Here is a 49162-nt window from a genome sequence, read left to right on the forward strand (position 1 = left end):
TGCTAGCGTTTGCCTCCTAGAAGCGGTAGTTCAAACCGGCGAAGAGGATGCGCGCGTCGAACGGCTCCAGGTTGGGACTGCCGTCGCTCCCCCAGTGGAGGCTGGCCCGCTGGCGGTAGCGCTCGACGCCGAAGTCGAGGGTCAGCTGGTCGTTCACCTCCTTGCTCACCTTCAGTCCGAGGGTCACCGCGCCGAAGCTGGCGAGGCGCTGATCGGCGGAGTAGATCGAGCCGAAGGTGGCCGGCGGGAAGCTCGCCTGGAAGAAGTCGGCGGCGTCCTGGGTGTGGTAGCGCACCGACGGGCGCAGGCTCCAGCCATCCTTCAGCGGCTGCTGGAGGGCCAGCTCGATGGAGTGGGCACGCACCCCCCAACTGTCGCGATAGTAGCGGTAGTCGGCGCTCAACGCGGCATCCCAGTCGGGGATGAAGCGGCGGTAGCGGGTCAGCCAGGCGAGCTTGCGGCGGTTGTCCGGGCGATGGTCCAGGGGCTTGTAGGGATCGTCGTAATAGCCGCTGCCGTCGCTGTAGCTTAGGTTGCTCTGGACGATGGAGAGCGGGTCGATCACCCGGGTGACGCCGGCGAAGAGGTCGCGGGTACTGCGCGTCTCGGAGAGCCACGCGTTGTTGGTGGAGCCGATGCGGTCGCCGGCGTGGCCGATGCCGACGGCGTAGGTGGTGTTGCGGTCGTCGCTGTCGTAGCGCAGGTCCAACCCGAGGGACTGGGAGAGGTAGTCGTTCTCGGAGGAGACACCGGCGCTGAAACCGACGGTGAGACGGTCGAAGTAGCGGGTCACCTTCAAGTCGAGGGCACGGCGCCACTCGCTGATGCCCTTGCCCGAGGCGCCGCTCAGGGTGCTCAGGTACCACGGCGAGGCGCCGCTGACGCTGTCCATCACCAGGGTGCCGGTGACCTCGGTGCGCTCGTCCAGGGGGGCGCGCAGCCACGCCATCGGGGCGCGCACGTGGATGCGGTCCTGGTCCTTCTGGTAGTCGATGTAGTCGAGATACTTGAACGCCATCTCGGTGTGATCGGTGGCCTCGCCGGCGCCGGCCGGGGTGACCACGTGGAGGGCCGCGGCGGCGGCCATCAGGGCGGAGAGACTCTTGGACATGGTGCTTCTCTCCTCAGTTGCAGCCGCAGCCGCCGCCGCCGACGCCGTAGCCGCCGGAGGCCGCCTCTTTCGAGTCGTAGATGTGGCGCTTGAAGCCCGCCTCCAGGGGATCGGGGTCGAAGGCCATTTCGGGGCGCGCGATGTACCCCTTCTCCCACGGCTTCACCTCGCTGCAGCCGCCGAGCAGGAGGCCGGCGGCGAGCAACGCGAACAGCAGACGCGGTCTCATGAGCGTCCCTCCGCCAGCAGTTCGGCGATGGTCGCCTCCAGCTTCGCCTCGTGGTCGTCGCGGAAGCCGCGGTGGATCTCGCGCACCACGCCGCGGCGGTCGATCAGGTAGGCGCTCGGCATCCCCTGCACCGCGAAGCGCTGGGCGGTCTCGCCCGCGCCGTCGATGAGCACGGTGAACTCGGCGGGATAGCGGTTGAGGAACGCCTCGCGGGCGGCCGCCTCGTTGTCCAGGTTGACCGCCACCACGCGCAGCCCCTGGTCGCCGTAACGCTTCTGGATCTCGTTCATCCAGGGGAAGGATTTGCGGCAGGGGGCACACCAGGAGGCCCAGAAGTCGAGGTAGATCACCTCGCCGTGGTAGTCGTCGATATGCACCACGGCGTCGGAGGTGCTCGGCAGCACCAGCTCGGGGGCCGGCTCGCCGGGGGTCACCGCCTGCGCCGCGGCGCAGCCGAGCGATAGCAACGCGGCCATCCAGATCCTGTTCATCCCGTATTCCTCCACGATTACAGGCCGGCCTGGCCGAGCCAGTCGGCGAGGCTGCCCAGGTCGACGACGCCGCCCGACGGGTTGTTGGCGTCGTAGTAGTAGAGACGTCCGCCACTGGTGGCGACATAGACGTTGGTCGCGGTGTAGTGGCGCAGGTAGTAGTCACCAACCGTCTGGGACACGGCCGCAGGCGTGAGCAGGGTGGGGTACTGGCTCTCTGCCCAGTCGAACAGGCGGTCGGAGTCGTTGACGGTTGTGGTGGTACCGGTGGTCGTTGTCGTGCCGGTGCTTGTAGTGCCTGTGGTCGTGGTGGTACTGGTGGTGGTGGTGGTGGTGGTGGTGGTGGTGGTGGTGGCGTCGCTACCGGTGGGATTGGCGACGTAGGCGGCGATATCGCTCAACTGGCTGTCCGACAACCCGGAGAGGATCGCCATCCCCCCCTGGTTGCGGTTGATGGCGGCGCGGATGGTGGTCGCGCTCCAGCCCAGCGGCGCGGCGACGGTGCCGTGGCAGGAGACGCAGTTGGTCGCATAGAGGCTGCGGCCGCTGTCGATGCTCGCCGCCCCGGCGGTGCCGGCGGCACCCGCCAGCAGCAGCGCGGTGACCGGGCGGGCGAAGCGATGGTTGGTGTTCATGGTCGATTCTCCAAGCAATTTGATTCGATGGTTGTTCGTCGAGCGTGCTCAGTCGTCGCGACCGCCCTCGTGGCCTTCATGTTCGGTACCCTCGCGCTCGTAGCCGCCATCGTCTCCCCCGTGATGTCCGTCGGAGGAGTAGCCGTCGTCACCACCCGTCGTCGTGGAATAGCCGTTGTCGTCACTGCCATAGCTCGATGACGAGGAGTAACCGTTGTCGTCGTTCGCACCACTGGAGGTTGCGGTGTAATCGTCACTCCCGGACGCCGTCGTGGGGGTAGCGCCGGCACGAGCGAACCACTCGGTCACCGTTCCCAGATCGAGCATACCGTCCTGGGGACGGGTGCCGTCGTAGAAGTAGAAGCGGTCGCCGCGGATCGCCAGAAAGACGTCATGCTCGGGATAGTGGCGGAAGTAGTAGCCGGCCATGGTCTGGGAACCGGTGGACCCCGAGAACAGGAACGGATAGGTCGCCTCCGCCCAATCGAATACCCCATCGACTTGGCTGGCGAACGACGAGGTGCTACCGGATGACGGGGTGCTGGGCGATGAGGTACCGGAGGATGGGGTGCTGGACGAAGAGGTGCCGGAGGTAGCGGTCCCGGTGGAACTGTCGGCTACCGTCGTGGTCACGCTTCCGTTGGGGTCGGCCAGGTAGGCGGCGATCTCGGAGAGCTGACTGCTGGTGAGGAACGACAGGCTCCCCATGCCTCCACGATTGCGGCTGATGGCGCCGCTGATGGTGGTCGCGCTCCATCCCCACGGTGAACTGGGGGTACCGTGACAATTCTGGCAATAGTTGGAGAACAGCGCGCTACCGTTCGCCGAGGCGGCGGCAGCGATACCGGGGATCAGGCTGGCCGACAACAGGCTGGCACCGATCAGGGAGAGGGAGGGACGGATCTGCATGATGGCGGCTCCTTAGGTTTCTTTAACAATTTCCGTGGAAGTGACGATAGGTTCGGAAACTTAACGGCGGGTTAATCTTCGGCGGGGACAGACCGGCGGTGCGCTTCCAGCGACCGGCGGTCAAACGATCCTTTCTCCCAAGAACGATTCCCTCCCTTCCCGCTGAGGAGCGCTCCTCTGCCGACCCCGACATCGCGAGACGGTTTCCCCACTCGTCAAAGAGGGGAGAGATTGCGAACGCATTTACCCACCTTTACGAAGGGTTACTGAAATTGGCGGACGCGGTGACCGACGCCGCCGATGCCACGGATTTTCCTTGTGACCAAAAAGCAATACACTGGGTGGCGAGCGGTGCTTTGCGGTGTATACCCATGAATAGAAGGGGAGGGGGAATCCGGAGTGCATCCACCACGCCGACACCCTGCGAAAAGGCGCGAGGTCTCGAGGCGCTGATCGAGGAGGCGGCCACTACCCACCACCCGATCCTGGTTGATGGAGCACGCCACAACGCCGTCCTGCTTGCGGAACCGGACCGGCACAACATCACCGAGACCCTGCGACGGCTCTCCACGGCGCTAGTAGCCGGTCGAACTACTCGCCACCTACCCCCCCCAAGCGAGGAGGTGGAGGAGTTCCGCGCCGACTGACCCAGGGACGCGGAGGGCTTCCTTGTCTTCACTCCTCCCATTCCGCCTCCCCATGCGCGGCGTCCAGGCGCTGCTGTTGGCCGTGCTGCTGGCGCTCCCTGCAACGCTCCTCGCCGACGAAGGGCCCGCCGCTGCGCCCCGGCTCCGGCTAAGCGTCGAGGAGCGCTCTTGGTTGGAGGCCCATCCGCTGATCCGGGTGGGCTTTGACCCGGACTACGCCCCCTACAGCTTCCTCGACGAGGACGGCCACTTCCTGGGCGTCGCCCCCGACCTCCTCGCCCGCCTCGGCGAGCTGCTCGGCGTGCGCTTCGAGGCGGCGCCGAAGATGACCTGGCCGCAGATCGTCGCCGCCACCCGCGCCCACCGCCTGGACCTGATCGCCATTGCCGTGCGCACCGAGGAGCGCGAACGGCACTTCCGCTTCAGCAAGGACTACCTGCCCACCCCGCTGGCGCTGATGGCCCGCGCCGACGACCCGACGATCACCGGCGAGGGCTCGCTGGCCGGCAAGCGGGTGGCGCTGGTGAAGGACTACGCCTCCTCCCGCGAGGTGGCCGAGGCCCACCCCGAGATCTTTCCCCGGCCGGTGGCGACCGCCCTCGACGGCCTGCTGGCGGTCTCCACCGGGCAGGCCGACGCCTACGTCGGGGTGCTCGGCATCAACCTCTACCTGGCGCAGAAGCACGGCATCGCCAACCTGCGGGTAGCCGCGCCCTACGGACCCCGGGAGTACGGCCAGGGCTTCGCCGTGCGCAAGGACTGGGCGCCGCTCGCCGCGCTGCTCGACCGCGCCCTGGCGGCGATCCCGGAGAGCGAGAAGGTGGCGATCTTCCGCCGCTGGATCCCGCTGCAGACCGCCCTGCCGAGTGCTGCCCGCAAGCTCTACCTGACCGCCGAGGAGCGGGCGTGGCTGCACACGCACCCGCGCATCCGCCTCGGCATCGACCCCGCCTGGGCGCCCTTCGAATTTGTCGACGACCAGGGGCGCTACCGCGGCATCGCCGCCGACTACATCGCGCTGCTCGAACGGCGCCTCGGGATCACCTTCGAAATGGTCCCCGGCCTCGACTGGGCGCAGGTGATGGAGGCGGCGCGCAGCGGCGCGGTGGACCTGCTGCCGGCGGCGGTGGATTCGCCGCGACGCGACGAGTTCCTGCGCTTCACCGCCCCCTACCTGCGCTTCCCGATGGTCATCGTCACCACCGACCACGCCCCCTTCGTCAGCGGCCTCGACGCGCTGACCGGGCAGCGGGTGGCGGTGGTGCGCAGCTACTTCACCGAGGAGCTGCTGGAGAGTCGCCACCCGGAGCTGCGGCTGCAACCGGTGGCGTCCATCGACGACGGCCTGCGCGCGGTCTCGGTGGGCCGGGTCGACGCCTACGTCGGCAACCTGGCGGCGGTGGGCCACGCCATCAACCGCCTCGGCCTGACCAACCTGAAGGTGGCCGCCCCCACCGCCTACACCTTCGATCTGCGGATGGCGGTGCGCAAGGACTGGCCGATCCTGGCGTCCATCCTCGACAAGGGTTTGGCCACCATCGGCGAGGGGGAGCAGCGGACGATCCGCGGCAAATGGCTACGCGTGCGCTTCGAATACGGGCTCAACCTCGACACCATCGCCCGCTGGGTCGGCGGGGGCGCCATCCTCGCGCTCCTCGGCGTGGCCCTGATCTCCGCCTGGAACCGGCGCCTGCAACGGGAGGTGGCACACCGCACCGCGGTGGAGGAGCAGCTCCAGCGCGAGAAGGCGGTGCTCTCGACGGTGCTCAACTCGATCACCCAGGGGCTCGCCGCCTTCGATCACGACCTCAAGCTGATCGCCTGGAACGACCGCCTGCACACGGTGCGCGGCTACCCGCCGGAGCTGCTTCGCGAAGGGACCCCGTTCGCGGCGTTCATGCGCTACGACCTGGCACACGGGGAGTTCGACGCCAGCGACCCCCGTGTCACCCTGAAGCAGCTGGTGGAGCGCGCCGCCCGCTCGGCGCCCCACCAGTTCGAGCGTGAGCGCGGCAACGGCCGCTTCCTGGAAGTGCGCGGCGGGCCGATCCCCGGCGGCGGCTTTGTCTCCACCTACAGCGACATCACCGAGCGCAAACACGCCGAGGAGCGGCTGCTCCAGGCCCAGCTCGAAGCGGAGCGGGCCAACCTCTCCAAGAGCCGCTTCGTGGCCAACATGTCCCACGAGATCCGCACCCCGATGAACGCCATCATCGGCATGTGCTATCTCGCCCGCCAGGCCAAACTGCCGCCCCGCCCACGGGAGTACCTGCACAACATCCAGGTGGCCGCCAACACCCTGCTGGGGGTGATCAACGACATCCTCGACCTCTCCAAGATCGAGGCGGGCAAGCTGGAGCTGGAGTCGATCCACTTCCCCCTCGGCGAGGTGGTGGAGAACCTGAACACCCTCCACGGCCTGGCGGCGCGGGAGAAGGGACTGGAGCTGCACGTCGAGGTGGACCCGCAGTTGCCCGCGCAGCTGGTGGGCGACCCCCTGCGGATCAATCAGGTGCTCACCAATCTGGTCAACAACGCCATCAAGTTCACCGAGCGGGGAACGATCCACGTGCGCCTGACCCTTGCCGGGCACGACGGCGATCGGGTGATCCTGCGCGGCGCGGTGAGCGACCCGGGGATCGGCATCCCCGCCGCACGGCTGCCGCACCTTTTCGAGCCCTTCGAGCAGGCCGACGGCTCCACCACCCGCCGCTTCGGCGGCACCGGCCTGGGCCTCAGCATCAGCCGCCAGCTGGTCACCCACATGGGCGGCGAGATCGGCGTCGAGAGCCGCCCCGGCGAGGGCTCCACCTTCCACTTCACCGCCCGTCTCGGCGTCCACGGCGCCGCCGTCGAACCGAACGCGGGCGAGGAGCGCATCCCCCGGCTCGGCGATGCCCGCGTGCTGCTGGTGGAGGACAACGCCACCAACCGAGAGGTGGCCCGCGAACTGCTTACCCGCGCCGGCCTCCAGGTCAGCGAGGCGAACAACGGCCAGCAGGCGGTGGAGGCGCTCGGGCGCGAGCCCGTCGATCTGGTGCTGATGGACATCCAGATGCCGGAGATGGACGGCTACGAGGCGACCCGGGCGATCCGCGCCGACCCCCGCTTCACCCGGCTGCCGATCGTCGCCATGACCGCCCACGCCCTGAGCGGCGATCGCGAACGCTGCCTGGCGGCGGGGATGGACGACCACCTGGGCAAGCCGATCGACCCGCCCCGCCTCTACGCCACCCTGCGCCAGTGGCTCGGCGACCCGCCGTCATCCGCGCCGGCCCCGCAACCAACCCCTCAGCCCACCCCCGACCCGCCGTCGCAGGCCGTCGACGAGCTGCCGCGACTCGACCGTCAGTGGGGCCTGCGGCGCCTGGCCGGCAACGAGGCGCTCTTCGACACCCTGCTGCGGGAGTTCATCCACGACCACGGCGGCGACGGCGCCGCGATCGCCGCCGGGCTGCGCCGCAGCGCCTTCGCCGAGGCGGCACGCCAAGCCCACACCCTGGCCGGAGCCGCCGGCACCCTCGGCCTGCTGCGCCTGCACCGGCTGGCCAAGGAGCTGGAGCGGCTGGCCGAGGGGGGCGGCGGCGATCCGATCGAACTGAGCCGCCGTCTCGACGCCGAGCTCGGCGCCATCGACGCCCAGCTCGCCGCCGCCCCGCCACCACCCGTCATCCCCGCCGGCGACGGCCGGGCCGAGGCGGACGACGCCGCGCTGCTACTCCGCGCCCTGGCCCGGCGGCTGCGGGCGAGCGACCCCGACGCCCAGCACTACCTCCCCGCCCTGGACCGGGAGTGGCTCGGCGACGACCCGCAGAACCACCTGCGGGCTGCGGCGACGGCGATTCGCGATTATGATTTCAGCGAGGCGTTGACGGCGTTGCGCCATTTCGCCGCAGCCAAGGGGATCGACCTGGACGACCATGGAACCGACGACGACGGAGACCGCCACGGCGGAGACAACGATGGCTGACCGCTCCAAGATCCTGGTGGTGGACGACGACAGCGCCACCCTCCACTCCATCGTCGAACTGCTCAACGGCGACTACCGGCTGGCGGTGGCCAAGGAGGGCGGGCAGGCCCTCGCGCTGGCCACCGGCGACGAGCCGCCGGACCTGATCCTGCTCGACGTGGTGATGCCGGAGATGGACGGCTACGAGATCTGCCGCCGGCTCAAGGCCAACCCCGCCACCCACCCGATCCCGGTGATGTTCCTCACCGTGCGCGACCACCAAGAGGACGAGACCTACGGCCTTGGTCTCGGCGCGGTGGACTACATCACCAAGCCGATCAACCCGGAGATCCTCAGGGCGCGGGTGAAGACCCAGCTGACCGTGGTCAACGAGGCGCGGATGCGCCTGGCGAAAGAGCGGGCGGAGGCGGCGAACCGGGCGAAGAGCGAGTTCCTGGCGATCATGAGCCACGAGATCCGCACGCCGATGAATGCCATCCTCGGCATGGCGGAGCTGATCGCCGACACCCCCCTCGACGAGCACCAGCGCAGCTATCTGGAGATCCAGCGGCGCGCCGCCAACGCGCTGATGGAGCTGATCACCGACATCCTCGACCTCTCCGTGCTGGAGAGCGGCCGCCTGCAGGCCGGCGCCGAGCCCTTCGACCTGCGCACCATCCTCCACTCGGTGGTCGCCCTGCTCGGCACCCGCGCCGAGGCCAAGGCGATCGACCTCCAGGTGGAAGTGGACCCGAACCTTCCCCAGCGCCTGCGCGGCGACCGCCGGCGGATCGGCCAGATCCTCCTCAACCTGGTGGGCAACGCCATCAAGTTCACCCACGAGGGGGGGGTCGAGTGCCGGGTCTCCCCCGGTGCCGAGCCGGGCGATCTGCTCTTCACCGTCCGCGACAGCGGCATCGGCATCTCCGCCGAGGACCTCGAACGGATCTTCCAGCCCTTCACCCAGGCCGACACCTCGCTGACCCGCCGCTACGGCGGCAGCGGCCTCGGCCTGACCATCGCCCAACGCCTCGCCGAACTGCTCCACGGCGAACTGAGCGTCGAGAGCACCCCCGGCCACGGCAGCGTCTTCCGCTTCCGCTGCACCTGCGAGGTGCTCCCCGACGAGCCGGTGACCGTCCCGGCGGCGGAGCCCCTTGCGCCGCCGGCCAAGCGCGACCGGCCGATCCGCATCCTCATCGCCGAGGACGCCGAAGACAACGCCCTGCTGCTGCGCTCGTTCCTCGACGATCCCGCCTACCGGCTGGACATCGTCGAGAACGGCGCCGAGGCGGTGGACCGCTTCAGCGATCAGCGCTACGACCTGATCCTGATGGACATGCAGATGCCGGTGATGGACGGCTACACCGCCACCCGCGAGATCCGCCGCCTCGAACGCGAAAAGGACGCACCACGCACCCCGATCCTCGCCCTCACCGCCCACGCCCTCAACGGCGACGCCGCCAAGAGCCTGGAGGCCGGCTGCGACGCCCACCTGACCAAACCGATCCGCAAGAAGACGCTGTTGGAGGCGGTGCAGCGGAATGCGGCGGAACATTGACCCTTCAATCCCCCCGAGACGCGGGCCGGGGTGAAGAGTGGACCGAAGGGGGATAGAATCCCCGGATCGAGGCGCTTTGGACCACGGAAACGACGGCGTGACCATCGACAAATCCAGCATGATTCACCGGGAAGACGGGCAATCCGCCGCACAGGCGGAGGACTCGCCAACGATGGCGGGCATCGACGCGAGGGGGAGCGGATCGGTGGAGAGGCCGCACGGGAAGGGGCGGTTACAGCGCTTCCTCGCCCGCTCCGCGGAGGAGCGCTGGCTGCTGCTGGAGGCGGCCGGCTGGCTGGCGATCTCCCGGCTGGCGGTCCGCTGGTTGCCGTTTCGCTGGATCGCGCCGCGACTGGGGCGGCACATGGCGGCGACGCCCGACACCGCGGAGGGGGAGGACGAGGCGCTGTTGCGCCAGGTCGCGTGGGCGGTGGCGGCGGCGGCCCGCCACGTCCCCTGGGAAGCGGTCTGCCTGCCCCGGGCGATGGCGGCCAAGGCGATGCTGCGCCGGCGCGGGGTGGCGAGCACCCTCTACCTGGGGGTCGCCGGCGGCACGGAGATGGCGGCCCACGCCTGGCTGCGGGCGGGGAGTCGGGTGGTCACCGGAGATGGCTCCCTGGGGCGCTATACCGTCGTCTCCCGCTTCACCTGACAACCTGAGGGATGCGGTGCGACCTGCCGCCCGTCAATCGGGTTCGAAGGCGGTGCGGTAGTCGCGAAGCAGGGCGGGGTTCTGGGCCTCCTTGGCGAGCAGACAGTCGCCGATCGCCAGGTAGTCCATCCCGGTCCCCATGAAGCAGCGGAAGGCATCCTCGGGGGTGGCGACGATCGGCTCCCCGCGGACGTTGAAGCTGGTGTTGATCAGCACGGGACAGCCGGTGATCGTCTCGAACGCCCGGATCAGGGCGTGGTAACGCGGGTTGGTGTCGGCGTGGACGGTCTGGATGCGGGCGGAGTGGTCCACGTGGGTCACCGCCGGGATTTCGGAACGCACCGCCTGCAACTTGTCGATCCCGGACAGCCCCTCCTCCTCCACAGGCCGCCGCCGCCCCTCGGCCACCTCGGCAACCATCAGCATGTAGGGGCTCGCGCCCTCCAGCTCGAACCAGCCGGAGACCCGCTCGGCGAGCACCGACGGGGCGAAGGGGCGGAACGATTCGCGGTATTTGATCTTCAGGTTGAGTTGCGACTGCATCCGCGGCGACCGGGGATCGCCGAGGATCGAACGACCGCCGAGGGCCCGGGGACCGAACTCCATGCGCCCCTGAAACCAGCCCACCACCTGTTCTTCTGCCAGCAGTTCGGCGCAGCGCCGCTCCAACCCACCCTCCTCCAGCACCTCGAATACCGCCCCTGCGGCACGCAGACGGGCCTCGATCTCCCGCTGCGCGAACGCCGGGCCGAGATAGCTCCCATTCATCGCGTCGCGCGCCCCGCGATCGACCGTGCGGGGCTGCTCGCGATGCTGGTGGTAGGCGGCCAACGCCGCCCCCAGGGCGCCCCCCGCATCGCCGGCGGCGGGCTGCACCCAGATCTCGCGAAAACGACCGTCGCGCAGCACCTTGCCGTTGGCCACGCAATTCAGCGCCACCCCGCCGGCAAGGCACAGGTTGGGGATCGCGTACTCCTCGGCCAGCCCGCGGGTGAGACGTAGCACCGCCTCCTCCGTCACCGCCTGCACCGAGGCCGCCATGTCCATGTGGAACGGGGTGAGCGGCTCGTCGGCGCGGCGCGGCGGGCAACCGCCGAAGAGCTGATCGAAACGCCGGTTGGTCATGGTCAGACCGGTGCAGTAGTCGAAGTAGCGGAGGTCGAGGCGGAACGACCCATCCTCCTTGAGGTCGATCAGATGCTCCAGAATGAGGTCGACGTAACGGGGCTCCCCGTAGGGGGCCAGCCCCATCACCTTGTATTCGCCCGAGTTGACCTTGAAGCCGGTGTAGTAGGTGAAGGCGGAGTAGAGCAGCCCCAGGGAGTGCGGGAAGTGGATCTCCTTGACCATCTCCAGCTCGCGGCCACGGCCGATGGCCACCGAGGTGGTGGCCCATTCGCCGACCCCATCCATGGTGAGCACCACCGCCTCGTCGAAGGGCGAGGGGTAGAAGGCGCTGGCGGCATGGCTCTGGTGGTGCTCGGCGAAGAGCAGGCGCTCCTCCCACGAACCGGTGGCGCCCAGCCCCTTCAACTCGTCTTCCAGCAGCTTGCGCTGGAACAGCTTCTCCTTGAGCCACACCGGCATGGCCGTGGCGAAGGAGCGGAAACCGCGCGGAGCGAATGCCAGATAGGTCTCGAGCAGGCGCTCGAATTTGAGAAACGGCTTGTCGTAGAAGACGACGTGATCGAGCTCATCGAGCCCCACGCCCCCCTCCTCCAGACAGTAGCGCACCGCATGGCACGGAAAGGCGGCGTCGTGCTTGACGCGGGTGAAGCGCTCCTCCTGGGCCGCGGCGACGATCCGTCCGTCGTCGAGCAGCACCGCGGCGCTGTCGTGGTAGAGGGCCGAGAGCCCGAGAATCTTCATCAGAACAGGGTGTAGATGAAAGGCGCCACCGCCGACCCCTGGGCCAGCACGATCAACCCCCCCAGCAGCCCCATCACCAACAGGACCGGAAGCAGCCAATATTTCTTGCGCACCCGCATGAATTCCCATAGCTCGCGGATGAAGGACATGGGGCAAACTCCTCTGAACGAATGAAGCCTAGAATTGGCGGCGCATGGATCCGGATTCCTCGTCCGCGGCCGGCGGCCGGCGTGCGATCCAGTAGCTGGACGCGGCGGGGTCGAAGCGCAGACGGAGGGGGCTCTGACCCGTCAGGCGGATCAGCAGGCCGATAGGAGTGACCACCAGGAAGAAGACGACACCCAGCAGCAGCGGGGACATGACGCGGTGCAGGAGATCGCCGAAGCGGGTCCACAGCCGATTGAGCGGCGTGAGCAGCGCGGGGGCCACCACAGCGACCGCACCGAACACCAAGGCGATCACCACCGCCCAGGTTCGTACCCCGCCGCCGTCGATCAGCGGGGAGAAGGCGACAATCAGGAAAAAGGCGAAGAAGACCAGTCCGAAGGAACGGTTTCCGGGAGGGGCGGAAGCGCTCGCGCCACCCTTGGCGTCCGGAATCATGATCCGTAATCGATTGCGGCGCAGCACACTAGAAGAACCGCTCCTTGATGCGGATCATATCGCCGGGGAAGACCCGTGCGCCGGGATCCACCTCCTGCTCCCGATTCTCGGGGTCGTCGGCGCGGGTAATGACGACATGGTCCTTTTTCGCGCGGTAGGTGAATCCACCGGCCAAGGCCACCGCGTTGAGTACGGTCATGCCGTCCACGTAGGGGTAGCTGCCGGGCTTTTTCACCTCCCCGAGGATGTAGAAGGGGCGAAAGTTGAGCACCTCGATACCGACCTGAGGCTTCTTCAGGAAGCCATCGAGGAGCTTGTCCGCCACCCGCCGCTCGGCCTCCCGCAGCGTCAGTCCACCCAGCGCCACCTCGCCGATGAGCGGCATGGCGACCATCCCCTTGCCATCCACCATGAAGGTACCGGAAAGGTCCTTTTCGCCGAATACGGTAACCCGGATCTTGTCACCGTTGCCGAGACGGTAGACCGAAGGATCCTCCGCCGCGCCGGAGGCCGCGCAGAAGAGCGCAACCCAGATGAGCAATACCGGGAGAATGAGTGCGACCGGTGCCTTCACGTCTCCTCTCCCCATCCTACAGGCGCAACCCCACCCAGGCGGAGATCACCTCGCGATCGTAGTCGATCCCGGGGGCGTTGGAGTCGCGGCCGCCGTTCTCGTAGCCGGCGCCGAAGAACAGATTGCGGTTGGCCTCGTACTCGGCGGAGAGGCGGAATGTAGTCAGCTCATCCTCGCGGGCGATGCCGTTGTAGTCGTTGGTCACCGACGAAAGGGAGGACTGCAGCACGAGGTTGCGCAGCAATTCGTGGTAGACGGAGACGGCGAGGACGTCGCTGGTATAGCCCGAGGAGCCGGCGGTGGTGGTTTCGGACACCGAGCGGGCCACCTGGAAGGTAAAGGTGGTCAGCGGAGTAACGTGCCAGTAGAGCAGCGCGTTGGCGGTCCCTTCGTCGATGTCCCTGAAGGCCGGATCGTCGTAATCGAAACTCAGGCTGCCCAGCGCCACTTCGCCGATCAGCACGCTGGAGAGATTCAGGTCGGCACCCACCTCCACGAGGTCGCTGGAAGAGTCGCGTTTGAAGCCTCCATCGTCGACGGCTGCGTCGTACTCGCGCGTCCCGCGGCTATAGCGGACGAAGGCGTCGAAACCTTCGAACATCTGATACCCGCCGGTGACCGAGGCGGTCTGCTCGTTGCGATCACGGTCGTCGTTGTTGATGACGGTGCCCAAACTGGTGGTCACGTCGCCGAAATCGAGCGCCTCAAGACGCAATTTGCCGATGACGAAAAAACGACCCGGCCGGTGTTCCACTCCGATCTCGACGGCCCTGTTCCGGGTTTTGGCCCGCTTCAGACCGGCGGCGTCATCCGGGGAGCCGCGGCTTTCGCTGCCGGAACCCAACTCGCCATGCACGGTGGCGACCGTGTGTTGTGAAATGTCGATGCGACCGGTGGCGTTGAGCCAAAGAGTCTCCCCGTCTTCGCGCGTATGCTCGTCGTAACGGTTGATCTCGGCACCCATGTCAATCGTCAGCGCGTGGCGCCCCCAGTCGGAATCGATCTGCAACGAAGGGGTCACGACGGCGGTCCAGTCATCGGCGCGGTTGACGTTGCTGAAGTAGATGTTGTCGTCGTAGCGCGCCTCCAGCTTGGCCTGCGGGTAGAGCAGAAAGCTCCCGGCGCGGATGCCGAGCGCAGCGTATTCGGGATGGGCGCGGTCCTTGACGGTCTGGCCCGGATCGAGCCGCTCGTCGGACACCGACTCCGAGGTGGCGGAGGGCTCCTCCGCCATGACCGGCAGGGCACTGCTCATGAGCAGGGGGAGGAGAAGAGCACGCATTAACTTCATGTTGGATAGCCTTTCTGACAAGGTCGTTCCTTGCCAGCGCCGTGAATTATTGGACTTCATGCCTTAGCTGGAACTGGCGGCCTGAGGATCGGGATTATCGATCTGGGGCTGTTCCTGCACCTCGGGGTCATCCTGGGGGACGATCGGACCCTGCGGAGAATTCCGACCCTGCCCCTGCTGGTTCCCTTGCTGGTTGGTATCCCGCCCCTGCTGGTTGGTGTCCTGCCCCTGCTGGTTGGTATCCCGCCCCTGCTGGTTGGTATCCCGCCCCTGCTGGTTGGTGTCCTGCCCCTGCTGGTTGGTATCCCGCCCCTGCTGATCGGTGTCCTGCTGTCCCTGATTGCCGGCAGTACCGTTCTGGTCACCCTGATCCTGCTCATCGTCGCCCTGCTGGTTGGCCTGATCACCCTGCTGACTGCCCTGGTCTTCCTGCCCGGTTTGTTGCTGGGCTTCGCCAGACTGGGAGACAACGATGGGTGAGGCATCGACCGCCTCTTCGGCTTCATTCGTCGCGATGGTGCCTTGCAGCCGGACGTTGACGTCGCTGCGCAGGACTTGGCCGCTGGCGCCGGTATCGCGGTTGTGCGCCGCGCTCTGAGCGACGCCGGAGCGCGCGGAGGCGAGCAGCGCGTTTTCGGTGTTGCGGTCGCCCCCGGAGACCGCGCCGATCGCCTGACGGACGTTGGTGGCGATATTCTCCGCATAGGTGGGAACGTCATCGGGGGTGATGGTGCCGGCCACGCCGCTCATCGCGCCATTGACCAGGGTGCGCACCGTGGGGGCCAGGGTGGTGCCGCTGGTACCGGAGGCGGCGAGGGAGCGCACCGTGGCGTTGACCACCGCACCGGCGATGTCGGGGTTGAGCTGGGCGACCTCCCGCATGGTGGCGGCGACGTCGGCGTCGCTTCCTCCCGCGGTGATCAGGGAAGTCAGCGCCGCGGCGACTCCGTCGACGTCGTTGGCGCGAGCCGCCGCTTCAATCGCGGGATCCAAAGGGGCGGCCACGGCCGCGGTCCCCGGTATCAGCGCCAGCAGCACCAGCCCGAGAAAAAGTTCCTTCCAGCGATGGATGCTCATTGGGGACATACTCCCTGCGGGGGATGGAGAAAGGATTCGGGGTCAATGATGATCTCAAATGGCGGGTTGTTTCAACTGTCAGTGTCGCGAACAACCCGGAATTCATGCGCGAGCGACCTCATTTTAACTCCGTTTCGCGCCGTGCGCGGGATTGATCGCCCTTTTTTTCCTGAGGAACCGTCCTGCAACGATGGATTGACTACCGATGCGCGCAAGTTCATTTTCGCCTTTCCGCCCTTCCGGGTGGCGCTGCCGATCCTGCTGGCCCGCCTGGAGGAGGCCGGCAGATCTGCGCCGCCACGGGGGTTGCCGGCACTCCACCTGGCGACCGCCTGGATCGGCACGACGGTGTGGGCGCGTGGCGAGCTGGCGCTGGTGGCCACAATGCTGATCGGCGCCAATCCATGGGCGTGGCGCGCACACGAAAAGGGGCGCTTGATTAACGCGCCCGCCGCCGAAAGGGCCAGGACTGGGCGTAGGCCACACCGAGCAGCGTAAGATAGGGGATGACCACCCCGGGCAACTGGATACTGAAGTCGACCAGGGCATGCAACCCCACCACCACCGTGGCGGCGATACCGACGGCCGGGTAGATCCGGTCGCGCCGCCGCCGCGACAGCCCGGCCACGCACTGCCCCACCAGCCAGCCTATCAGCGCCAGCAGCCCCAGCAGGGCGGGAAGCCCCAGCTCCAGCGCGAATTCCAGGTAGCTGTTGTGGGCATGGGCCCAGCGCACCGATTCGGGCAGACTGCGATCGAGGTAGAGCTGGATCACGTCGGCGAAGGAGCCGCCGCCATGACCCAGCCAGGGCGCATCGGCGATCGCCTGGAGGGTGAGGCGAAACAGCTCGGTGCGCGCGTCGCTGCCGAAGTTCCAGTCGCCGAAGCGAAACAGCGTCTCCCCCCCCATCATCAGGATCAGCGGCACCAGCAGGAACGCCCCGATCACCGTGAGCGAGCGCCGCGCGCCGCCCTCCAGCCGCTTCGAACCACCGAGCACCGCGCCGAGCACCGCCAGCCCGGCGAGGGTGGCGGCGAGCCCTCCCCGGGAGTGGCTCAGGATCACCGCCGAGAACAGCACCATCACCGTCAACACCAGCAACAGACGGCGTTCCATCAGGTCGGCGAGGAGCATCAACCACTCCCGGATCCCGCCCGCCGCGCCCCGATGCAGCAGCGACCGCCCCAACAGGGCGAAGGCGCAGACCAGTGACAGGCCGGCGAAGGTGGCGAAATGGTTGCGGTTGACGAAGGTGGAGGTGACCGAATCGGTGTAGGCCCAGCGTTCCCACCACAGCACCCGGTTGAAGCCACCCAGATGCATCGCCAAGCCGTAGGCGGCGTAGCACAGCCCGGCGTAGGCGAGCACCGTATAGATGCGCTCCGCCCGCCGCCGCGAGCGGCCGAACTGAACCGCCAGGAAGAAGATCGCACCGTGGGTCAGAAAGCGCAGCGCCATCACCATGCCCGCCTCGGGGTTGACGCTGACCGGAGCGGCCGGCACCGCCCCCCCCAGCAGCGGCGCCACCTCGCCCCACAGCGGGGCACTCCACGGGTGCGGAACGGCACCCAGCGCCTGCACCGTCATCCAGGCGACGAGCGCCAGCGCGAGGACCAGGGGCAAGGCCAGCCGCGCCAAACCCATGGGCGGACGGCTCCCGCTGCGCAGCGAGAGCACCCCCCAGGCGATCAGCAGCGCCGCGGCGGCGATGGCGTTGAGGCTCCAAGGCAACGCGCGATAGCCCCCCAGAGGCAGCGGCGAGAGCACTACCAGGGCCAGAAACGGAACCACCAGGCGTTCCTGGGGAAGGTGCTGGGAATTTTCCTCGGCGGGGGTGGGCAGGCTAGACATCGGCGGCGTGGTTGAATTTCCGTAAACGGCAAGAAGGATGCGGATTCTTCACGTATCCTGCAAGCTTGCGCTCATGTGCGGAATCGTCGCCCTCCACGCCTACGCCCCCGAAGCCCCCGCGGTTGACCCCGCGGAGCTGCTGTGCATCCGTGACGCCATGGAGGCACGCGGTCCCGACGGCGCGGGGGCGTGGATCGCCGCCGACCGCCGTACCGCCCTCGGCCACCGCCGCCTGGCGATCATCGACCCGAGCCCCCGCGCCGATCAGCCGATGACGATCCCCCACCCGCGGGGTGGGGGGGGCGTGCGCATCGTCTTCAACGGCGAAATCTACAACCACGCGCGCCTGCGCGCCGAGCTGGAACGGCAGGGTGAACGCTTCGAGACCACCTCCGATACCGAAGTGCTCGCCCGCCTCTACGCCCGCGAGGGGGAGGCGATGCTGCCCCGGCTGCGCGGCATGTTCGCCTTCTGCATCTGGGACGAGACGCGCGGCGAGCTGTTCTGCGCCCGCGACCCGCTGGGCATCAAGCCGCTCTATCTGGCCGACGACGGCCACACCCTGCGGCTCGCCTCCCAGGTGAAGGCGCTGCTCGCCGGCGATGGCATCGATACCACCCCCGACCCGGCGGGCCACGTCGGTTTCTTCCTGCTCGGCTCGGTGCCCGAGCCCCATACCGCCTACCGCGGCATCCGCGCCCTCGCGCCGGGCAGTTGGCTGCGCGTCGACGCCGCCGGACGCCGCCACAGCGGACGCTATTACGACCTCCCCGATGTGCTGCGCCAAGCCGTGCCCGCCGGCCGCCCGCTGCCGACGCCACAGCTCGCCGAACGGCTACGCGACAGCCTCCGCCTCCACCGGGTGAGCGACGTACGGACCCTGCTGCTGCTCTCCGCGGGGCGCGACTCGGCGACCCTGGCCGCACTGCTCGAAGAGCTGGAAGGTCGCGCTGCCGACACCCTCACCATCGCCTTCGACCACCCGTCGGTGTGCGACGAGCGGAACGAAGCGCAGGCCCTCGCCGCCCGTTGGGGAGGCCACCATTTCGAACAGTTGGTGAATATCGATCGCTTCATCGAGGAGCGCGAGGCGCTGCTCGCCGCCATGGATCAACCGACCATCGACGGGATCAACGTCTACTGGACCGCACGGGCGGCGCGCGAGGCCGGCTACAAGGTGGCGCTCAGCGGCCTGGGCGCCGATGAACTGTTCGGCGGCTACCCCAGCTTCCGCCAGGTGCCGGCCCTGGTCCGCTGGGGCTCGCGGACCCCCGCCGCGCGCACCCTCGGCGGCCTGCTGCGCCGCGCCACCGCCCCCTGGATCGGGCACCTCACCTCACCGAAGTACGCCGGAGTGGTCGAATACGCCGGTACCCTCGGCGACGCCTGGCTGCTGCGCCGCGCGCTGTTCATGCCGTGGGAGCTGGAACCGCTGCTCGGCTTCGAGATGGCCCGGGAGGGGCTGCGCGAGCTCGACCTGCGCGGACGCCTGGAGGCCGACAGCGGCGGACTGGCCAGCGCCCACGCCGGCATGATCGCCCTGGAGGCGGGCTGGTACATGCGCAACCAGTTGCTGCGCGACGCCGACTGGGCCGGCATGGCCCACGGGGTGGAGATCCGCGTCCCCTTCGCCGATGCGACCCTGCTGCAGGAACTGGCCCCCTGGCTGATCAGCGCCGCGCCGCCGGGCAAGGCGGCGATGGCCGCCACCCCGCGCCACGCCCTGCCCGAGGCGATCCTGCGGCGGCCGAAGAGCGGGTTCGGCGCCCCGCCGGGGGCGTGGCTCGCCGAGCGGGACGGCACACCGGCGCAACGCGGGCAGCGCGGCTGGGCGCGCTTCGTCCACCAGGCGATGTTCGGCGATCAGTTTTCCGCCGCGCCGGCCAGCGCGCGGTAGACCGAGGCGTAGCGCGCGAACATCGACGCCGAGGAGAACGCCGCCGCCCGCGCGATGCCGTCACGGATACGCCGCTGACGCGCCTCCCCGCCCTCCGCCAGCAGGCGGGCGACCACCCTCGCCGCGCCGGCCGGATCCTGCGGATCGAAATAGACCGCCGCCGCGCCGCCCACCTCGCTCATCGGCGCGCGGTCGCTGGCCGCCACCGGACAGCCGCAGGCCATCGCCTCCAGCACCGGCCAGCCGAACCCCTCCTCCAGGGAGGGGAAGAGCAGGGCGGAGGCCCGCGAATAGAGCGCCCGCAACGTCTCGCCATCCACTTGGCCCACGCCGAGCACCCAGCGCTCCAGCCCTTCCGCGGCGAGCCACGCCCGCGCCTCGCCCGGCAGCGGCGCCCCCACCAGCAGCAGCGGCGGGACCTCGCCACCCAGGCGCCGCAACGCCCGGTAGATGCGCAGCAGCCCCGCGCGGTTCTTGTACCAGACCTCCGCCCCCACATGGAGCAGGAACGGAACGCTCCCGCCGTCGGCAGCACGCACCCCATCCAATGCCGCGAGCCCCCGCAGCCGCTCCCGCGCCTCCGCCGGCGGCATTGGGCGGAACGGATAGTTGAGCGCGTGGGGAATCACCGTCACCCGCGTCTCCGTCAGCGGGGTCAGGCGCAACACATCCCGCCGCGTCGCCTCCGAGACGCAGATGCAGTGCCGCGCCCGCGCCAGACCCGCCGCCACCGCCCGCTGCAGCAGCCGGCCGCTCCAGCGCGTGCGCCGCTCCGGGAACTCGCCGAGCGCCGCACGCACGGCGAGGAGATCGTGGCAGGTGATCGTGGCGGCCACCCCGCCGAGGTGGAACAGGTAGGGCGCATTGGAGTGGTCGCAGACGTGGACCACCAGCGGCCGATCGGCGAGACGCGCCACCTGGCGGCGCAATCGCCACGGGAAACAGAGGAACTTGTCGATGTAGCCCAACCACTTGGCGATGCCGCGCCGAGCGTCGGGAAACGGGTTGAGGCAGGCCTGCGGGTTGATCGACACCACCTCCCAGCCGCGCTCGCCCAGTCCCTCCGCCAGCAGCTCGGCGTAGCGCGCCATGCTGATCTGCCGGTCCGGCGGATAGTTGCCGACCAGCAGCACCCGCGGCCGCTCTCCGCCCGGCCCGCCTTGCTCACCGGCTGCCGTGGAGAGGGCTGGTCCGGGGTTCGATTGGAGGTTCGATCGGGGGTTCAATCGAGGACCGCCGCCAACCATCGGTCGGCGTACTCTTCCGGACGGCCGCCATGGGGGACCGAGGCGGGCGCAGCGGTACTCATCGCGCGCAGCAGATCGCGGTCCTCGTGCAGCCGCACCAAGGCGGCGGCCAGCGCCTCCTCATCGCGCACCGGCACCACCAGACCGTTGACCCCCGAACGGACGAAACACCCCTCGCACCAGGCGTCGGTGCCGATCACCGGACAGCCGCAGGCCAACGCCTCCAGGGCGACCAGCGGCGCCCCCTCGGCCAGCGAGGGCAGCACCATCACATGGGCCCGGCGCATCTCCTCCAACACCCGCCGATGATCCAGCGGCCCGAGCCGCTCGGTGCGGGCGTGATCGCCGCCGCGCAGCAGGATCTCGGTCTCCTCGCCCGGCGTGCCGACCATCACCAGCCGCGCCTCGGGGATCGCCGCGCGGCGGAACGCGCGCGCCAAGTAGCCGATCCCCTTGCGCAGGTTCATCCCGCCGACGAACAGCACGCGGAAACCGGCTCCGCGATCCACCGGCCCCGGGCTCCCGGTGGGCAGGATCGCCTGCGGCACCACGCGGATCTTCTCCTCCGGGATGCCCCGCGCAAGGAACGTGCGGGCATTGGCCTCGGCGAGCACCACCAGGCGATCGGCCAGCGCGTACTCCGCCTCCTCCCGTTCGATCATCCCGGGATCGGTGGCGTCGTGGGGAAGCCCCCAACGCTCCGCCTCCTCGCGCATCAGCTCATCGACATGGCGGATATGGCCGACGCCGCGCTCGCAGACGAAACGCGCCCCGCGCCCCTGGGCGACCGCTCCGGAGAGGACGCCGCACCCCGACATGGCGCTGTAGACCGCGCACTCGGGGAGCGTGCGGGCGATGTGGCGATCGAGGCTGCGCTGTGCCCAGCGCGCCAGTGTCCGGCGCGGCAGCGGAACGCTCCCCAACCGGGAGAGCGCCATGTAGGGGACCTGTAGCCAGGGGAAGATGGCGAGCCGCTCCGGCGGAATTTCCGGACAGCGCAACCGGCTGCGGGGCAGTCCGGAATAGAAGCGCTCCAGCCGCCCGAGACGGTCGAGGCCAATTGCCAGCGAGTCGTAGTGAAAGCGCGCGACCGTGGCAATAACGATGTCCCGCCTTCCCACCTCAATGCGTCTCCCGCGCCCCGCCCGCCCTTTCATCGCTGGACGGTACCGCCGGCGGTTGCGAAAAAGGGATGTTTTCGGCCAGGAAACGGGCGAACCGTTCACTCCCTTCCGCGGTCCAGTGAACGCCGCTGTGGATGAACAGCTTGTGCGGGTCTCCCGGGTACCCGTCCACCACCTCCTGGGCATCGACGACGACGGCCCCCGCCTGTGCCGCCGCCGCCGCACCACGGCGACTCACCGCAACCCGCGGTGCGTTGACGTGATCGCGATCCGAGATCGCCTGGATGACGAACGCCACTCGTGCCCCGTGGCTGCGCCAGAATGCTATCAATTCGCGCAACAGGTATTGGTAGTTGGTATCGACCGCCGTGCGCAGTGCCTCCCGTTTGGCCGCGACCACCTTCGGATCGGGCGGTGTCCGCCGCTCGCCCGAGGAGAACCATCTCCCCACACGCGGCGCCCCCCAGAAACGCCATGCCTTGTAGAAGAGGCTATGGCGGAACAGCCACTCGTCCTGTCCCAGACGGGGGCTGAACACACCGCGCTCGCCGGCTCGAACGGCACCGACGAAATCGCCGCCGTAGAAATCGACCAGCTGGGCGTTGGTCAGCTCGTTGATTCCCGAGTAGAGCACCACCCAGTCCGCATCCAACCCGGCGAACTCCTCGCGGGTGCGCACGTTGATGTGGCCGAGCGACCAGCTGACATCCCCGCCGTTGAGCATCCGCGCCGCCACCCCGCCATCGCGCAGATCACGCTCCAGGCGCAGCGGCCACCCCTCGCCGGTGGGCAGGTTGTAGCAGAAACTGGTGGAGCCCCCGTAGACGACCAGCCGCAGCTCGCCCGGCGGCTTGGGGCCCGCAGGCACGTCTTCGTAGCTCTGGAAGCCCAGATTATTGAAGGTCTTGCGGGTGTTGAAGCTGCTCTTCCGCAGGATCGCGCCGAGCACCGGATGGTAGGTATAGATGCCGTAGCTCCTCCCGGGCGACCCGTTGAGGACCTGGAGGTAGAGCCGCCCGAGCAGTTCGCCGGTGACCAGCAGCAGCAGGGGGGAAAGGGTGATCAGGAGGATCGCCGCGTATTTGACCGTACGGCGGGCAGGGGGTTTTTGATCCATGGGGCGGCGCCGGCGTTTGGTGGAAGTTGCTCGCTTCGGGAAAAACCGGCGCTCCGCGAGACGGGGGACCGGATAAAGGGCGTATTCTGGGATACAATGGCCGACCGGGTCAAAGCACCCCGAACGTTCCACTTTCCCAACCCGCGAGGAGTTCCGTGCAAGGCGTCAAGGGCACCAATCTGCTCGGCTCCCTGCTCTCGCTGCTACTGTTGGCGATCGGCATGGCGGGCAGCTCCTCGGGCTTCATGGCGCTCGCTTTCCTCGGCCTCGGCCTAGTCGGGCTGGCCAACATGATGAAGGTGATCCAGGACTGGAGAAACCACTGGTCGCTCAGTGCCATCCACGGCAGCGCGCTGCTCATCTGGTACGGAATCGGCGCCTTCATCGGTCTCGGCTGGGGCACGCCGTGGGACCTCGGAATGATCGATCACCGTGACGATCGCGACCTCTTCTTCGCCGCGCTGTTCGTCGCCCTCAGCGCCCACGCGATCCTCGCCGTGGCGCCGCTGGAGCACCGCTGGTGGCACGACACCATCGCCCGGCTCAGCCGCCCGGCCCCCCCGGTCCCGCAATTCGTGCTCCTCTCCCTGGCGCTGCTCTGGCTGGTGCTGGTGGACTTCGTCCTCGAGGGGCGCATCGAATACCGCAGCTTCGGCGCCGACAACCAGCTACCGATCACCGAACACCTGCTCTATCAGTTCTCCATCGCCTTGAGCGGCTATTTCGGCTGGCTGGTGGGCAAGCGTCGCGAGGGGGCCAGGGAGCCGCTGATCCTGCTCGCCTTGCTCTTCCTGCCGCTGCTCACCCTGATCCTGATGGGACAGGGGCGGCGCGAGCTGGCAGCCCACTTCACCACCTTCTTCCTGATCTTCGCCTGGTCCCGCGACATGCGGCTCAACTGGCGACCGCTGGCGCTGTTCCTCGCGGTGACCACTCCGCTGTTCATCGTCACCTCCACGGTGTTTCAGGCCCAGCGCATGGACATCCAGCAGAGCTGGACGCAGTGGGAGGACACCGCCAACCTGCTCGACCGCATCGGCGCGGCCGCCGACCGGTTCGAGGGCGACTGGAACGAGGTGATCGAATCGCAGACCAGGGCGTTGCCGTCACGCATGTTCATCATCGACTACCTCAAGGAGTTGGGGGGGTACGAGAATCCCCGGTTCGGCCTCGGCAGGGCCTCCGCCGCCGAGCTGGTGATGGGCATCCCCTCCACCTTTCTCCCGGAAAAAAACGAAGCGGTCGTCGAACTGGGGGGTATCGGCGAGATGCGCAATCCCGATTTCGGCCTTGCCGACTACACCGACTACGCCGATTCGCTGCTCACCGTCGCCTATATGGACTTCGGCTGGTTCGGCATCCCCTACGCGGCACTGCTGACCTTGATCTCCGGCGGGCTGTTGGCGCTGCTGATGCGTATCGTCCGCAACGAGTTCTTCCAGGTGATCGTCCTCTCCCTGATCCTCGCCCACTACCTCACCGTGGAGAAGAGCTTCGTCGCCACGACCGTCAACGTGCTGCGCCTAGTAGTGGCAATCGCCCCGCTGACCGTGCTGCTCAGCTTCTCACACAACGGCTGGGGGCGGATCAGCCAGGAGGCACCGTCGAGGAGTCCGCCATGAGCCTCGCCAACGACCCGACCTATCTCCAGTACGGCTGCGGCTGGTGCGCCCCCGAAGGGTGGCTCAATTTCGATGCCTCGCCGACCCTGCGCTTCGAGCGCCTGCCGCTGATCTGGCGGCTCTACACCCGCAACGAGCAGCGCTTCCCCGCCAACGTCCGCTACGGCAACGTGGCCGACGGCCTGCCGCTGGCGAACGCCAGCTGCGCCGCCCTCTACTGCTCCCACGTGCTGGAACACCTCGCCCTCGACGAGCTGCGCGCCGCGCTGGCCGAGAGCCATCGCCTGCTCCGTCCCGACGGGCGTTTTCGGCTGGTGGTACCCGACCTGGAGGTGGAGGTCGAGCGCTACCGCAACGACCCCTCCGCCGCCGCCGCACTGTCGCTGATGGAGCGTACCGAACTGGGCTGGGAGAGCCGTCCGCGGAGCCTCGCCGGGTTGCTCCGGGAGTGGCTGGGCAACTCCCGCCATCGTTGGATGTGGGACTTCCGTTCGCTCGCCGCGGAGCTGGAAGGCGCCGGCTTCCGGGAGATCCGCCGCGCCCGCTTCGGCGACTCCGCGGAACCGCGCTACCGCGAGGTGGAAGACGAGGGGCGCTGGCGCGACGCCCTCGGTATCGAGTGCCGCAGGTGACGCTGCGCCCCCTCGCCCGCCTCATCGGCCGCCACCTCCCGCCGCTCCGCGGCAAGGAGCGCCTGCTGCGCCTGCTCGACGATCCCGACCGCTGCCCCGATCACCCGTTCGAGGTCGCCTTTCACGGGATGCGCTATCCCGGCAATCTCCAACGCTTCATCGACTGGTCGGTCTACTACTACGGCGCCTACGCGCGACACGAACTCACCCTGCTCGGGGATCTCATCGATCGCCTGGAAAAACGCCTCGGGCGCCGGATCGTCGCCTACGACATCGGTGCCAACGTCGGCCACCACACCCTCTTTCTCGCCGGACGTTGCCGTCAGGTGGTCGCGTTCGAACCGCTGCCCCAAAACGTCGCCCTGATCGAGGAGAAGATCGCGCGCAACGATCTGGAAAACGTCACCGTCGTCGAGACCGCCCTCGGTGACAGCGACCGCGAAGCGACCATCCACTACCCCGATTCGAGGCGCTTCGCCAACACCGGCACCGCCTCGCTGCTCGCCGATTACAACGCCAACAACACCTGCGAACGGCGGGTCAGGGTGCAGCGCTGCGACGCGCTGGTCGAGCGGGATTCACTCCCCCCGCCGGACCTGGTCAAGATCGACGTGGAGGGGTTCGAGCCAGCGGTCCTGGCGGGTATGGCGGGGACCCTCGCCGACCGCTCGCCGGCCATCCTGTTCGAGACCAGCGAGCGCACCCGATGCGATGCCGCCGCCCGTGGCACCCTGGCGCTGCTGCGCGGCTACTCGCTGTTCGCCCTCTCCGCCGCGGGCGGCAGGGGCGACTACCGCCTAACCCCGCTGGCCGATTCCTCGATCGGCGTCGCCGAGGCCGTCGTCGCCCTTCCCGGCTAAGCGAGACGGACCGCCGCCTCCACCGCGGCGGCCATCAGGCGATCGTTTTCCCGCTCCTCGCGGGTGCGGCGCATCCCCGCCGCGGCCACCGCGCGGCGCTCCGCGGGGTGGGCGAGCCAGTGGCGAATCCGCTCCGCACACTCCCGCTCATCGCCGAAAAAGGCCGCCTCCCGCCCCTCCTCGAACCACTCGCCCGCCTCCGCGGTCCGCTCGGCCAGCAGGAAACCGCCACAGGCGCTGATCTCGCTCCAGCGGCGGGCGCTAGCGTGGTGCATGGCGTGGGTGACGAAGCCGAGCAGGATGCGCGAGCGCCAGATCGCCTCGCGATAGTCGGCACCGTACACGCCGGGTTCGACCTCCAGCAATCGCAACTCCTCGGCGCCGAGATGGCGCTCCCAGCGGTCGCCGAAGACCTTCACCCGGATACCGTAGTCGCGCACCAGGCGCAGCAGGAAGGCGGGACGCTGCTCGTAGGGGGTACCGATGAAGGTCACGTCGTAACGGCACTCGCCGGCGTCCCAGCCGGCCGGCGGCGGCCGGTGGACGCCGGGTTCGAAGCCGAACGGCATGCGCAGGATGTGGCGGGCGCCGAGGGCGCGGTATTCGGCGTCGTGGCCGCGGCTGGGGACGACCACCGCGTGGTAGTGACGCACCGCGCGGCGCACCAGACGCCAGCCGGGGTCGCCGCGCACCGAGCTGGGGAGGTCGGAGCTGTAGTGGACCAGGCGGTGACCCTCAGCGGCGAGACGGGCGACGGTGTCGGGGTGGACCATCTGCCCCTTGTCGAGCCACACCAGATCGCCTCCCCCGCGGCGCACCGCCGCGCTCAGGTCACGGTTGAGGCGGGCCACCGTGGGACCGACGAGCAGGCGCTGGCGCAGGCGCCGGAGCAGAGCGCCGCCGGCCGCTTGGTAGGGGGCGAAATCGAACGGGGTCAGCGCGTGGCCGGCCCGCTCCAGGGCGTGCATCCGGTGCAGCGCGGTGCCCCCCAGGGCGGCGGCGTAGAGGATCTTCAAACGCAATCCCCGAGGGTGCTGGAGAGGTAGCGCCGTGCGCTGCCCTCCAGCACCAGGGCGGTGAGCACGCCGCTGTGGTAGGCGCCGGTATCGATGGCGATGCGGTTGGGATGCTCCTCGGGGGCGGGGACGATGTGGTGGCCATGGACCACCATTACGCCGTGGTCGGCGCGGGAGTGGATGAACTCGTCGCGGATCCACAGCAGCTCCTCGCGCCGCTGCCGCTCCAACGAGCGACCGGGGAGGATGCCAGCGTGGACGAAGAGGTAGTCGCCGATCCGGTGGTGGAGCACCAGCGATTGAAGCAGCGCGCGGTGGGTGGCGGGCATCGCCTCGCCCAGCGCACGGCTCAACGCCGCGAAACGCGCCGCCGGGGGAACATCGGGGGTGAGCGGGACGCCGTAGTCGGCCAGCGTCGCATCCCCCCCCAGTTGCAGCCAAGCGCGGCCGACGCCGGGATCGTCGAGGAAGGCGAGCAGCAGCTCCTCGTGGTTGCCGATCAGGTGGACCGTGGCGGTAATCCCCGCCGGGAGCGGCCCCAGCAACCGCTCCAGCACCGCGCGGCTGGCCGGCCCGCGGTCGACGTAGTCCCCCAGGTGGATCAGCACCACCTCACCGGCGGCGGGCGAGCGCGCCAGATCCTCCGCGATCCTGCGGTGCAGCACACCGAGCAGGTCGTCGCGGCCATGGACGTCGCCGATCGCATAGACGCGAACCCCCACGGGGAGGGAGGGCGGACGGCGGCGGGCGGGAAGCAGACGGCGGACGAGACGCGACCACATCAGGAGGAAAACCAGCTCTTTCATTGACGTTGCAAAGGGGGCTCGGCGATTATACTCCTTTCGCGCGCGGCGCCCCTCTCCCGGTGCGTCCCTTATGCCTACCAAGGATCCCCCAGTGTCCGACTCGCTCCCGACCACCTCCCCGTCTCCGGCCACCGCCCCTGCCGCCGGCCGCCTCAGCCGCTTCATCGCGCAGACCAGCGACGTGCGCGAAACGCTGGAGATCCTGTGGCGACGCAGGGCATTGATCCTCTCCCTGGTGATCATCGCCATGACCGTGGCGACCATCATGGTCAACCGCATGACGCCGCTCTACACCGCCACCGTCAAGGTGATGCTCGACACCCGCTCCCAGCGGGTGGTCAACATCCAGGACGTCATGGGCGGGCTGCGCATGAACCGCTCCACCTTCCTCGGCGAGGTGGAGGTGATCCGTTCGCGGAAGCTCGCCCAGCGGGTGATCGACAAGCTGGAGCTGAGCAAGAGCGATCAGTTCAACCCCGAGCTGGTCGTCGCCTTCTCGCTCAACCCCGTGCACTGGGTGCGCCAGGCCTACCGTGCCTTGTTCCCGCCCGAGGTGGCGCCGGCGAGCGACGAGGAGAAGGCCCAGCGCCTGCGCAACCGGATCGTCAACCGCTTCCTCGGCAGCCTGTCGGTGCGTCCGGTGAGTCTCTCCCCGGTGATCCAGATCAGCTACACCTCGACCAATCCCGCGCTCTCGGCGAGCATCGCCAACGCCTTGGCGGAGGCCTACGTCGAGAGCCAGCTGGAGGCCAAATTCGACGCCACCCGCCGGGCCACCATGTGGCTCAACCAGCGCTTGGAGGGGCTGCGCCAGAAGGTGCACGACTCCGAGAACGCCGCCGAGCAGTATCGTTCCCAGCACGGTCTGGCCACCGGCAAGGGGTCGACGCTGACCGACGAGAAGCTCTCCGATCTCAACGCCCGCTACATCATCGCCCAGTCCGAACGGGCCGAGGCGCAGGCCCGCTATCTCCAGGTGAAGCGGCTGCTCGACAAGCACGGGACGCTCGAGACTACCTCCGACGTCCTCCAATCCCCGGTGATCCAGCGCCTGGTGGAACAGGAGGCGCTGCTCAACCGCAAGATCGCCGAACTCTCCTCGCGCTACGGCGAGCGCCATCCGACGATGATCGACGCGCGCTCGGAACTGCACGACCTGCAGGGCAAGATCCGCACCGAAATCAGCAAGGTGGCAAGCGCCCTGAAGAGCGAGCTGGAGGTGGCCCAGAGTCGCGCCAATGCCCTGCGCCAGGCGCTCGACAAGACCGAGGTGCAGTCGGCCAGCGAGGGCTCGGCGACCGTCATCCTGCGCGAGCTGGAGCGCGAGGCGGAGGCCAACCGGCTGATCTACGAGACCTTCCTGTCGCGCTTCAAGGAGACCAGCCAGCAGCAGGACATCCAGCAGGCCGACGCCCGCATCATCTCCGAGGCGGTCCCGCCGGGCGGCCCCTCGGCACCGCGCAAGGGCCTGATCCTCACCGTGGTGCTGGTCTCCGCCATCGCGCTGGCCATCGCCACCGCGCTGTTCCTGGAGGTGATGGACGTCGGCCTGAAGAGCGCCGAACAGGTGGAGACGCTCACCGGCCTCCCGGTGCTCACCATGGTGCCGAAGATCCCGGGCAAGCACTCGATCGAACAGATGGGGCGCTACGTCCTCGACCAGCCGCTCTCCACCGCCTCCGAGGCGGTGCGCAATCTCTACACCAGCCTGCGCCTGGCCAACCCCGACGCCCCAATCCGCCGCATCTCGTTCACCTCGGCGGTGGCCAGCGAAGGCAAGAGCACACTCTGCCTGTGGCTGGCCTACACTGCCGCGGCCCAGGGGCGTAAGGTGATCCTGATCGACTGCGACCTGCGCCGCCCCAAGCTCCACCGCATGCTCGGAGTGGACAACCGTCTCGGCATCGCCGACGTCATCGCCGGCAGCTGCACCCTCGACGAATGCATCCAGGTGGACGAGGAGTCGGGGATCCACGCCATCACCGGCAAGGAGATCCACGGCAACGCCCTGGAGGTGCTCGGTTCGGACGCCTACCGCAAACTGATCGGCGAACTGGAGCGGCGCTACGACATGGTGCTGCTCGACGCCCCGCCGATCCTCGCGGTCTCCGACGCCCGGGTGCTCGCCCGCCTGGTGGACACCACCATCTACTTGGTGCGCTGGAATTCCACCGACAAGATGGCGGTGGCCACGGCGCTCAAGCAGTTCGAGGTGACCGGCGGCGAGATGCTCGGGGTGGTGATCTCCCAGGTCGACACCCGCAAGCATTCGCGCTACGGCTACGGCGACTACGGCCACTACTATGGACACTACTCCGGCTACTACCATCAGAACTGAAGCCGACCGCGAGGCCGCCGCCGGATCACCCCCGCCCAGCGCATCGCCGCGCCGCGGCGGGGAGCGCCGAGGTGGAGAGCGGGGCGACGACGCGGGACGGCCGACACCCCGCCGCCGGCTCCTCCACCCGCTGCCTCTGCTCGCCCTGCTGGTCGCCGCACCGCTCCTCTACCTGGGGATGAATCATTTCGCCGCGGCGCTGCTGGAGGCGCGCCACGCCGGCACCGTCGCCAGCGCCCAGCGCCACCAGCCGCTCTCCGCCGAGCGGCTTGATGCGGCGATCGCCGGATTGGAGCACGCCCTGGAGTGGCGGCCCACCCGCGAGACCCATTTCCACCTCGCGCAGCTCCAGCAGGCCCGGGCGGAACTCGCGGAGGCTGGCCCCGCCACCCGGCGCAGCGCGCTCGACGCCGCCATCGCCCACTACCGCGCGGGGCTGGCGCTCGCCCCCCTCTCATCCATCGGGTGGAGCCGGCTCGCCTGGCTGCTCGCCGGCGAGGGGCATACCGATCAGGCGCTGGCGGCCCTGCGCCTCTCCACCCTGGTTGGTCCCTACGCCCCGCTGCAACGGTGGTGGCGGCTGGAGCTGTGGCTGCGGCTGTTCCGCCGGCTGGAGCCGGGCGACCTGCCGATGGCGCGACGCCAACTGGCGCAGGCCTTCGATATCGACCCGTGGCGGCTGGCCCGGCTGGCCAGCCGCCACGGCCTGCTCTTTCGCGTACGTAGCGAACTGGCGCGAGCCGGGGTCGCCCGCGAACGGCTCGACGTCCTTTTCCCCGTTCCGCTGGTCCACCCGCGGAAGCGGAGCTGACGATTGACCGCGGCACCGCTACGCCGCCGCCTGTTCGGCGCCCTTTCCCTGCAGAGCGTCGCCATTGTCGTCATCGTGCTCCAGGAGCTGGCCCTGGTCCCGATCTGCCTGTGGGGATGGGGCACCGCGGTCTACCGCGACTGGCTGGTGGTGCTGGCGGCGGCGGAGTTCCTGTCGCTGCTCGACCTGGGCCTGATGACCTACTTCTCCAATCTGCTGATGGCCCGCGCGGCGGGCGGGGACGAGGCCGGCTACCGGCGGCTCAAGGGGTTCATCCTCTCCGCTTACCTCTCCCTGATGGCCGGCGGCTTCACGCTGCTCGCCCTGCTCGCCCTGCTGGTGTCGCCCGCGGCCTTCGGCGAGGCGCTCGGCGCCGCCCCCGACAGTCTGGCGCTGTTTCTGCCGCTGGGGCTGTGGGTGGTGATCCGGCTGCCGACGGGCCTCTTCACCGGGGTCTACCGCGCCCGCGGCGAGCCGGCGCGGGGTATCCTCTTCGATCTGCTCTTCACCCTCGGCCGGATCGTCGCCATCAGCGCGGCGATCCTCCTCGGCGGCGGCCCGCCGGCGGCGGCCGCGAGCCTCTGCGGGCTGGCCGTGCTGACCGGCGCTGCCGCCGCCCGGGATCAGCGCCGACGCTACGGCGAGCGCTGGCCCGCGCCGCGCATCCCCGAGCCGGCCGAGCTGCGCGAGGCGCTCACCACCGGCCTGCTCTACAACCTCAACGGCCTGGCCCTGCTCGCCAACGTGCAGGGAATGGTGCTGGTGATCGCCCAATTCGCCGGCGACACCCTCTCGGTGGTGCTCTTCACCACCGCCCGCACCGTCACCGGAGTGGCCCGCCAGGTCGCCATCCAGCTCGCCATGGTGGTGGGGGTGGAGCAGTCGCGGGAACGGGGCGCCGAGCGCCACCACAACCTGCTCCGCCTGCACCGCTTCGCCCTGCGCCTCGGCGGCACCGTCACCGGCGCCCTCGGCGGGCTGATCCTGGTGGTCGGCAGCGACCTGCTCACCCTGTGGACCCGGGGCAAGGTGCCCTACGAGGGCGCACTGTTCCTCGCCCTGCTCGCCGCCGCCATGGCCGGCGCCCCGACCCGCGCCGCCGCCCAGCTCTATTTTTACACCAACCGCCCGCGGGCGCTCGCCGCCACCCACGCGGCCGCGGCCGCCATCGCCCTGCCGATGGCCCTGCTGCTGGTACCTCAGTGGGGGGCGATCGGCGCCGCCGTCGCGCTGCTCGCCGCCGAGCTGAGCGCGGTGAGCGGCTGGCTGGGACGGGTGCTCGCCCGCGACCTGGGGGAGCGCTGGTGGCGCCAGTGGTCGGCGGGCGCGCTGCCCTCGGCGGCCGCCTTCGCCCTCAGCGGCGCCATCGCCTGGCCCCTCCATCAGGCCTTCGGCGGGCCGCAGTGGTGGCGGCTGATCGCGGTGGGAGGGGCCTGGGCGATCCTCCTCGCCCCACCGGCCCTGGCGCTGCTCCTTCCCGGCGAGCAGACGCGGGAGTGAACGCGGAGAGCACGCCGCCACCCCATGTTAGACTCCGGCGGAAGACCACCTCCCGCACCTCCGGAGTTCCCACCTTTGCACGCACCCCGTTTCCACCCGCGCCGCCTGGCGGGCGTCCTGACGCTCCTCTCGCTCCTCCTCCTCAACGAATGGGTCCTCGGACCGCTGTTCGCCGACGACGGCTCCATCGACGGAGCCAAGCTGGTCGCGGTGCGCGGCTTCGACCTGCTCGCCCTGGTCCTCGGCCTCTATCTGCTGTTCGGCCGGCAGTCGGTCGGGAAACTCTATCGCGAGGCGGTGGTGGTGTTGGCCAACACCCTGCTGCTTTTCGTGGTGTTCAATCTCCTCGCCTGGAGCACCATCCGCGACAAGGGATCGGAGGTGTTCATCGGCGGCGCGGAAATGGCCTATACCCATCCCGAATTGATGCGCAAGATCTACCGGATGGACGACATCGAGTCGATCAAGGCGCGCCTCCCCACCCCCGGCGCCGGCGGGCACCCCTCGTTGCAGATGATGATGCGCCCGGCCGCCGGCGAGCACTACAACAGCGGCCCGGAGGGCGCCCGGCGCACCTGCCGCGATGGCCACTTCGTCGACGCCCCGCTCGACGGCGCGATCTGGATGTTCGGCGGCTCCACCACCCTCGGCAGCGGGGTCAGCGACTGCGAGACCATCGCCTCCCAGCTCAACCAGCTCGACCGCAACAACGTCTACCTCAACTTCGGGGTGGAATCACGCGGCGAGAACCCGGAAATCGAGCACCTGCTGCTGCTGCTGCGCAAGGGCTACCGCCCGAAGGCGGTCTACTTCCTCGACGGCCTCAACGACATCGACATCAACGCCCTCCAGGAGCCGCTGTTCTCCCCGCTCGAAGCGCCGGCGATCCCCCAGCAGCCCTACTACTTCGCCATCCAGAACGACAACGGGGTTTTCTTCGGCAACCTGCTGGCACGCCTGCCGCTGCTCCAATGGGCCAAGACCGCAACCCCGCCCACCGACATCGACCAGCTGCCCACCTGCGCCGATGACGGTGGCGTCTACCGCCCCGACGGCGAGTACCACACCGCACCGCTGGCCCACTACGCCCGCATGACCTCGCTGTGGCGCGGATTGCGCCACTTCAGCGCCGGCGAACTGAGCGACGCCCTGCGCGACAGCTGCGCGGCGCGCATGCGCACCCTCTACGGCGCCAACGGCCGCTTCCTCGCCACCCTGGCGAAGAGTTTCGATTTCGAGGCGCGGGTCTACTTCCAGCCGCTGGCGGTGCTGGCCCCCGACAACCCCTTCATCCGCCACCCGCAACGCTTCCACGACAGCGCGCAGTACGCGCTGCTCGCCCATCTGGTGAAGGGCGTGCGCGAGGAGATCGCCGCCGGCCACCTGCCGGGCTTCGTCGACCTCAGCGCCCTGGGTCACGACTGCGCCGACTGCTGGGTGGACCCCAACCACTACAGCCCGCGCTTCAACCACCGCCTCGCCGAAGCCATGCTCGCCGCCCGGCCCCAGGAGCCGTCGGACTAGCGATGCGCATCCTGCTCCACGACTACACCGGCCACCCGTTCCAGGCCGACCTCTCCCGCCGTCTGGCCGAGCGCGGCCACCAGGTGCTCCACGCCAGCTGCGCCTCCTTTCCCGCCCCCAAGGGGCGGCTGGAGCGCTGCCCGGGCGACCCCGAGGGCCTCGCCTTCACCGCCCTGGAGCTGGAGGGAGACCTCGACAAGTACCGTTTTCTCGACCGCTGGCGGCTGGAGCGGGGCTACGGCCGGCGGCTGCGCGAGCTGATCCGCCGCTGGCGCCCGGAAGTGGCGCTGATCGGCAACACCCCCCTCGACCCCCTCGCCGCCGCCTTCGCCGAATGCCGGCGGCTGGGCATCCCCAAGGCGTTCTGGGTGCAGGACCTCTACAGCATCGCCATCAGCCGCTACCTCGGCCCCCGCTGGGGCGGGCTGGGGCGGCTCGTCGGCTGGCGCTATCGCCGCCTGGAGGGGCGGCTGGCGCGCCGCGCCGAGGCGGTGATCCCCATCTCCGAGGGGTTCCTCCCGACGCTCGCGGGCTGGGGGGTGGCGCGTGACCGGATCCACGTGCAGCCCAACTGGGCGGCACTGGAGGAGCACCCGCTGCACAGCGGCGACAACGCCTGGGCCGCGGAGCAGGGAGTGGCCGGCCGCCGCGTGCTGCTCTACGCCGGCACCCTCGGCCTCAAGCACGATCCGGGGCTGCTGGCGACCCTCGCCGCGGGGTTCGCCGAGCGCGACGAGGTGGCGGTGGTGGTGGTGAGCGAGGGCGAGGGCGCCGACTGGCTGCGCCGCCGCGCCACCGAGCGACGGCTCGCCAACCTCAAGGTGCTCCCCTTCCAGCCGGTGGCGCGGGTAGCGGAGATGATGGCGGCGGCCGAGCTGCTGCTCTCCTCCCTGGAGCCGGGCGCCGGGCGCTTCAGCGTCCCCTCCAAGATCCTCGCCCAGCTGTGCGCCGGACGGCCGCTGCTCGCCGCCATTCCGGCGGAGAACGACGCCGCCCGGATGATCCTGGAGGCGGGCGCCGGGAGGGTGGTGCCCCCCGGGGACCACCCGGCGTGGCTGGCGGCGGCCCGTGAGCTGCTCGACGACCCACCGCTACGCCGCCGCCTGGGGGAGAACGCTCGGCACTTCGCCGAGCGGCGTTTCGACAGCCACGCCATCGCCGAGCGGTTCGAGACGCTGCTGGCGGGTTGTCTCGCCATGCGCGGAGGCGCGAGATGATCGACGCCGGCTTCGACGCCATCACCCGGCACAGAAAAGGGCCGGCACGGGTCATCACCGCCGGTATCGAGGAGTACACCGCGCTTTGAGCCTCGGAGAGAACAGCGCGTGCTCACCGAACGGGAATGCGTCCCGCCCTCTCCCGCCCCCCCCGACCGGCCACGATCCCCATCTGGACCTGCTCCGCGGCCTCGCCGCGCTGCTGGTGCTGTTCGGCCATCTGCGCGTCTTTCTGTTCGTCGACTATCAGCAGGCGGAGGAGGGGATGGGTCCGCTCGGCTCGGCGTTCTATTTCCTCACCGGGTTCGGCCAGCAGGCAGTGATGATCTTCTTCGTGCTCAGCGGCTTCTTCATCCACGGCGCGATCCGGCGCGCCGAGGAGCGCGGGCGCTGGTCGTGGTCGGGCTACGCCGTCGATCGCCTGGCGCGGCTGTGGGTGGTACTGATCCCCGCCCTCGCGCTGACCCTGTTCTGGGACACCGTGGGCCAGCTCTATTCGGATAGCGGTTTCTACCAGGGCGAACCATCCGCGCGCCGCCACTTCGGCCCCGACGGGGAGGGGGTGAGCCTCGACCCCATCACCCTGCTCGGCAACCTCGCCTTCCTCAATACCATCGTGGTGGAGAACTACGGCAGCAGCAGCCAGCTGTGGAGCCTGGCCAACGAATTCTGGTACTACGTCCTCTTCCCGTTGTGGCTGTTCGCGGCGCGCCGGCGCAACCTTGCGCTGCTCGCCGTGGCGCTGCTGCTGAGCGCGGCGCTCCCTTTCCACATCCTCTTTCTCTTCCCGGTGTGGCTGACCGGGGCGGCCCTGTACGAGATCCACCACCGCGGCTGGGGACGGGATATCGGCGCCTCCCGCCGCTTTTTCATCGCCGCTCTCCTACTGTTGGCCGCGGTCCTCATCCTTTCGCGTTTCCATCTCCTGCCCTTCCTCGTCAAGGAGTACGCGATCGGCTTCGCCACGGCGACCCTGCTGTTCGCCCTCCTCCACGCCAAGCCATCCGCCGGTCCCCGCTACCGCCGCGTCGCCGGCTGGCTTTCACGCATCTCCTATTCCCTCTACCTCAGCCACTTGGCGATGATTGCCGCGCTGCTCTCCATCACCCTCGGAGAGCAGCGTCTCGCCCCCAGCCCCGCCGGCTTCGCGCTGTTCATCGGTCTGGCTCTGCTCGCCCTGTTCCAAGCCACCGCGCTCTACCACCTCTTCGAGCAGCACACCGGCCGGGTTCGCCGCTATCTCCACGGCCTGTTTCCAGAGGGCGCCCTCCGCTAGGAGCCTGTCGGACTATGGATGAATAGGCCGCGAGAGCGGGATGACGGCCCCACTTTTCCGAAAATTCTCGTCAAATAGCTCGCTATTCTCCTCAAATTTTCGAAAAATTGGCGCCGCCCTCCCACTCCCGCGGCTCGATCCCCCATAGTCCGACAGGCTCCTAGGCGACCCTCTCCGCCACGGGCGATCCCGCACCATTCCTGTATCATCACGGCCTTCTCCCCCTGGATGCGCCCTGGATCGACATGTGCGGCTTCGTCGGCCTCTTCGGCTCCCCCTTCGCAGAACGGCGGGCGACCCTCGACCGGATGCTCCCCGGGGTGGCCCATCGCGGCCCCGACGGCGGCGGCGTCTTCGAGGAGGGGCCGCTCGCCCTCGCTCATCGGCGGCTCGCGCTGCTCGACGTGAGCGACGCGGCGGCGCAGCCGATGGTGCACCCGCAGAGCGGCCACGTCCTGGCCTTCAACGGGACGCTCTACAACTACCTGGAGCTGCGCGACGAGCTGGCGGAGCCCTCCCGCTCCAGCGGCGACACCGAGGTGCTGCTGCGGCTGCTCGCCGAGCGGGACGACTCGGTGCTGGCGCGGCTCAACGGCACCTGGGCCTTCGCCCTGTGGGCGCCGGCGACCCGCACCCTCACCCTGAGCCGCGACCGCTTCGGGGTGAAGCCACTCTACTGGCGGATGTGGAACGGCCGGCTCGCCTTCGCCTCGGAGATCGCCGCGCTGCTCGCCCTCGACCCGGGCGGGCGCCGCGCCGCGCCGGAGCGGCTGGCGAGTTTCCTGGTGGACCGGCGGATCGACCACTCCACCGGCACGCTCTTCGCCGATATCCAGCAGGTGGCGCCAGGCACCTCGCTACGCTTCCACGCCGACCGCCCCACCCAACCCCGGGTCGACCGCCACTGGTCGCCGCCGGGGATGGCCGAGGCGCGCCACGACGGCGACCCGCAGGCGCTGCTGGCGCTGCTCGACGACGCGGTACGACTGCGCCTGCGCGCCGACGTACCGATCGGTTTCCTGCTCTCCGGCGGGCTCGACTCCTCCGCGGTGGTCGCCTCGGCGGCCGGCCAGCGCCCGCTCCACGCCTACACCCTGCGCTATGACGACCCCGACGACGAATCCCGCTTCGCCGCGGCGGTGGCGGAGCACTGCCCCGGCGTGACGTTGAGCTACGTGGAGCCGGCGGAGGAGACGCTGGAGGAGGCGCTGCGCCGGCTGGTGCGCGTCCAGGGCGAACCCTTCGCCGACGGCTCCATGCTCGCCCACTACCGGCTGATGGAACGGATCGCCGCCGACGGCCACAAGGTGGTGCTCGGCGGCCAGGGCGGGGACGAGGCGCTGGCCGGCTACGTGCCCACCTTCGCCAAGGCGCGGGCGGCGGACCTGCTGCTGGCCGGCCGCCTGACCGCCGCCGCCCGCGCGCTGGGCGGCACGCCGCGGGCGCTGCTCGGCGCCGCCGTCCACACCCTGCCGCGAGCCCCGCGCAACCACCTCCATCGCCGCTGGGCGGCCCACCGCTACGGCGACTGGCTGGGATCGGCGTGGGTGGCACGCTGCGCACCGCGCTACGGCGCGGAGCCGGGCGGGCGCCTGGAGGGCTACCTCAACGCGGCGCGCAGCAGCTGGGCGCTGCCCGGCTTCCTCCACTACGAGGACCGCAACGCCATGGTCCACGGGCTGGAGGCGCGGGCACCGCTGCTCGACTACCGGCTGGTGGAGTGGGGGCTGGGCTGCCCGCCGGAACGGCTGATCGCCGACGGCGTGGGCAAGATGGTGCTGCGCGAGGCGCTGAGCGAGCGGCTGCCTCCGACGGTGAGCCGGCGCCCGCTGAAACAGAGCCTCCCCGCCCCCGCCGGGCGCTGGATGCGGGAGAACCCCGAACTGATCCACCAGGCGTTGCGCATCGCCGCGACGCGGTTCGGGATGGAGCGCAGCGACGTCGCGGCCCGCGCTTACGACACGGCGCGGCGCGGCGGTGGCCCGCTCCCCCCGGGGAAGAGCGACCTGCTGTGGCGGCTGCTCACCGCCGCCCTGTGGGCCGACGAATTCGACGTCTCGTGCTAAAGGAGGCGGGCCCGCTCACTCCATGCGCCGCCTCCGCTCCCTCCTCATCCACACCTCGCTGGTGCTCCTCTCGCTGCTGGTCGCGCTGCTGCTGGTGGAGTTGACCCTGTGGGCAATCGACTACCGCGAGGCGCGCCCCCACCCCGTGTACAACGTGGATCGCCGCGACCCCACCCGGCTGCTGCCCCACAGCACGGACCGCTACCACTCCGGCGAGTTCGATTTCACCCTCCGCGCCAACCGCTTCGGCCGTCGCGATCGTGAGTGGTCGGCCGAAGCCATGGCCGACCCGGAGAATATCCTCGCCATCGGCGACTCCTTCATCATGGGCTACGGGGTGGAGCAGGGGGCCTCGATTCCGGGGCGAATGGAAGCCTTGGCAGCCAAGCGGGGCGAGCCGCTGGAGGTATTCAATTTCGGTATCGCGGGCGAGACCGCACTCCCCGAGTACCGCCACCTGTTCGAGCAGGCGGTGGCCCTGGGCATCGCCTCCCGACGGGTGGTGGTCGCCCTGTTTCTCGGCAACGATTTCAATCCCCGGCGCCCCCGCCAACCACCCGCCGGCGCGCCCGGCGAACGCGCTGAGACCACCTCCGGAAGGTGGATGCGCCGGCTGCGAAACACCCGCAGCTACCGCCTCGTGCGCCACCTGATCGCCACCTCCCCGCCGCTGGTGGACCTCACGCTACGCCTCGGCGAGGCGCTCGATCTGCCCACCTTCGACGGCCGCTCGGCGCCAGTCTTCCTACGCCGCTACAGCGCGCAGCAACAGGCCTTCATCGAGCGGCAGCTGCGCCTCATGGAGCGGCTGGATGCGCTGGCACGCCACCGCGGGCGGCAGCTGACCTTCGTGGTGATCCCCAACAAGATCCAGGTGGAGAACGCCCGCGCGCTCGACAACGCCCACTACCAACCCGACCGCCCCAACCGGCTCATCCGCGCGCACTGCGCACGCCACCGGCTGCGCTGCCTGGATCTCACGCCGGCCCTGAGGGAAATCTGGCGGCGCGACGGCAAACCGCTCTACTACCCCGTCGATCGCCACTTCACCCCGCGCGGCAACGACCTGGCCGCCCGGCACATTCTCGACGCGCTGAGCGCGCGCGCCGTTGGCCTCCCGGGGGGTGATCCCCCATAATTCACCGGCCCGCCCCCAGCAGAGCCGCGCCGCCCGATGACCCCCCTCTCCGTGCTGATCCCGACCAAGAACGAGGAGCGCAATCTCCCCGACTGCCTAGCCAGCGTGGCGTGGGCCGGGGAGCGCGTGGTCTTCGACTCGCTGAGCGACGACCGCACGGTGGAGATCGCCGAGGCCCACGGCGCGCGGGTGGTCCGGCGCCCCTTCGACAACTTCTCCCGGCACAAGAACTGGGCCCTGGAGCAGATCGACTTCGCCCACCCGTGGGTGCTGCTGCTGGACGCCGACGAGCGGGTCACCCCGGCGCTGGCCGAGGAGATCCAGCGCCTCTTCGCTGCCGGCGAGCCGCCCTGCGACGGCTACTACATCGCCCGTGAGATCCTCTGGCGTGGCCGCGTGCTGCGCCACGGCGGCCGCTACCCCGACTACAACCTGCGCCTGCTGCAGGTGGGGCGGGGGCGCTACGAGGAGCGGCTGGTCCACGAGCACATGATCCTCGACGGCGAGGCCGGCTACCTGCAACAGCCGCTCAGCCACGACGACGACAAGGGGATCGAGCGCTACATCGAGCGCCACAACCACTACTCCACGCTGGAGGCGGTGGAGATCCTGCGCGAGCGGGAGGGGGCGGGCGAGGGGCTCACGCCCGACCTGCGCCGCCGCGGCCCCCAGCGCCGCCGCGCGCTCAAGTCGTGGGCCTACCGCCACCTCCCGGCGCGCCCGCTGTTCGTCTTCCTCTACCTCTATCTCCTCCGGCTGGGCTTTCTCGACGGCCGCGCCGGCCTCGACTCGGCGCTGCTGCGGGCGATCTACGAATACCAGATCGACCTCAAGCTGATCGAGCTGGGCGATCCCGACTCCCCCCTCGCCCGGCGGCGGCGCACCCTCGAACGCTAGCCCGTGTTATAACGGCCGCCATGGACCGACCGATCCGCATCGCCTACCTGCTCAGCCACCCGATCCAGTACCAGTCGGCGATGCTGCGCGGCATCGCCGCCGAGCCCGACCTCGAGATCACCGTCTTCTACGGCCTCGATACCACCGGCGCCGGGAGCTTCGACGCCGGCTTCGGCCGCCACGTCACCTGGGACGTGCCGCTGCTGGAGGGGTACGCCCACGAATTCCTGCCGATGCTGATCCCCGGCACCGCTCCCACCGCCCTGCGTCCGCTCAACCGCGGCCTGCGCCGGCGGCTGCGCGAGGGCCAGTTCGACCTGCTCTGGCTCCACGGCTGGGGACGCCTCGCCGACCTGCTGGCGCTGCGCGATGCCCGCGCGCTGGGCCTGCCGGTGCTGATGCGCACCGAGAACAACTTCATGGGCTCGCCGCCCAAGGCGGGTTGCGTGCAGGGGCTGAAGGAGCGGCTGAAGCGCTGGGTCCTCGATCGCTGCGACGCCTTCGGCTACATGGGGTCGGCGGGCCACACCTACTTCCGCGCCTACGGGGTGGCGGAGTGGAAGCTCTTCGACATGCCCTACCTGGTGGACAACGCGCTGTGGCAGCAGCGCGCCGAGGCGGCGGCGGCGAGCCGCGCCGAGCTGCGCGCGTGCCACGGCATGGAGGCGGGGCGGCCGGTGATCCTCTTTGTCGGCAAGTTCCAGCCGCGCAAACGGGTGCTCGACCTGATCGAGGCCTACGCCCGCCTCGCTCCCGACACCGACGGCGCCCCGGCACCCTATCTCATGATCGTCGGCTCCGGCGAGCAGGAGGCGCAGGTGAAGGCGCGGGTCGCCGAACCGGGCCGGAAACGGATCATCCTCGCCGGCTTTCGCAACCAGGGGGAGCTGCCGCGCTACTTCGAACTGGCCGATCTCTTCGTCATCCCCTCCAACAACGAGCAGTGGGGGGTGGTGGTCAACGAGGCGATGAACTGCCGCTGCGCGGTGATCGCCAGCGACGAGTGCGGCTCCGCCCCGGAGCTGGTGATCGACGGCGAGACCGGCTACACCTTCCCCGCCGGCGACGTGGCGGCGCTCACCGAGCGGCTGGCGCGGGCATTGGCCGACCCCGCGGCGTTGCGGGCGATGCAGGAGCGGGCGCGGGAGCGGGTTAGCGGCTACGGCGTGGAGCGCGTCCTGCACGGGCTGCGCGGGGCGATCGGCTATCTGGAACGCGAGGGCAGGCTCACCCGCCGCGTGCCGCAGGGTGGATAGCCGGTCCGGCTGTCGACTTCGCTACCCCATGCTCCGATAGCGCTGCACCCAGCCAGGCAAGTCGTTGGGATAGCAGTTCGCGCAGAGCGGGATCTCGTCGAAACGCCCCTCCAGATGGAGCTGCCTCAACCGGGCGAGCGCCTCACCCTGCCAGATCTCGCTCAGCGATTGCCGGTTGATATCGCCGAGAACCAGCTTTCCTTCGTAGTCGGCGCAACACGGGAGCACCCGGCCGCTGGAATTGACCACCAGCTGATCCCACAGCGAGGGGCAAGGCAACCGCCGTCGCTTGACCGGAGCGATGGTCTTGCCCCCCACTTCGACGGCCCCCGCCCAATCATGGGAACGGGAGATGTTGACCCCGTCGACCTTGTCCCGCCAGAAACGGAAGTACTCGCCGACCTCGCCGTGATTGCGCTCGAACTCGACGAACATCACCGTCACCTTCGGCTTCTGCACCCCGCGGCGGCGCTTCTCCTCCATCAAGGCGACGACGTTGCCGACCACGGTGGAGTACTTGAGACCGGGCCGAATCGCTTCATAGACCTCCGGGTGAACGCTGTCGATACTCACGAAAAGCTCGTCGACCCCCAGTTCGATCAACATCCCGGCGTTGCGGGTGTTGAGCAGCGAACCGTTGCAGAACAGCGAAACGTGAAACCCCCTCGCCAGCGTCTGCTCCAATTTCTCCCGGTAGCGTTTGTCGAGAAACGGCTCGCCGAAGAACTGCGGCTGAATCCACTTCACACCCAGCTGTCCGGCATCCTCCAGCCCCTTGACGAAGAGATCGCGCTCCATGGTGAGCTTCGCCCGCTCCATCTCCTTGTGCGGGCACATCACGCACTCGGCGTTGCAGTGGTTGGTGTTCTCGATATGCACCTGGCGCGGGGGCAACCCACGCCGCTGCACCTCGCGCGCGACTCGCCGCGCGAAGCGTCGAAACAGCCACGCGGAGAGCGGGTTGGCGACCAACAGCGGCCACTGCAGCAGCGTGGCCGAAAACCGGCGCGCGTAATGTCTGATCAGACGATTCATTGGTCAACGACCTCACGCAGTATCGCGACCAGACTCCCGCCGGCCACCTCGACACGATAGCGCCGCTCGAAGGCCCTTTCACCATTGGCGGCGAGGCGCTTTCGCTCCGGCTCGTCCAGGGCGATCCACTGGCGTAGCGACCGTATCGTCCCCTCGACGTTGTCGGGGGCGACCAGCCCGCAACAATCGTCCCGCACCTCTCGCCAGATGTTGACCTTATCGCTGATCAGCACCGGCGTGCCACAGGCAAGCGCCTCGGCAACCACGATACCGAAATTGTCCTGATGGCTCGGTAGCAGCAGCGCCTCGGCCCCGCGCAGTGCCGCCCACTTGGCCCCGCCACGCAACATTCCGCTCCAGTGAACCCGCGCCCCGATCCCCAACGACTCCGCCAACCGTTCGAGCTCCCGCCGCCATCCCACCGAATCGGGGCCGGCCATGACCAGCTGCAAAGCGGGCCGCTGCGCGGCAATCGCGGCAAAGGCGCGCAGCGCCAGATCGCACCCCTTCTTGGGGTGGATGCGCGAAAGAAATAGCAGGTATGGGAAATCGGCGAGCGCCGGCACCGCGGAATGAAACGCCGCCTGCCCCTGATCGGAAGGCGGCGGCGGCGGGGCGGTCCCGTAGGAGACGACCCGCTCTCGCGCGCGATAAAGCAAAGGAAACGAATGGCGCGCCAGGCGGCGCTCCTCTTCGCAGGTGAAACAGACCGCCCGGGCATCGCGCAACACACGATACTCCGCCCAGGGCCAGAAGAGCCATTTCTTGAGATGTTTGAGCGGGTAACGCCGCTTGAACCACGGATCGAGCATACCGTGGGGATAGACGACGTAAGGAATGCCGGCGCGCAACGCCGCCGCCCGCCCGGCGTAGGCGTGGTACATCCAAAGCCCATGGATCACCATGCAGTCGTGATCACGGGCGAGCTCCGTCAACCGGCCGATCGCCCACGGATTCCAGTTCCAGGCACTCCATCCCTCGCCGAGCCCCACCAGACGCGCCCCGCAGGGGTCATCGGGACCGATGTCCCGCGGATCGAGCGAGGCGATGGTAGTGGTATGCCCCAGGGCCGCCAAAACCGGCGTCTGACGACGCATTCCCTCCATCGGGCCACCAACGGTGGGGTCTACGTTCCCGGTGACGCGCAGGATTCTCAACCCTCGCCGCTCCTCGTGGTTTGAAGAGAAAGCACCAAACGCACCGAATGCAGCGGAAAAACGGCGATCCCGCCGCATACCTGCGGGGATTTCGGTGGCTCTTCCCCCGGGTCCCACACCGCTTGCGGGTTAGAACAGGCTCTTCTTACCCGCAACGATCTGGTCATGGATCCAGCGGTAGGTCTGCTCCAGCCCGTCGGCCACCACGATCAGATCATCGCTGTTCGCAATCGATGTCATACTTCTCCGCTCTTCCCGTACAGAGCCGGCGCGGGCGGAAAAACGCGTATACTGCCACATCGCCCGCATTGACGGAATTGGATGGACCCCGCCACCCCCATGTCTGCGCCGTCCTGGTTCTCCCGGCTGCTCGCCTGCCCGCTCCACCACGCGCCGTTGCAGGACGTCGACGGCACGCTCATCTGCACCGAAGGCTGCCGCTACCCGGTGGTCCACTCGGTGCCGGTGCTGCTCGACCCCGGTCTGCGGGATTTTCCCCACCCGGTCTTCGCCACCACCCTCGACGCAGTGGCCGACGGCTCCGCATGGCGGGATTTCGGTGACGCCACAGCGACACCCGCGGGGACGATCGACCCCTGGGTACAGCAGATGGTGGGGGCGACCAACAGCAACCTCTACGCCCACTTGGTCCACCGGCTTACCCGCTACCCGCTGCCCCGCTCTCCGTTCCCGCCCCCCGCAGCGGAGCAGGAGGTGCTGCTCGACCTCGGCTGCGGCTGGGGACGCTGGTCGCTGGCGGCGGCGCTCGCCGGCCACCGCGTGGTGGGCATCGACCCCTCGCTGCGTTCGGTGCTGGCGGCGACCCGGGTGGCGCGTCAGCTCGGGCTGGAGAACGTCCGGTTCGTCGTCGGCGACGCCCGCCGGCTGCCCTTTCGAAGCGACACCTTCGACCGCGCCTTCTCCTTCAGCGTGCTGCAGCACTTTCCCAAGGAGGCGGTGGTAGAGACCCTGGGCCAGCTGCGGCGGGTGATCCGTGCCGGGGGCGAGAGCCGCCTCCACCTGCTCAACGCCTTCGGCGTCCGCTCGCTCCAGGTCCAGGCCGCCCGCGGATTTCGCGGGGCGCGCGATTTCGAGGTGCGCTACTGGCGCCCTGCGGAGATGCTGGCCTGCTTCGGCAGGACGCTCGGGACGAGCCGGCTGGAGGTGGACGGCTTCCTGGTCCAGGCGCGCGAGGAGGACCGCGACCTGCTCACCGCCACGGGGCAGCGGCTGCTCGACCTCTCCGCGACGCTGAACCGGCTGAGCCGCGTGGTGCCCGGGCTGTGGCGGCTGGCGGACAACCTGTTCGTGGTCTCGCGGATCGGTGAGCCCTAGGAGCCTGTCGGACTATGGATGAATCGGCCGCGAAAGCGGGATGACGGCCCTGCCCTTTTCCGAAAATTTTCGTCAAATAGCTCGCTATTCTCCTCATATTTTCGAAAAATTGGGGCCGCCCTCCCACTCCCGCAGCTCGATCCCCCATAGTCCGACAGGCTCCTAGGAGCCGTTCTCGACGCGGCGCAACACGAAGGTGATCTCAGCGGCAAGCATCGAGGGCCACAGCGTCTTGAGCGAAGAGAGGCGCCCGACGCCGCGCACGGCACTCACCCGCAGGCCACAGCTCGCCGCCAACCGGTGGATCAACGGCACCGAGAAGTAGTGCAGGTGGTTGCCGTCCCAATGGCGCTCGCCGAACCAGTGGTCGATGGAGACACTGGTCACCGGGACGCGGCCCGACAGCAGCCGCACGCGGTTCTTCAGACTGGTGACGAGCGGCAGGTTGACGTAGGCACTGCCGCGGGGAGCGAGCACGCGCGCGGTCTCCTCGAAACAGAAGAAGGGGTCGAAGAGATGCTCGAACAGCATCATCGAGATCAGGTGGTCGACCGAGCCGCTCGCGAAGGGCCAACGGTGGTTGAGGTTGTGGGAGAGGTAATCGACCGGCCCGAGGGTGACCGGCTCGGGGAAACCGATGTCGATACCGGTGGCGCGGGTCAGCCGATAACGCTCGGCGAGGAGAAAGAGCGTGCCGCCGTCACCGCAGCCGAGTTCCACCACGCGAGCATCGTTCGCCGCCGTACGTAGCGCCTGATCGACGAGATGGTAGCGCCCCCCCTTCTCGAAAACCGCGGCGCGGCCTTGGGCGATCTTCCGCATCTCCGCCACGTCCTCGGCAACGGGCTGGGCGGAACGGCGGTAGAAGAGACACTCGACATCGATCTCCGTCGCATCGCCATGGCCGCGTCGAGGATCCATCGTGGCTCAGAAAAGGCTCTTCCTGCCGACGACGATCTGATCGTGGATCCAGCGGTAGGTCGCCTCCAGCCCCTCCGCCAACGGGGTGGCGGGGGCCCAGTCGATGCGCGCCTTGATCAGGGTGTTGTCGCTGTTGCGGCCACGCACGCCGAGCGGCGCATCGAGCCTGTAGCGGCGCTCGAGCTTGATCCCGGCGAATCCCTCGGCAAGGTCCACCAGCTGGTTGATGGTGACCATCTCGTCGCTGCCGACGTTGAGCGGCTCGCGCACCTCGCTGGAGAAGAGCTTGAGGGAGCCGTCGAGACAGTCGTCGATCCACATGAAGGAGCGGGTCTGCTGACCGTCGCCCCAGATCTCGATCTCGTGCTTACCCGAGAGTTTGGCCTGGATCACCTTGCGGCAGATCGCTGCCGGCGCCTTCTCGCGACCACCGTCCCAGGAGCCCTCGGGGCCGTAGACGTTGTGGTAGCGCGCCACGCGGGTGTCGAGGCCGTAATCCTCGAAGAAGTGGCGGCACATCCGTTCGCTGAACAGCTTCTCCCAGCCGTAGCCGTCCTCCGGCATCGCCGGGTAGGCATCGCTCTCCTTGAGGCCGGGGTTGTCGACGTCGGTCTGCTTGTCGTGGGCGTAGACGCAGGCCGAGGAGCTGTAGAAGAAGCGCTTCACCCCGGCGCTGCGGGCGGCCATCAGCAGGTGGGTGTTGATCAGCACCGAGAGCATGCAGTCGGCCTTGTGGCTCTCGATGAAACCCATGCCGCCCATGTCACAGGCGAGGTTGATGACGAACGCGGCATCCCGGCAGGCGGCGTCGGCGGCGGGCCGCTCGCGCAGGTCGGCAACCTGATTGTCGACGTCGTCGAAGACCTGGAACCACTGGGCCAGCGGCTTGATGTCCACCGCGCGCAGGCGGGTGAAACCCTGGCGGCGCAAGCGGGCCAGCAGATGGCCGCCGATGAAACCGCCGCCGCCGGCCACCACGATGAGGTCATCAGGGTTCGCAATCGACTGCATCTGCTCTTCCTTACGTTTCGCCGCCGGAGCGGGCCCCGGCGGTCAGATTGGGAAAAACGCGTATACTGCCACATCCTCCAACACGACGGAATTCGAGGGGCCCGCCCGCCCCGCTGGACAGCGATGTACATCCTCGGACTCAATGCCTACCACGGCGACGCCGCCGCCTGCCTGCTGCGCGACGGCGAGGTGGTGGCAGCGATCGAGGAGGAGCGGCTGACCCGGATCAAACACCAAGCCGGTTTCCCCGCGCAGGCGATCGCCGCCTGCCTGGAGATGGGAGGCATCGGCATCGAGGCGGTGGAACACATCGCAATCAACCGCGACCCGCGCGGCGCCCTGTGGCGCAAGCTGCTCTACACCCTGACCCGCCGCCCCTCTCCGCGGCTGGTGCTGGAGCGGCTACGCAACGCGCGCTCCTGGGCGGGGGCGGAACAAGCGCTGGCCGCCGCCTTCCCCGCGGCGCGCCGGCTCGGCCGCTTCCATCACGTGGATCACCACCTGGCGCACCTCGCCTCCGCCTTCGACCCCTCCCCCTTCGAACGCGCCCTGGTAGTGTCGGTGGACGGCTTCGGCGACTTCGCCAGTTGCGCCTGGGGCATCGCCTCGGGACGCGAGCTGAACCTGCTGGGAAAGATCTACTTCCCCCACTCCCTGGGGATCTTCTATCAGGCGCTGACCCAATACCTTGGCTTCCACCATTTCGGCGACGAGTACAAGGTGATGGGGCTGGCCGCCTACGCTGAGCCGACCCTCGCCACGACGCTGGAGCGGTTGGTGGAGATCCGGCGCGACGGCACCTTCCGCCTCGATCTGCGCTACTTCCGCCACCACCGGGAGAACGTCGCCTACCGCTGGGACGAGGGCCCGCCCCGGGTAGGCCGCCTCTACTCCCCGGCGCTGGAGCGGCTGCTCGGCCCGGCCCGCGCCCCGGACGCGCCGATCGAGGATCGCCACAAGGCGCTGGCGGCCTCCGCCCAGGCGATCTACGAGCGGGCGCTGTTCGCCCTGATCACCCGTCTCAGCGAACGCTTCGGGGAGCGCGACCTGGCGCTTGCCGGCGGCTGCGCGCAGAACTCCTCGGCCAACGGCAAGATCACCGCCGAAACCCCGATCCGGCGCCTCTACGTCCCCTCGGCGGCGGCCGACGCCGGCGGCGCCACGGGGGCGGCGCTGAGCGTCTGGCGCAACCTCGGCGGTGGGCGGCAAACGACGCCGCTGGACCACGCCTATCTCGGACCGGCGGCGGACACCGGCGCGATCGAGGTAGCGGTCGCCGCCCGCATGGAGCGCATCGCCGCGGAAAAATGCACCCTCTCGCGCGGCGATCGTGCGCCCGTCGCCGCGGTGGCGGAACTGCTCGCCGAGGGCAAGGTGGTGGGGTGGTATCAAGGGCGGATGGAGTGGGGTCCGCGGGCCCTGGGAGCGCGCTCGATCCTCGCCGACCCACGCCGTGACGGCATGCGCGGGCTGCTCAATGCCAAGATCAAGCTGCGCGAGCCGTTCCGCCCGTTCGCCCCGTCGGTGCTCGCCGAGGCGATCCCGGAGTGGTTCGATCTATCCTGCCCGGAAGACGCCGAAACGCCCTTCATGGCGCGGGTCTATCCGCTCCGCACAGAGCGGCGGGCACAGGTCCCTGCAATCACCCACGTCGACGGCACCGGCCGAGTGCAGAGCGTCGGCCGCGACGCCCACCCCGACTTCCGTGCGCTGATCGAAGCGTTCCACGCCGCCACCGGAGTGCCGATGGTGCTCAACACCTCGTTCAACGAGAACGAACCCATCGTCAACACCCCGGCCGAGGCGCTCGACTGTTTCCTGCGCACCCGGATGGACGCGCTGGCCCTCGGCCCGTTCCTCATCCAACGTTGAACCGCCCGGCAACCTGATGGCGCTCGCGGGCCCTTAG

The 49162-nt window shown here is 69.1% G+C and carries 41 protein-coding genes; 20 read left to right on the forward strand and 21 right to left on the reverse strand.

Features of this window, described 5'->3' with window-relative positions; all coding sequences use genetic code 11:
* Positions 1 to 16 precede the first annotated feature (16 nt).
* Genes ACYQ2W_RS10435 through ACYQ2W_RS10455 form a run of 5 tightly spaced genes read right to left on the reverse strand, consistent with a single transcriptional unit; the run spans position 17 to position 3375 of the window.
* Positions 17 to 1111: a DUF3570 domain-containing protein gene (locus ACYQ2W_RS10435; protein WP_459866089.1), complete on the reverse strand. Its 1095-nt coding sequence runs from the start codon at positions 1109 to 1111 to the stop codon at positions 17 to 19.
* A 13-nt stretch (positions 1112 to 1124) separates the two neighbouring features.
* A complete protein-coding gene (locus tag ACYQ2W_RS10440; protein ID WP_459866092.1) occupies positions 1125 to 1340 on the reverse strand; it encodes a DUF4266 domain-containing protein in 216 nt (71 codons plus the stop codon).
* Entirely contained in the window at positions 1337 to 1831 is a 495-nt protein-coding gene (locus ACYQ2W_RS10445; protein ID WP_459866095.1) for a TlpA family protein disulfide reductase, read from the reverse strand. Before ACYQ2W_RS10445 ends, ACYQ2W_RS10440 begins: the two co-directional genes overlap by 4 nt.
* Positions 1832 to 1848: 17 nt before the next feature.
* The gene (locus ACYQ2W_RS10450; RefSeq protein ID WP_459866098.1) at positions 1849 to 2466 is read right to left on the reverse strand and encodes a c-type cytochrome; all 618 of its coding nucleotides are present in this window, start codon (positions 2464 to 2466) and stop codon (positions 1849 to 1851) included.
* Positions 2467 to 2514: 48 nt separating this feature from the next.
* Positions 2515 to 3375: a c-type cytochrome gene (locus tag ACYQ2W_RS10455; protein ID WP_459866101.1), complete on the reverse strand. Its 861-nt coding sequence runs from the start codon at positions 3373 to 3375 to the stop codon at positions 2515 to 2517.
* A gap of 371 nt (positions 3376 to 3746) precedes the next feature.
* On the opposite strand from ACYQ2W_RS10455, the gene ACYQ2W_RS10460 reads away from it, so the two are divergent.
* From ACYQ2W_RS10460 to ACYQ2W_RS10475, 4 genes are all read left to right on the forward strand, one after another.
* Positions 3747 to 4022, forward strand: coding sequence for a hypothetical protein (locus tag ACYQ2W_RS10460; protein WP_459866104.1), 276 nt, complete (start codon positions 3747 to 3749; stop codon positions 4020 to 4022).
* 22 nt (positions 4023 to 4044) lie between these two features.
* Entirely contained in the window at positions 4045 to 7992 is a 3948-nt protein-coding gene (locus ACYQ2W_RS10465) for a transporter substrate-binding domain-containing protein (protein ID WP_459866107.1), read from the forward strand.
* A complete protein-coding gene (locus ACYQ2W_RS10470; RefSeq protein ID WP_459866110.1) occupies positions 7985 to 9532 on the forward strand; it encodes a response regulator in 1548 nt (515 codons plus the stop codon). The genes ACYQ2W_RS10465 and ACYQ2W_RS10470 overlap by 8 nt, the downstream gene beginning before the upstream one ends.
* A gap of 97 nt (positions 9533 to 9629) precedes the next feature.
* Entirely contained in the window at positions 9630 to 10184 is a 555-nt protein-coding gene (locus ACYQ2W_RS10475) for a lasso peptide biosynthesis B2 protein (protein ID WP_459866113.1), read from the forward strand.
* Positions 10185 to 10217: 33 nt separating this feature from the next.
* Here ACYQ2W_RS10475 and ACYQ2W_RS10480 read toward each other — a convergent pair whose 3' ends face one another.
* The 7 genes from ACYQ2W_RS10480 to ACYQ2W_RS10510 all read right to left on the reverse strand — a co-directional run bounded on the left by ACYQ2W_RS10480 (position 10218) and on the right by ACYQ2W_RS10510 (position 17390).
* Complete coding sequence (locus tag ACYQ2W_RS10480) at positions 10218 to 12053, reverse strand: carbamoyltransferase family protein (protein ID WP_459866116.1); 1836 nt, start codon at positions 12051 to 12053, stop codon at positions 10218 to 10220.
* A complete protein-coding gene (locus ACYQ2W_RS10485; RefSeq protein WP_459866119.1) occupies positions 12053 to 12202 on the reverse strand; it encodes a DUF5989 family protein in 150 nt (49 codons plus the stop codon). The genes ACYQ2W_RS10480 and ACYQ2W_RS10485 overlap by 1 nt, the downstream gene beginning before the upstream one ends.
* A gap of 28 nt (positions 12203 to 12230) precedes the next feature.
* Complete coding sequence (locus tag ACYQ2W_RS10490; RefSeq protein ID WP_459866122.1) at positions 12231 to 12683, reverse strand: SxtJ family membrane protein; 453 nt, start codon at positions 12681 to 12683, stop codon at positions 12231 to 12233.
* 1 nt (position 12684) lies between these two features.
* Positions 12685 to 13230: a polysaccharide biosynthesis/export family protein gene (locus tag ACYQ2W_RS10495; RefSeq protein ID WP_459866125.1), complete on the reverse strand. Its 546-nt coding sequence runs from the start codon at positions 13228 to 13230 to the stop codon at positions 12685 to 12687.
* A gap of 16 nt (positions 13231 to 13246) precedes the next feature.
* Positions 13247 to 14521 (reverse strand): outer membrane beta-barrel protein, encoded by a 1275-nt coding sequence (locus ACYQ2W_RS10500; protein WP_459866128.1) that lies wholly within the window; start codon positions 14519 to 14521, stop codon positions 13247 to 13249.
* Between the two features lie 63 nt (positions 14522 to 14584).
* The gene (locus tag ACYQ2W_RS10505) at positions 14585 to 15598 is read right to left on the reverse strand and encodes a hypothetical protein (RefSeq protein WP_459866131.1); all 1014 of its coding nucleotides are present in this window, start codon (positions 15596 to 15598) and stop codon (positions 14585 to 14587) included.
* A gap of 439 nt (positions 15599 to 16037) precedes the next feature.
* The gene (locus ACYQ2W_RS10510; RefSeq protein WP_459866134.1) at positions 16038 to 17390 is read right to left on the reverse strand and encodes an O-antigen ligase family protein; all 1353 of its coding nucleotides are present in this window, start codon (positions 17388 to 17390) and stop codon (positions 16038 to 16040) included.
* Between the two features lie 133 nt (positions 17391 to 17523).
* Between ACYQ2W_RS10510 and asnB (ACYQ2W_RS10515) the strand changes: the two genes are divergently transcribed.
* On the forward strand, positions 17524 to 19347 hold the full coding sequence (gene asnB / locus ACYQ2W_RS10515) for an asparagine synthase (glutamine-hydrolyzing) (RefSeq protein ID WP_459866137.1): 1824 nt from the start codon (positions 17524 to 17526) through the stop codon (positions 19345 to 19347).
* Here the strand turns inward: asnB (ACYQ2W_RS10515) and ACYQ2W_RS10520 are convergent.
* The 3 genes from ACYQ2W_RS10520 to ACYQ2W_RS10530 are packed head-to-tail and all read right to left on the reverse strand — an operon-like array spanning position 19314 to position 22835.
* The gene (locus ACYQ2W_RS10520; protein WP_459866140.1) at positions 19314 to 20573 is read right to left on the reverse strand and encodes a glycosyltransferase family 4 protein; all 1260 of its coding nucleotides are present in this window, start codon (positions 20571 to 20573) and stop codon (positions 19314 to 19316) included. The two genes, asnB (ACYQ2W_RS10515) and ACYQ2W_RS10520, sit on opposite strands and share 34 nt — an antisense overlap.
* Positions 20570 to 21715, reverse strand: a complete 1146-nt coding sequence (locus ACYQ2W_RS10525) for a glycosyltransferase family 4 protein (protein WP_459866143.1) — start codon at positions 21713 to 21715, stop codon at positions 20570 to 20572. Before ACYQ2W_RS10525 ends, ACYQ2W_RS10520 begins: the two co-directional genes overlap by 4 nt.
* Position 21716: 1 nt before the next feature.
* Complete coding sequence (locus ACYQ2W_RS10530; protein WP_459866147.1) at positions 21717 to 22835, reverse strand: SGNH/GDSL hydrolase family protein; 1119 nt, start codon at positions 22833 to 22835, stop codon at positions 21717 to 21719.
* A 155-nt stretch (positions 22836 to 22990) separates the two neighbouring features.
* On the opposite strand from ACYQ2W_RS10530, the gene ACYQ2W_RS10535 reads away from it, so the two are divergent.
* The 3 genes from ACYQ2W_RS10535 to ACYQ2W_RS10545 are packed head-to-tail and all read left to right on the forward strand — an operon-like array spanning position 22991 to position 25949.
* Positions 22991 to 24457, forward strand: coding sequence for a hypothetical protein (locus tag ACYQ2W_RS10535; RefSeq protein ID WP_459866150.1), 1467 nt, complete (start codon positions 22991 to 22993; stop codon positions 24455 to 24457).
* Positions 24454 to 25089: a class I SAM-dependent methyltransferase gene (locus tag ACYQ2W_RS10540; protein ID WP_459866153.1), complete on the forward strand. Its 636-nt coding sequence runs from the start codon at positions 24454 to 24456 to the stop codon at positions 25087 to 25089. Before ACYQ2W_RS10535 ends, ACYQ2W_RS10540 begins: the two co-directional genes overlap by 4 nt.
* Positions 25086 to 25949 (forward strand): FkbM family methyltransferase, encoded by an 864-nt coding sequence (locus ACYQ2W_RS10545; protein ID WP_459866156.1) that lies wholly within the window; start codon positions 25086 to 25088, stop codon positions 25947 to 25949. The genes ACYQ2W_RS10540 and ACYQ2W_RS10545 overlap by 4 nt, the downstream gene beginning before the upstream one ends.
* Here ACYQ2W_RS10545 and ACYQ2W_RS10550 read toward each other — a convergent pair.
* The gene (locus ACYQ2W_RS10550; RefSeq protein ID WP_459866159.1) at positions 25946 to 26965 is read right to left on the reverse strand and encodes a CgeB family protein; all 1020 of its coding nucleotides are present in this window, start codon (positions 26963 to 26965) and stop codon (positions 25946 to 25948) included. The genes ACYQ2W_RS10545 and ACYQ2W_RS10550 overlap by 4 nt on opposite strands.
* The gene (locus ACYQ2W_RS10555; protein WP_459866162.1) at positions 26962 to 27747 is read right to left on the reverse strand and encodes a metallophosphoesterase; all 786 of its coding nucleotides are present in this window, start codon (positions 27745 to 27747) and stop codon (positions 26962 to 26964) included. Before ACYQ2W_RS10555 ends, ACYQ2W_RS10550 begins: the two co-directional genes overlap by 4 nt.
* A 115-nt stretch (positions 27748 to 27862) precedes the next feature.
* On the opposite strand from ACYQ2W_RS10555, the gene ACYQ2W_RS10560 reads away from it, so the two are divergent.
* The 10 genes from ACYQ2W_RS10560 (at position 27863) to ACYQ2W_RS10605 (ending at position 41794) form a co-directional block, all read left to right on the forward strand.
* Positions 27863 to 30109: a GumC family protein gene (locus ACYQ2W_RS10560; RefSeq protein ID WP_459866165.1), complete on the forward strand. Its 2247-nt coding sequence runs from the start codon at positions 27863 to 27865 to the stop codon at positions 30107 to 30109.
* Entirely contained in the window at positions 30075 to 30920 is an 846-nt protein-coding gene (locus ACYQ2W_RS10565) for a tetratricopeptide repeat protein (protein WP_459866168.1), read from the forward strand. The genes ACYQ2W_RS10560 and ACYQ2W_RS10565 overlap by 35 nt, the downstream gene beginning before the upstream one ends.
* Before the next feature lie 3 nt (positions 30921 to 30923).
* Positions 30924 to 32420: an MATE family efflux transporter gene (locus ACYQ2W_RS10570; protein WP_459866171.1), complete on the forward strand. Its 1497-nt coding sequence runs from the start codon at positions 30924 to 30926 to the stop codon at positions 32418 to 32420.
* A 75-nt stretch (positions 32421 to 32495) separates the two neighbouring features.
* Positions 32496 to 33944: a hypothetical protein gene (locus ACYQ2W_RS10575; protein ID WP_459866174.1), complete on the forward strand. Its 1449-nt coding sequence runs from the start codon at positions 32496 to 32498 to the stop codon at positions 33942 to 33944.
* 2 nt (positions 33945 to 33946) lie between these two features.
* Complete coding sequence (locus ACYQ2W_RS10580) at positions 33947 to 35161, forward strand: glycosyltransferase family 4 protein (protein ID WP_459866177.1); 1215 nt, start codon at positions 33947 to 33949, stop codon at positions 35159 to 35161.
* 85 nt (positions 35162 to 35246) lie between these two features.
* Positions 35247 to 36437, forward strand: coding sequence for an acyltransferase family protein (locus ACYQ2W_RS10585; RefSeq protein ID WP_459866180.1), 1191 nt, complete (start codon positions 35247 to 35249; stop codon positions 36435 to 36437).
* A 245-nt stretch (positions 36438 to 36682) separates the two neighbouring features.
* Complete coding sequence (asnB, locus tag ACYQ2W_RS10590; RefSeq protein WP_459866183.1) at positions 36683 to 38503, forward strand: asparagine synthase (glutamine-hydrolyzing); 1821 nt, start codon at positions 36683 to 36685, stop codon at positions 38501 to 38503.
* A gap of 22 nt (positions 38504 to 38525) precedes the next feature.
* The gene (locus tag ACYQ2W_RS10595; protein WP_459866186.1) at positions 38526 to 39641 is read left to right on the forward strand and encodes an alginate O-acetyltransferase AlgX-related protein; all 1116 of its coding nucleotides are present in this window, start codon (positions 38526 to 38528) and stop codon (positions 39639 to 39641) included.
* 36 nt (positions 39642 to 39677) lie between these two features.
* Positions 39678 to 40538 (forward strand): glycosyltransferase family 2 protein, encoded by an 861-nt coding sequence (locus tag ACYQ2W_RS10600; RefSeq protein WP_459866189.1) that lies wholly within the window; start codon positions 39678 to 39680, stop codon positions 40536 to 40538.
* A 20-nt stretch (positions 40539 to 40558) separates the two neighbouring features.
* Entirely contained in the window at positions 40559 to 41794 is a 1236-nt protein-coding gene (locus ACYQ2W_RS10605; protein ID WP_459866192.1) for a glycosyltransferase, read from the forward strand.
* 21 nt (positions 41795 to 41815) lie between these two features.
* On the opposite strand, the gene ACYQ2W_RS10610 is transcribed toward ACYQ2W_RS10605, so the two are convergent.
* Together ACYQ2W_RS10610 and ACYQ2W_RS10615 are read right to left on the reverse strand one after the other, a co-directional pair.
* A complete protein-coding gene (locus ACYQ2W_RS10610; RefSeq protein WP_459866195.1) occupies positions 41816 to 42829 on the reverse strand; it encodes a radical SAM/SPASM domain-containing protein in 1014 nt (337 codons plus the stop codon).
* Positions 42826 to 43986 (reverse strand): glycosyltransferase, encoded by a 1161-nt coding sequence (locus ACYQ2W_RS10615; protein WP_459866198.1) that lies wholly within the window; start codon positions 43984 to 43986, stop codon positions 42826 to 42828. The genes ACYQ2W_RS10610 and ACYQ2W_RS10615 overlap by 4 nt, the downstream gene beginning before the upstream one ends.
* A gap of 339 nt (positions 43987 to 44325) precedes the next feature.
* Here ACYQ2W_RS10615 and ACYQ2W_RS10620 point away from each other — a divergent pair, with 339 nt between their 5' ends.
* A complete protein-coding gene (locus tag ACYQ2W_RS10620) occupies positions 44326 to 45321 on the forward strand; it encodes a methyltransferase domain-containing protein (RefSeq protein ID WP_459866201.1) in 996 nt (331 codons plus the stop codon).
* Positions 45322 to 45483: 162 nt separating this feature from the next.
* Here ACYQ2W_RS10620 and ACYQ2W_RS10625 read toward each other — a convergent pair whose 3' ends face one another.
* Together ACYQ2W_RS10625 and ACYQ2W_RS10630 are read right to left on the reverse strand one after the other, a co-directional pair.
* Positions 45484 to 46242, reverse strand: a complete 759-nt coding sequence (locus ACYQ2W_RS10625) for a class I SAM-dependent methyltransferase (protein ID WP_459866204.1) — start codon at positions 46240 to 46242, stop codon at positions 45484 to 45486.
* A gap of 6 nt (positions 46243 to 46248) precedes the next feature.
* Positions 46249 to 47253: an NAD-dependent epimerase/dehydratase family protein gene (locus ACYQ2W_RS10630; protein WP_459866207.1), complete on the reverse strand. Its 1005-nt coding sequence runs from the start codon at positions 47251 to 47253 to the stop codon at positions 46249 to 46251.
* 123 nt (positions 47254 to 47376) lie between these two features.
* On the opposite strand from ACYQ2W_RS10630, the gene ACYQ2W_RS10635 reads away from it, so the two are divergent.
* Entirely contained in the window at positions 47377 to 49125 is a 1749-nt protein-coding gene (locus ACYQ2W_RS10635) for a carbamoyltransferase family protein (protein WP_459866210.1), read from the forward strand.
* Positions 49126 to 49162: the final 37 nt, after the last annotated feature.

Source organism: Endothiovibrio diazotrophicus, from assembly GCF_054657215.1.

Excerpts from the sequence above, each read along its gene's own strand:
- ACYQ2W_RS10435 (WP_459866089.1), bottom strand. The coding sequence starts at position 1,111 with ATGTCCAAGAGTCTCTCCGCCCTGATGGCCGCCGCCGCGGCCCTCCAC.
- ACYQ2W_RS10440 (WP_459866092.1), bottom strand. The coding sequence starts at position 1,340 with ATGAGACCGCGTCTGCTGTTCGCGTTGCTCGCCGCCGGCCTCCTGCTC.
- ACYQ2W_RS10445 (WP_459866095.1), bottom strand. The coding sequence starts at position 1,831 with ATGAACAGGATCTGGATGGCCGCGTTGCTATCGCTCGGCTGCGCCGCG.
- ACYQ2W_RS10450 (WP_459866098.1), bottom strand. The coding sequence starts at position 2,466 with ATGAACACCAACCATCGCTTCGCCCGCCCGGTCACCGCGCTGCTGCTG.
- ACYQ2W_RS10455 (WP_459866101.1), bottom strand. The coding sequence starts at position 3,375 with ATGCAGATCCGTCCCTCCCTCTCCCTGATCGGTGCCAGCCTGTTGTCG.
- ACYQ2W_RS10460 (WP_459866104.1), top strand. The coding sequence starts at position 3,747 with ATGAATAGAAGGGGAGGGGGAATCCGGAGTGCATCCACCACGCCGACA.
- ACYQ2W_RS10470 (WP_459866110.1), top strand. The coding sequence starts at position 7,985 with ATGGCTGACCGCTCCAAGATCCTGGTGGTGGACGACGACAGCGCCACC.
- ACYQ2W_RS10480 (WP_459866116.1), bottom strand. The coding sequence starts at position 12,053 with ATGAAGATTCTCGGGCTCTCGGCCCTCTACCACGACAGCGCCGCGGTG.
- ACYQ2W_RS10485 (WP_459866119.1), bottom strand. The coding sequence starts at position 12,202 with ATGTCCTTCATCCGCGAGCTATGGGAATTCATGCGGGTGCGCAAGAAA.
- ACYQ2W_RS10500 (WP_459866128.1), bottom strand. The coding sequence starts at position 14,521 with ATGAAGTTAATGCGTGCTCTTCTCCTCCCCCTGCTCATGAGCAGTGCC.
- ACYQ2W_RS10505 (WP_459866131.1), bottom strand. The coding sequence starts at position 15,598 with ATGAGCATCCATCGCTGGAAGGAACTTTTTCTCGGGCTGGTGCTGCTG.
- asnB (WP_459866137.1), top strand. The coding sequence starts at position 17,524 with ATGTGCGGAATCGTCGCCCTCCACGCCTACGCCCCCGAAGCCCCCGCG.
- ACYQ2W_RS10530 (WP_459866147.1), bottom strand. The coding sequence starts at position 22,835 with ATGGATCAAAAACCCCCTGCCCGCCGTACGGTCAAATACGCGGCGATC.
- ACYQ2W_RS10540 (WP_459866153.1), top strand. The coding sequence starts at position 24,454 with ATGAGCCTCGCCAACGACCCGACCTATCTCCAGTACGGCTGCGGCTGG.
- ACYQ2W_RS10555 (WP_459866162.1), bottom strand. The coding sequence starts at position 27,747 with ATGTGGTCGCGTCTCGTCCGCCGTCTGCTTCCCGCCCGCCGCCGTCCG.
- ACYQ2W_RS10565 (WP_459866168.1), top strand. The coding sequence starts at position 30,075 with ATGGACACTACTCCGGCTACTACCATCAGAACTGAAGCCGACCGCGAG.
- ACYQ2W_RS10580 (WP_459866177.1), top strand. The coding sequence starts at position 33,947 with ATGCGCATCCTGCTCCACGACTACACCGGCCACCCGTTCCAGGCCGAC.
- asnB (WP_459866183.1), top strand. The coding sequence starts at position 36,683 with ATGTGCGGCTTCGTCGGCCTCTTCGGCTCCCCCTTCGCAGAACGGCGG.
- ACYQ2W_RS10595 (WP_459866186.1), top strand. The coding sequence starts at position 38,526 with ATGCGCCGCCTCCGCTCCCTCCTCATCCACACCTCGCTGGTGCTCCTC.
- ACYQ2W_RS10600 (WP_459866189.1), top strand. The coding sequence starts at position 39,678 with ATGACCCCCCTCTCCGTGCTGATCCCGACCAAGAACGAGGAGCGCAAT.
- ACYQ2W_RS10605 (WP_459866192.1), top strand. The coding sequence starts at position 40,559 with ATGGACCGACCGATCCGCATCGCCTACCTGCTCAGCCACCCGATCCAG.
- ACYQ2W_RS10610 (WP_459866195.1), bottom strand. The coding sequence starts at position 42,829 with ATGAATCGTCTGATCAGACATTACGCGCGCCGGTTTTCGGCCACGCTG.
- ACYQ2W_RS10620 (WP_459866201.1), top strand. The coding sequence starts at position 44,326 with ATGTCTGCGCCGTCCTGGTTCTCCCGGCTGCTCGCCTGCCCGCTCCAC.
- ACYQ2W_RS10625 (WP_459866204.1), bottom strand. The coding sequence starts at position 46,242 with ATGGATCCTCGACGCGGCCATGGCGATGCGACGGAGATCGATGTCGAG.
- ACYQ2W_RS10630 (WP_459866207.1), bottom strand. The coding sequence starts at position 47,253 with ATGCAGTCGATTGCGAACCCTGATGACCTCATCGTGGTGGCCGGCGGC.
- ACYQ2W_RS10635 (WP_459866210.1), top strand. The coding sequence starts at position 47,377 with ATGTACATCCTCGGACTCAATGCCTACCACGGCGACGCCGCCGCCTGC.